The 57,671-nt window shown below is 43.6% G+C and carries 49 protein-coding genes, 1 tRNA gene, 1 other RNA gene, 2 pseudogenes and 1 other annotated feature (1 of these 54 running past the window's edge); of the genes and pseudogenes, 28 read left to right on the plus strand and 25 right to left on the minus strand.

The window, feature by feature from the left end; translation table 11 throughout:
- Positions 1-405: 405 nt before the first annotated feature.
- The 3 genes from clpB to rluD all read right to left on the minus strand — a co-directional run bounded on the left by clpB (position 406) and on the right by rluD (position 4,817).
- Positions 406-2,979, minus strand: a complete 2,574-nt coding sequence (gene clpB, locus ACJHYR_RS02265; RefSeq protein WP_001235102.1) for an ATP-dependent chaperone ClpB — start codon at positions 2,977-2,979, stop codon at positions 406-408.
- 129 nt (positions 2,980-3,108) lie between these two features.
- Complete coding sequence (gene yfiH / locus ACJHYR_RS02270) at positions 3,109-3,840, minus strand: purine nucleoside phosphorylase YfiH (protein ID WP_000040155.1); 732 nt, start codon at positions 3,838-3,840, stop codon at positions 3,109-3,111.
- Positions 3,837-4,817, minus strand: a complete 981-nt coding sequence (gene rluD / locus ACJHYR_RS02275) for a 23S rRNA pseudouridine(1911/1915/1917) synthase RluD (RefSeq protein ID WP_000079112.1) — start codon at positions 4,815-4,817, stop codon at positions 3,837-3,839. Before rluD ends, yfiH begins: the two co-directional genes overlap by 4 nt.
- 134 nt (positions 4,818-4,951) lie before the next feature.
- Here rluD and bamD point away from each other — a divergent pair, with 134 nt between their 5' ends.
- From bamD to pheA, 4 genes are all read left to right on the plus strand, one after another.
- Positions 4,952-5,689: an outer membrane protein assembly factor BamD gene (gene bamD, locus ACJHYR_RS02280; RefSeq protein ID WP_000197686.1), complete on the plus strand. Its 738-nt coding sequence runs from the start codon at positions 4,952-4,954 to the stop codon at positions 5,687-5,689.
- A gap of 270 nt (positions 5,690-5,959) precedes the next feature.
- Positions 5,960-6,301, plus strand: a complete 342-nt coding sequence (gene raiA / locus ACJHYR_RS02285) for a ribosome-associated translation inhibitor RaiA (protein WP_059327700.1) — start codon at positions 5,960-5,962, stop codon at positions 6,299-6,301.
- Positions 6,302-6,403: 102 nt separating this feature from the next.
- Positions 6,404-6,529: a sequence feature (Phe leader region), on the plus strand.
- Complete coding sequence (pheL, locus tag ACJHYR_RS02290; RefSeq protein ID WP_001386991.1) at positions 6,405-6,452, plus strand: pheA operon leader peptide PheL; 48 nt, start codon at positions 6,405-6,407, stop codon at positions 6,450-6,452. (Overlaps the previous feature by 48 nt.)
- Positions 6,530-6,551: 22 nt before the next feature.
- A complete protein-coding gene (gene pheA / locus ACJHYR_RS02295) occupies positions 6,552-7,712 on the plus strand; it encodes a bifunctional chorismate mutase/prephenate dehydratase (protein ID WP_000200119.1) in 1,161 nt (386 codons plus the stop codon).
- Between the two features lie 42 nt (positions 7,713-7,754).
- Here the strand turns inward: pheA and tyrA are convergent, their stop codons facing one another.
- Together tyrA and aroF are read right to left on the minus strand one after the other, a co-directional pair.
- Positions 7,755-8,876, minus strand: a complete 1,122-nt coding sequence (gene tyrA, locus ACJHYR_RS02300) for a bifunctional chorismate mutase/prephenate dehydrogenase (protein WP_000225203.1) — start codon at positions 8,874-8,876, stop codon at positions 7,755-7,757.
- A 10-nt stretch (positions 8,877-8,886) separates the two neighbouring features.
- Positions 8,887-9,957: a 3-deoxy-7-phosphoheptulonate synthase AroF gene (gene aroF, locus ACJHYR_RS02305; RefSeq protein WP_001168043.1), complete on the minus strand. Its 1,071-nt coding sequence runs from the start codon at positions 9,955-9,957 to the stop codon at positions 8,887-8,889.
- A 208-nt stretch (positions 9,958-10,165) separates the two neighbouring features.
- Here aroF and ACJHYR_RS02310 point away from each other — a divergent pair, with 208 nt between their 5' ends.
- The 4 genes and pseudogenes from ACJHYR_RS02310 (at position 10,166) to ACJHYR_RS02325 (ending at position 12,909) form a co-directional block, all read left to right on the plus strand.
- Positions 10,166-10,531, plus strand: a complete 366-nt coding sequence (locus ACJHYR_RS02310; protein WP_001296308.1) for a DUF2799 domain-containing protein — start codon at positions 10,166-10,168, stop codon at positions 10,529-10,531.
- Between the two features lie 146 nt (positions 10,532-10,677).
- Positions 10,678-11,196 carry a YfiR family protein gene (locus ACJHYR_RS02315; protein WP_001212388.1) on the plus strand — a complete coding sequence of 173 codons (519 nt, stop codon included), beginning with the start codon at positions 10,678-10,680 and terminating at the stop codon, positions 11,194-11,196.
- Positions 11,186-12,411, plus strand: a pseudogene (gene dgcN / locus ACJHYR_RS02320) (diguanylate cyclase DgcN). The gene ACJHYR_RS02315 and the pseudogene dgcN overlap by 11 nt, the downstream one beginning before the upstream one ends.
- 15 nt (positions 12,412-12,426) lie before the next feature.
- A complete protein-coding gene (locus ACJHYR_RS02325) occupies positions 12,427-12,909 on the plus strand; it encodes an OmpA family protein (RefSeq protein ID WP_001544856.1) in 483 nt (160 codons plus the stop codon).
- A gap of 76 nt (positions 12,910-12,985) precedes the next feature.
- Here the strand turns inward: ACJHYR_RS02325 and rplS are convergent, their stop codons facing one another.
- The 5 genes from rplS to ffh form a co-directional block, all read right to left on the minus strand.
- The gene (rplS, locus tag ACJHYR_RS02330) at positions 12,986-13,333 is read right to left on the minus strand and encodes a 50S ribosomal protein L19 (RefSeq protein WP_000065253.1); all 348 of its coding nucleotides are present in this window, start codon (positions 13,331-13,333) and stop codon (positions 12,986-12,988) included.
- Between the two features lie 41 nt (positions 13,334-13,374).
- Complete coding sequence (trmD, locus tag ACJHYR_RS02335; RefSeq protein ID WP_000264781.1) at positions 13,375-14,142, minus strand: tRNA (guanosine(37)-N1)-methyltransferase TrmD; 768 nt, start codon at positions 14,140-14,142, stop codon at positions 13,375-13,377.
- Positions 14,143-14,172: 30 nt separating this feature from the next.
- Complete coding sequence (gene rimM / locus ACJHYR_RS02340; RefSeq protein WP_000043335.1) at positions 14,173-14,721, minus strand: ribosome maturation factor RimM; 549 nt, start codon at positions 14,719-14,721, stop codon at positions 14,173-14,175.
- A gap of 18 nt (positions 14,722-14,739) precedes the next feature.
- Positions 14,740-14,988 carry a 30S ribosomal protein S16 gene (rpsP, locus tag ACJHYR_RS02345; protein ID WP_000256450.1) on the minus strand — a complete coding sequence of 83 codons (249 nt, stop codon included), beginning with the start codon at positions 14,986-14,988 and terminating at the stop codon, positions 14,740-14,742.
- A gap of 248 nt (positions 14,989-15,236) precedes the next feature.
- On the minus strand, positions 15,237-16,598 hold the full coding sequence (ffh, locus tag ACJHYR_RS02350) for a signal recognition particle protein (protein ID WP_000460035.1): 1,362 nt from the start codon (positions 16,596-16,598) through the stop codon (positions 15,237-15,239).
- Between the two features lie 166 nt (positions 16,599-16,764).
- On the opposite strand from ffh, the gene ACJHYR_RS02355 reads away from it, so the two are divergent.
- Together ACJHYR_RS02355 and ACJHYR_RS02360 are read left to right on the plus strand one after the other, a co-directional pair.
- Positions 16,765-17,556: an inner membrane protein YpjD gene (locus tag ACJHYR_RS02355; protein WP_001338897.1), complete on the plus strand. Its 792-nt coding sequence runs from the start codon at positions 16,765-16,767 to the stop codon at positions 17,554-17,556.
- Between the two features lie 20 nt (positions 17,557-17,576).
- Complete coding sequence (locus tag ACJHYR_RS02360; protein ID WP_010723175.1) at positions 17,577-18,863, plus strand: HlyC/CorC family transporter; 1,287 nt, start codon at positions 17,577-17,579, stop codon at positions 18,861-18,863.
- A 54-nt stretch (positions 18,864-18,917) separates the two neighbouring features.
- Here ACJHYR_RS02360 and grpE read toward each other — a convergent pair whose 3' ends face one another.
- Positions 18,918-19,511 carry a nucleotide exchange factor GrpE gene (gene grpE / locus ACJHYR_RS02365; RefSeq protein WP_001296310.1) on the minus strand — a complete coding sequence of 198 codons (594 nt, stop codon included), beginning with the start codon at positions 19,509-19,511 and terminating at the stop codon, positions 18,918-18,920.
- A gap of 122 nt (positions 19,512-19,633) precedes the next feature.
- Between grpE and nadK the strand changes: the two genes are divergently transcribed.
- From nadK to bamE, 3 genes are all read left to right on the plus strand, one after another.
- Complete coding sequence (nadK, locus tag ACJHYR_RS02370) at positions 19,634-20,512, plus strand: NAD(+) kinase (RefSeq protein ID WP_001059169.1); 879 nt, start codon at positions 19,634-19,636, stop codon at positions 20,510-20,512.
- 85 nt (positions 20,513-20,597) lie between these two features.
- Positions 20,598-22,259 (plus strand): DNA repair protein RecN, encoded by a 1,662-nt coding sequence (gene recN / locus ACJHYR_RS02375; RefSeq protein WP_000880953.1) that lies wholly within the window; start codon positions 20,598-20,600, stop codon positions 22,257-22,259.
- A 148-nt stretch (positions 22,260-22,407) separates the two neighbouring features.
- On the plus strand, positions 22,408-22,749 hold the full coding sequence (bamE, locus tag ACJHYR_RS02380) for an outer membrane protein assembly factor BamE (protein ID WP_001203437.1): 342 nt from the start codon (positions 22,408-22,410) through the stop codon (positions 22,747-22,749).
- A 61-nt stretch (positions 22,750-22,810) separates the two neighbouring features.
- On the opposite strand, the gene ACJHYR_RS02385 is transcribed toward bamE, so the two are convergent.
- On the minus strand, positions 22,811-23,101 hold the full coding sequence (locus ACJHYR_RS02385; protein WP_001117838.1) for an RnfH family protein: 291 nt from the start codon (positions 23,099-23,101) through the stop codon (positions 22,811-22,813).
- A complete protein-coding gene (ratA, locus tag ACJHYR_RS02390; RefSeq protein ID WP_001300750.1) occupies positions 23,091-23,528 on the minus strand; it encodes a type II toxin-antitoxin system toxin RatA in 438 nt (145 codons plus the stop codon). The genes ACJHYR_RS02385 and ratA overlap by 11 nt, the downstream gene beginning before the upstream one ends.
- A gap of 170 nt (positions 23,529-23,698) precedes the next feature.
- On the opposite strand from ratA, the gene smpB reads away from it, so the two are divergent.
- From smpB to ACJHYR_RS02445, 11 genes are all read left to right on the plus strand, one after another.
- Positions 23,699-24,181 carry an SsrA-binding protein SmpB gene (gene smpB, locus ACJHYR_RS02395; RefSeq protein ID WP_000162574.1) on the plus strand — a complete coding sequence of 161 codons (483 nt, stop codon included), beginning with the start codon at positions 23,699-23,701 and terminating at the stop codon, positions 24,179-24,181.
- Between the two features lie 214 nt (positions 24,182-24,395).
- Positions 24,396-24,758, plus strand: a transfer-messenger RNA (tmRNA) gene (ssrA, locus tag ACJHYR_RS02400).
- Positions 24,759-24,923: 165 nt separating this feature from the next.
- Positions 24,924-26,153: an integrase domain-containing protein gene (locus tag ACJHYR_RS02405; RefSeq protein ID WP_001549544.1), complete on the plus strand. Its 1,230-nt coding sequence runs from the start codon at positions 24,924-24,926 to the stop codon at positions 26,151-26,153.
- 324 nt (positions 26,154-26,477) lie between these two features.
- On the plus strand, positions 26,478-30,125 hold the full coding sequence (locus ACJHYR_RS02410) for an AAA domain-containing protein (protein WP_059327699.1): 3,648 nt from the start codon (positions 26,478-26,480) through the stop codon (positions 30,123-30,125).
- Entirely contained in the window at positions 30,115-31,932 is a 1,818-nt protein-coding gene (locus tag ACJHYR_RS02415) for a phospholipase D-like domain-containing protein (protein ID WP_059327698.1), read from the plus strand. The genes ACJHYR_RS02410 and ACJHYR_RS02415 overlap by 11 nt, the downstream gene beginning before the upstream one ends.
- A 281-nt stretch (positions 31,933-32,213) precedes the next feature.
- Positions 32,214-32,807, plus strand: coding sequence for a hypothetical protein (locus ACJHYR_RS02420; RefSeq protein ID WP_059327697.1), 594 nt, complete (start codon positions 32,214-32,216; stop codon positions 32,805-32,807).
- A 370-nt stretch (positions 32,808-33,177) separates the two neighbouring features.
- Entirely contained in the window at positions 33,178-33,924 is a 747-nt protein-coding gene (locus tag ACJHYR_RS02425) for a DUF2157 domain-containing protein (protein WP_059327696.1), read from the plus strand.
- Positions 33,925-34,189: 265 nt separating this feature from the next.
- Positions 34,190-34,618: a hypothetical protein gene (locus tag ACJHYR_RS02430; RefSeq protein ID WP_059327695.1), complete on the plus strand. Its 429-nt coding sequence runs from the start codon at positions 34,190-34,192 to the stop codon at positions 34,616-34,618.
- Positions 34,587-35,762 (plus strand): relaxase/mobilization nuclease domain-containing protein, encoded by a 1,176-nt coding sequence (locus ACJHYR_RS02435; RefSeq protein WP_103026233.1) that lies wholly within the window; start codon positions 34,587-34,589, stop codon positions 35,760-35,762. The genes ACJHYR_RS02430 and ACJHYR_RS02435 overlap by 32 nt, the downstream gene beginning before the upstream one ends.
- A gap of 253 nt (positions 35,763-36,015) precedes the next feature.
- Positions 36,016-36,294 carry a hypothetical protein gene (locus ACJHYR_RS02440; RefSeq protein ID WP_072262351.1) on the plus strand — a complete coding sequence of 93 codons (279 nt, stop codon included), beginning with the start codon at positions 36,016-36,018 and terminating at the stop codon, positions 36,292-36,294.
- A gap of 14 nt (positions 36,295-36,308) precedes the next feature.
- A complete protein-coding gene (locus ACJHYR_RS02445) occupies positions 36,309-36,626 on the plus strand; it encodes a cell wall-binding protein (protein ID WP_072837442.1) in 318 nt (105 codons plus the stop codon).
- A gap of 53 nt (positions 36,627-36,679) precedes the next feature.
- On the opposite strand, the gene ACJHYR_RS02450 is transcribed toward ACJHYR_RS02445, so the two are convergent.
- The 12 genes and pseudogenes from ACJHYR_RS02450 to ACJHYR_RS02505 form a co-directional block, all read right to left on the minus strand.
- Positions 36,680-37,108 (minus strand): hypothetical protein, encoded by a 429-nt coding sequence (locus tag ACJHYR_RS02450; RefSeq protein ID WP_059327692.1) that lies wholly within the window; start codon positions 37,106-37,108, stop codon positions 36,680-36,682.
- A gap of 92 nt (positions 37,109-37,200) precedes the next feature.
- Positions 37,201-37,599, minus strand: a complete 399-nt coding sequence (locus ACJHYR_RS02455; protein ID WP_059327691.1) for a hypothetical protein — start codon at positions 37,597-37,599, stop codon at positions 37,201-37,203.
- The gene (locus ACJHYR_RS02460; protein WP_059327690.1) at positions 37,580-39,241 is read right to left on the minus strand and encodes a hypothetical protein; all 1,662 of its coding nucleotides are present in this window, start codon (positions 39,239-39,241) and stop codon (positions 37,580-37,582) included. The genes ACJHYR_RS02455 and ACJHYR_RS02460 overlap by 20 nt, the downstream gene beginning before the upstream one ends.
- Complete coding sequence (locus ACJHYR_RS02465) at positions 39,234-40,589, minus strand: tyrosine-type recombinase/integrase (RefSeq protein WP_059327689.1); 1,356 nt, start codon at positions 40,587-40,589, stop codon at positions 39,234-39,236. The genes ACJHYR_RS02460 and ACJHYR_RS02465 overlap by 8 nt, the downstream gene beginning before the upstream one ends.
- Positions 40,540-41,796: a tyrosine-type recombinase/integrase gene (locus tag ACJHYR_RS02470; RefSeq protein WP_072837441.1), complete on the minus strand. Its 1,257-nt coding sequence runs from the start codon at positions 41,794-41,796 to the stop codon at positions 40,540-40,542. The genes ACJHYR_RS02465 and ACJHYR_RS02470 overlap by 50 nt, the downstream gene beginning before the upstream one ends.
- Before the next feature lie 306 nt (positions 41,797-42,102).
- A complete protein-coding gene (locus ACJHYR_RS02475) occupies positions 42,103-42,309 on the minus strand; it encodes a helix-turn-helix transcriptional regulator (protein ID WP_048295858.1) in 207 nt (68 codons plus the stop codon).
- A 256-nt stretch (positions 42,310-42,565) separates the two neighbouring features.
- Positions 42,566-43,411 carry a DUF6387 family protein gene (locus ACJHYR_RS02480; protein WP_048295361.1) on the minus strand — a complete coding sequence of 282 codons (846 nt, stop codon included), beginning with the start codon at positions 43,409-43,411 and terminating at the stop codon, positions 42,566-42,568.
- Positions 43,412-43,873: 462 nt separating this feature from the next.
- Positions 43,874-48,448: an adhesin-like autotransporter YpjA/EhaD gene (gene ypjA, locus ACJHYR_RS02485; protein WP_001615343.1), complete on the minus strand. Its 4,575-nt coding sequence runs from the start codon at positions 48,446-48,448 to the stop codon at positions 43,874-43,876.
- Between the two features lie 64 nt (positions 48,449-48,512).
- Complete coding sequence (locus ACJHYR_RS02490; protein ID WP_001120794.1) at positions 48,513-48,632, minus strand: hypothetical protein; 120 nt, start codon at positions 48,630-48,632, stop codon at positions 48,513-48,515.
- Between the two features lie 264 nt (positions 48,633-48,896).
- Positions 48,897-49,061: pseudogene (locus tag ACJHYR_RS02495) on the minus strand (recombinase family protein); the annotation flags it as partial.
- A 321-nt stretch (positions 49,062-49,382) separates the two neighbouring features.
- Positions 49,383-50,837, minus strand: a complete 1,455-nt coding sequence (locus tag ACJHYR_RS02500; RefSeq protein WP_059327687.1) for a DUF5507 domain-containing protein — start codon at positions 50,835-50,837, stop codon at positions 49,383-49,385.
- 757 nt (positions 50,838-51,594) lie between these two features.
- Positions 51,595-51,670: transfer RNA gene (locus tag ACJHYR_RS02505), tRNA-Ile, on the minus strand.
- Between the two features lie 559 nt (positions 51,671-52,229).
- On the opposite strand from ACJHYR_RS02505, the gene ACJHYR_RS02510 reads away from it, so the two are divergent.
- The 4 genes from ACJHYR_RS02510 to gabD all read left to right on the plus strand — a co-directional run.
- Positions 52,230-54,482 (plus strand): alpha-amylase family glycosyl hydrolase, encoded by a 2,253-nt coding sequence (locus tag ACJHYR_RS02510; RefSeq protein WP_021564506.1) that lies wholly within the window; start codon positions 52,230-52,232, stop codon positions 54,480-54,482.
- 336 nt (positions 54,483-54,818) lie between these two features.
- Positions 54,819-55,796 carry a glutarate dioxygenase GlaH gene (gene glaH / locus ACJHYR_RS02515; protein ID WP_000993114.1) on the plus strand — a complete coding sequence of 326 codons (978 nt, stop codon included), beginning with the start codon at positions 54,819-54,821 and terminating at the stop codon, positions 55,794-55,796.
- A 19-nt stretch (positions 55,797-55,815) separates the two neighbouring features.
- On the plus strand, positions 55,816-57,084 hold the full coding sequence (gene lhgO, locus ACJHYR_RS02520) for an L-2-hydroxyglutarate oxidase (protein WP_072837440.1): 1,269 nt from the start codon (positions 55,816-55,818) through the stop codon (positions 57,082-57,084).
- A gap of 22 nt (positions 57,085-57,106) precedes the next feature.
- Positions 57,107-57,671, plus strand: partial view of an NADP-dependent succinate-semialdehyde dehydrogenase gene (gabD, locus tag ACJHYR_RS02525; RefSeq protein WP_000772878.1) — the 5' portion only. It continues 884 nt past the right edge of the window; only the first 565 of its 1,449 coding nucleotides appear in the window; it begins with the start codon at positions 57,107-57,109; its stop codon lies off the right edge, out of view.

Here is a 57,671-nt window from a genome sequence, read left to right on the forward strand (position 1 = left end):
GAATTACGTGTTCACTCTTGAGACTTGGTATTCATTTTTCGTCTTGCGACGTTAAGAATCCGTATCTTCGAGTGCCCACACAGATTGTCTGATAAATTGTTAAAGAGCAGTGCCGCTTCGCTTTTTCTCAGCGGCGCGGGGTGTGCATAATACGCTTTCCCGCTACAGAGTCAAGCATTTTTTGCTTTTCTCTGTTGAGATTCTCAGGAGAACCCCGCTGACCCGGCGGCGTGTTTGCCGTTGTTCCGTGTCAGTGGTGGCGCATTATAGGGAGTTATTCCGGCCTGACAAGCGAAAAATATAAAAACTTTATCGTTCGCTCATTTTTCAGGCAAAACATCTTAAATATAGTCTTTTCCGTCTAATTTATAGACAAAAACGAGCCCCGAAGGGCTCGTTTTATCATTACTGGACGGCGACAATCCGGTCTTCATTAACTTCCAGGCGAATAACTTTACCCGGAACCAATTCACCAGACAGTATTTGCTGTGCCAGCGGGTTTTCGATCTGCTGCTGGATAGCACGTTTCAGAGGACGTGCACCATAGACCGGATCGTAACCGTTCTCGCTCAGCAGTTTCAGCGCCTCGTCAGAAATGTGGATTTCATAACCACGTTCTTCCAGACGTTTGTACAGACGTTTCAACTGAATCTGCGCAATCGACGCAATGTGCTGTTCACCCAGCGGATGGAAGACCACCACTTCATCGATACGGTTAATGAATTCCGGACGGAAGTTATGGCTTACCACACCGAGCACCAGCTCTTTCATGTGCGCATAATCCAGTTCACCGAAGCGTTCCTGAATCAAATCGGAACCGAGGTTAGAGGTCATAATGACAACCGTATTACGGAAGTCGACCGTTCTCCCTTGCCCGTCAGTCAGACGCCCATCATCCAGTACCTGCAACAGAATGTTGAAGACATCCGGATGCGCTTTTTCCACTTCATCCAGCAGGATGACGGAATACGGACGACGACGCACAGCTTCGGTCAGGTAGCCACCTTCTTCATAACCGACATATCCCGGAGGCGCACCAACCAGACGAGACACCGAGTGTTTCTCCATAAACTCGGACATATCGATACGGACCATCGCCTCGTCGCTATCAAACATAAAGTTCGCCAGCGCCTTACAAAGCTCAGTTTTCCCCACACCCGTTGGGCCGAGGAACAGGAATGAACCAATCGGGCGATTCGGGTCAGCAAGCCCTGCGCGGCTACGACGAATAGCGTTAGATACCGCATCAACCGCTTCGTTCTGACCAATAACGCGATGGTGCAGCTCTTGCTCCATACGCAGCAGTTTTTCGCGCTCGCTTTCCATCATGCGAGAAACCGGAATCCCCGTCCAACGCGCCAGCACTTCAGCAATTTCGGCGTCGGTCACTTTATTACGCAACAGACGCATAGTTTTGCCTTCGAGCTGCGTTGCGGCTTCCAGTTGCTTTTCCAGTTCCGGGATTTTGCCGTATTGCAGTTCAGACATCCGCGCCAGGTCCCCCACACGGCGAGCCTGTTCAATAGCGATTTTCGCCTGTTCCAGTTCCGCTTTAATGGTCTGCGTACCAGAAAGCGATGCCTTCTCTGCTTTCCACTCTTCTTCTAACTCAGAGTACTGACGTTCTTTGTCGCTCAGTTCTTCGTTGAGCATATCCAGACGTTTTTTACTGGCTTCATCAGACTCTTTCATTAACGCCTGTTGTTCCAGTTTGAGCTGGATGATACGGCGATCGAGTCGGTCGAGTTCTTCTGGTTTTGAGTCAATCTGCATACGAATGCTGGATGCTGCTTCATCGATCAGGTCGATGGCTTTATCCGGCAGCTGACGGTCAGCAATGTAGCGATGTGACAACGTCGCCGCTGCAACAATTGCCGGGTCAGTAATTTGCACATGGTGGTGCAGCTCGTAACGTTCTTTCAGGCCACGCAGAATCGCAATGGTATCTTCAACAGAAGGCTCGGCAACAAACACTTTCTGGAAACGACGTTCCAGCGCAGCATCTTTTTCGATGTACTGGCGATATTCGTCAAGCGTCGTGGCACCTACGCAGTGCAATTCACCACGCGCCAGCGCCGGTTTCAGCATGTTTCCGGCGTCCATTGCGCCATCTGCTTTACCCGCGCCGACCATGGTATGTAATTCGTCGATAAACAGGATGACGTTGCCTTCCTGTTTAGCAAGATCGTTAAGTACGCCTTTTAAACGTTCTTCAAACTCACCGCGATATTTCGCCCCAGCCACCAGCGCGCCCATATCCAGCGCCAGTACGCGGCGGCCTTTCAACCCTTCCGGCACTTCGCCGTTGATGATACGCTGCGCCAGACCTTCAACGATGGCAGTTTTACCGACGCCTGGTTCACCAATCAGTACCGGGTTATTTTTAGTACGACGTTGCAGCACCTGAATGGTACGGCGAATTTCTTCATCACGACCAATCACCGGATCGAGTTTACCCTGTTCGGCTCGTTCGGTAAGGTCGATGGTATATTTTTTCAAAGCCTGACGTTGGTCTTCAGCACCTTGATCGTTCACGCTTTCACCTCCACGCATTTGTTCAATCGCTTGAGTAATGTTGGCGGTGGTCGCCCCTGCTGCTTTCAGGATGTCGGCCAGCGTGCCGCGAGACTCAAGTGCCGCCAGAACGAACAGTTCTGACGAGATAAAGTTATCACCACGTTTTTGCGCCAGCTTGTCGCAAAGATTAAGAACGCGCACCAGATCCTGTGATGGCTGGACATCACCACCAGTACCTTCAACCTGCGGTAAACGATTTAATGCCTGATTGATATCTGTGCGCAACTGGCCAGCATTAATGCCAGCGGATGTTAATAAAGGACTAACCGAACCCCCTTCCTGATTCAGCAGGGCGCTCATTAAATGAAGTGGTTCGATGAATTGGTTGTCGTGCCCGAGTGCAAGTGATTGGGCATCGGCAAGAGCAAGCTGGAATTTATTAGTAAGACGATCCAGACGCATAACTCCTCCCATAACGGATCAAAGTTGCTACTGGAGATTAAATGAGGTCATCCCTCAATTATTCAAGGTTATTGACCAGATTAATGTGAAAAGAAAATCACGCGTACCGGATCGTCTTGATTCTTTAGGTTATATCAGCCAAATGAAACTTGCCATACGACCGGTGGTCTTGTCGCGACGATAAGAGAAGAAAGTCTCATTTTCCGTATATGTACAACGGTCACCGCCGAAAATTTGTTCGACACCGACGTTCGCCAGACGCTGCCGGGCAAGGAGATAAATATCCGCCAGATACTTATCACCATGCTGAATGAAAGCTGTACTCGCTTTGGCGTCTACTGCCATAAACGCCTCGCGAACCTCCGCCCCCACTTCAAACGCGCGTGGACCAATTGCCGGCCCTAACCAGGCGAGAATATTTTCCGGATTATCAGCAAAACAGGAAACCGTCTCTTCCAGCACGCCTGAGCACAGTCCACGCCAGCCAGCATGAGCGGCGGCGACTTCCGTTCCCGCTCGATTGCAAAACAGCACGGGGAGGCAGTCGGCAGTCATCACTGCGCAAACCGTGCCCGGCGTGTTGCTATAAGAGGCATCTGCTCGTTTTGAGGCATAAGGTTCGCCAGTAAGCTTAAGCACATCTTTGCCGTGTACCTGCTCAAGCCAGACCGGTTTTGAAGGCAAACTGCCCGCAGCAAAAAGTCGCTTGCGATTCTCCTCAACGTGATCCGGGTTATCGCCACAATGAGCACCGAGGTTGAGCGAGTCATACGGGGGCAAGCTCACGCCGCCGATACGAGTGGAGCTACAGGCCGCAACACCTTTTGGCAGCGGCCACTGCGGGACAATCAGCTTACTCATAACCAGTCCACTTCATCCTTATGCTCTTCGAAATCGGCGCGCATCACCTCAATCAGCTCCACCATATCTTGTGGAATAGGCGCATGCCATTCCATTTCGATGCCGGAGATCGGGTGATAAAGACGCAGCATGGTTGCATGTAGCGCCTGGCGGTCAAACTTACGCAGCGTGGAGATAAACGCTTCCGAAGCACCTTTTGGCGGACGCGGACGGCCACCATAAACCGGATCGCCCACCAGCGGATGAGTGATATGGGCCATATGCACGCGGATCTGGTGCGTACGTCCGGTTTCCAGACGCAACCGCAGACGCGTGTGCACACGGAAGTGTTCCATGATGCGATAGTGAGTGACCGCCGGTTTGCCCATGGGATGTACCGCCATGTGAGTACGTTTGGTCGGGTGGCGGCTGATTGGTTCATCTACTGTACCGCCAGCGGTCATATGACCAATTGCCACCGCTTCATACTCACGAGTAATTTCACGCCGTTGCAAAGATTCGACTAAACGCGTCTGAGCCGGAACGGTTTTTGCCACAACCATCAGGCCGGTGGTGTCTTTATCCAGACGATGGACGATGCCCGCACGCGGTACATCGGCAATGGGCGGATAATAATGAAGCAACGCATTCAGTACCGTGCCATCCGGGTTACCCGCGCCAGGATGTACCACCAGGTCGCGTGGTTTATTAATGACGATGATATCTTCATCTTCATAGACGATATCCAGCGGGATATCCTGCGGTTCAAAACGCGCTTCTTCTTCAATCTCAGCGTTGATGGCAACCTGCTCGCCACCCAATACTTTTTCTTTCGGCTTATCACAAACTTTGCCGTTAACCAGCACGCGCTGGTCGAGGATCCATTCTTTTATTCGCGAACGTGAATAATCCGGGAACATTTCGGCCAAAGCCTGATCTAAGCGTTGACCGAGTTGGTTTTCGGACACCGTTGCAGTGAGCTGTACTCGTTGTGCCATATATACTGCTTCTTCGTTTATCGTTGGGGTTTTACGGCTTTGCCGTTTAATATAGTGTGCTATTGTAGCTGGTCTTAACCGGGAGCAGGAACAGAGAATCTCCCGTATTACATTTTGAGGAAAGTCAAAACGTCATGACGCGCATGAAATATCTGGTGGCAGCCGCCACACTAAGCCTGTTTTTGGCGGGTTGCTCGGGGTCAAAGGAAGAAGTACCTGATAATCCGCCAAATGAAATTTACGCGACTGCACAACAAAAGCTGCAGGACGGTAACTGGAGACAGGCAATAACGCAACTGGAAGCGTTAGATAATCGCTATCCGTTTGGTCCGTATTCGCAGCAGGTGCAGCTGGATCTCATCTACGCCTACTATAAAAACGCCGATTTGCCGTTAGCACAGGCTGCCATCGATCGTTTTATTCGCCTTAACCCGACCCATCCGAATATCGATTATGTCATGTACATGCGTGGCCTGACCAATATGGCGCTCGATGACAGTGCACTGCAAGGGTTCTTTGGCGTTGACCGTAGCGATCGCGATCCTCAACATGCACGAGCTGCGTTTAGTGACTTTTCCAAACTGGTGCGCGGCTATCCGAACAGTCAGTACACCACCGATGCCACCAAACGTCTGGTATTCCTGAAAGATCGTCTGGCGAAATATGAATACTCCGTTGCCGAGTACTATACAGAACGTGGTGCATGGGTTGCCGTCGTTAACCGCGTAGAAGGCATGTTGCGCGACTACCCGGATACCCAGGCTACGCGTGATGCGCTGCCGCTGATGGAAAATGCATACCGTCAGATGCAGATGAATGCGCAAGCTGAAAAAGTAGCGAAAATCATCGCTGCAAACAGCAGCAATACATAACAAAAACCTGAAACACAAAACGGCAGCCCTTGAGCTGCCGTTTTTTTATTCTGTTAGTTGTGAAACTGAAGCGATTTAGTCACTATCGATCTCATCAAATATGGCTCGCTTTGAGATATTCCTCAAGTAAAAAAACACCTCTTCCTGCGATTTCTCACAAAAAAGATTCGTTGACAAAAAGTGACAAAATTATGAGATTTCCATCACACATTTTGACATCAGGAACGGTATGCTGAATTCACCAAGACGGGAAGACAAGAGGTAAAATTTATGACAATGAACATTACCAGCAAACAAATGGAAATTACTCCGGCCATCCGCCAACATGTCGCAGACCGTCTCGCCAAACTGGAAAAATGGCAAACACATCTGATTAATCCACATATCATTCTGTCCAAAGAGCCACAAGGGTTTGTTGCTGACGCCACAATCAATACACCTAACGGCGTTCTGGTTGCCAGTGGTAAACATGAAGATATGTACACCGCAATTAACGAATTGATCAACAAGCTGGAACGGCAGCTCAATAAACTGCAGCACAAAGGCGAAGCACGTCGTACCGCAACATCGGTGAAAGACGCCAACTTCGTCGAAGAAGTTGAAGAAGAGTAGTCCTTTATATTGAGTGTATCGCCAACGCGCCTTCGGGCGCGTTTTTTGTTGACAGCGTGAAAACAGTACGGGTACTGTACTGAAGTCACTTAAGGAAACAAACATGAAACACACACCGTTTTTCTTCGCATTCTTTTTTACCTTCCCCTGAATGGGAGGCGTTTCGTCGTGTGAAACAGAATGCGAAGACGAACAATAAGGCCTCCCAAATCGGGGGGCCTTTTTTATTGATAACAAAAAAGGCAACACTATGACATCGGAAAACCCGTTACTGGCGCTGCGTGAGAAAATCAGCGCGCTGGATGAAAAATTATTAGCATTACTGGCAGAGCGGCGCGAACTGGCCGTTGAGGTGGGAAAAGCCAAACTGCTCTCGCATCGCCCGGTACGTGATATTGATCGTGAACGCGATTTGCTGGAAAGATTAATTACGCTCGGTAAAGCGCACCATCTGGACGCCCATTACATTACTCGCCTGTTCCAGCTCATCATTGAAGATTCCGTATTAACTCAGCAGGCTTTGCTCCAGCAACATCTCAATAAAATTAATCCACACTCTGCCCGCATCGCTTTTCTCGGCCCCAAAGGCTCCTATTCCCATCTTGCCGCTCGTCAGTACGCTGCCCGTCACTTTGAGCAATTCATTGAAAGTGGCTGCGCCAAATTTGCCGATATTTTTAATCAGGTGGAAACCGGCCAGGCCGACTATGCCGTCGTACCGATTGAAAATACCAGCTCCGGTGCCATAAACGACGTTTACGATCTGTTGCAACATACCAGTTTGTCGATTGTTGGCGAGATGACGTTAACTATCGACCATTGTTTGTTGGTCTCCGGCACTACTGATTTGTCCACCATTAATACGGTCTACAGCCATCCGCAGCCATTCCAGCAATGCAGCAAATTCCTTAATCGTTATCCGCACTGGAAGATTGAATATACCGAAAGTACGTCTGCGGCAATGGAAAAGGTTGCACAGGCAAAATCACCGCATGTTGCTGCGTTGGGAAGCGAAGCTGGCGGCACTTTGTACGGTTTGCAGGTACTGGAGCGTATTGAAGCGAATCAGCGACAAAACTTCACCCGATTTGTGGTGTTGGCACGTAAAGCCATTAACGTGTCTGACCAGGTTCCAGCGAAAACGACGTTGTTAATGGCGACCGGGCAACAAGCTGGTGCGCTGGTTGAAGCGTTGCTGGTACTGCGCAACCACAATCTGATTATGACCCGTCTGGAGTCACGCCCGATTCACGGTAATCCATGGGAAGAGATGTTTTATCTGGATATTCAGGCCAATCTGGAATCAGCGGAAATGCAAAAAGCATTGAAAGAGTTAGGGGACATCACCCGTTCGATGAAGGTATTGGGCTGTTACCCAAGTGAGAACGTAGTGCCTGTTGATCCAACCTGATGAAAAGGTGCCGGATGATGTGAATCACCCGGCACTGGATTATTAGTGGCGGTTGTCATTCGCCTGACGCAATAACACGCGGCTTTCACTCTGAAAACGCTGTGCGTAATCGCCGAACCAGTGCTCCACCTTGCGGAAACTGTCAATAAACGCCTGCTTATCGCCCTGCTCCAGCAACTCAATCGCCTCGCCGAAACGCTTATAGTAACGTTTGATTAACGCCAGATTACGCTCTGACGACATAATAATGTCGGCATAAAGCTGCGGATCCTGAGCAAACAGTCGCCCAACCATCGCCAGTTCAAGGCGGTAAATCGGCGAAGAGAGCGCCAGAAGTTGCTCAAGCTGAACATTTTCTTCTGCCAGGTGCAGCCCATAAGCAAAAGTAGCAAAGTGGCGCAGAGCCTGAATAAACGCCATATTCTGATCGTGCTCGACAGCGCTAATACGATGCAGCCGAGCGCCCCAGACCTGAATTTGCTCCAGAAACCATTGGTATGCTTCCGGCTTACGTCCATCACACCAGACCACAACTTGCTTTGCCAGGCTACCGCTGTCCGGGCCGAACATCGGGTGTAACCCCAGCACCGGACCATCATGCGCCGCCAGCATGGCCTGTAATGGTCCATTTTTCACCGATGCCAGATCGACCAGAATACAATCTTTCGGTAAAGGCGGTAATTTGCCAATAACTTGTTCAGTAACGTGGATGGGCACACTAACAATCACCATTCCGGCATCGGCAACAATATCAGCCGCTCGATCCCAGTCATGTTGCTCCAGAATCCGCACCTGATAACCCGAGAGTGTCAGCATCTTCTCGAACAGACGTCCCATCTGACCGCCACCACCAACGATAACTACCGGGCGTAACGCAGGACAAAGTGTTTTAAATCCTTTGTCGTTTTCACTGGAGTAAGATTCACGCATCACCCGACGCAAAACATCCTCAATCAGATCTGGCGGTACACCCAGAGCTTCCGCCTCTGCACGACGCGAGGCCAGCATAGATGCCTCGCGCTCCGGAACATAAATAGGCAGTCCAAAGCGGCTTTTCACCTCGCCCACTTCAGCAACCAGTTCCAGACGCTTCGCTAATAAATTCAGCAGCGCTTTATCGACTTCATCAATTTGATCGCGTAATGCGGTCAACTCAGCAACCATAATAAACCTCTTAAGCCACGCGCGCCGTCAGCTGCCCGTTGAGATCATGATGGATCTCACGCAGTAAGGCATCGGTCATTTCCCAGCTAATGCAGGCATCGGTTACAGACACGCCGTATTTCATTTCGCTACGCGGCTGTTCGGAAGACTGATTACCTTCGTGGATATTACTTTCAATCATCAGACCAATAATGGAGCGATTACCATCTTTGATCTGAGCAACCACGGACTCTGCCACCGCAGGCTGACGGCGATAATCTTTATTGGAATTACCGTGGCTGCAATCTACCATCAGAGACGGGCGCAGTCCCGCCTGTTCCATCTCTTTTTCACATTGCGCAACATCCGCAGGGCTATAGTTCGGCGCTTTACCACCGCGCAGGATCACATGCCCGTCCGGATTCCCCTGAGTTTGTAGCAACGCAACCTGCCCTGCCTGGTTAATGCCAACAAAACGGTGCGGCTGGGCGGCGGCACGCATAGCGTTAATTGCCGTTGCAAGGCTGCCGTCGGTGCCGTTTTTAAAACCAACCGGCATGGAAAGCCCGGAGGCCATTTCACGGTGAGTTTGCGATTCCGTTGTACGAGCACCAATTGCTGACCAGCTAAACAGATCGCCCAGGTATTGCGGGCTATTTGGATCTAACGCTTCCGTCGCCAGTGGCAGTCCCATATTCACCAGCTCAAGCAGCAATTTACGCGCGATCTGCAGCCCGGCTTCTACATCAAAAGAGCCATCCATATGGGGATCGTTAATTAACCCTTTCCAGCCGACAGTGGTACGGGGTTTTTCAAAATAGACGCGCATTACCAGATAGAGGCTATCGCTGACCTCTGCGGCAAGGGCTTTAAATCGACGAGCATATTCCAGAGCAGTTTCCGGATCATGAATGGAACAAGGACCACATACTACCAACAGACGAGGATCGCGCCCGGCGATAATATCTGAAATGGTTTTACGCGAGTCAGCAATCTGGGCTTCTTGTTGCAGGCTTAATGGAAAAGCGGCCTTCAGTTGTTCCGGAGTCATTAAAACCTGTTCGTCGGTAATATGTACGTTATTCAGCGCGTCTTTTTGCATGATGGCGATCCTGTTTATGCTCGTTTGCGATAGTTGATCCTCAGCGAGGATGACGTAACGATAACACATAAAGTAAAGTTTTCAATCCATATTTCGTACATTTTTCTTTACAGGAACAATTTACTCGCGCTTTTGATGCTTATTTTGTACAAATAAATTTACACCTCCTTTAAAAACAATCCGCTATGCTTTGAAAAAGGAGAAAGAAATGATGAAAAAGTTTATCGCCCCCTTGTTGGCTTTACTGGTTAGCGGATGTCAGATTGATCCTTATACTCACGCGCCAACCTTGACCAGCACCGACTGGTATGATGTCGGTATGGAAGATGCGATATCGGGCAGCGCCATAAAAGATGACGATGCATTTAGCGATTCACAGGCGGATCGCGGTCTATACCTTAAAGGATATGCCGAAGGACAAAAGAAAACTTGCCAGACCGATTTTACTTATGCCCGAGGACTTTCTGGTAAAAGCTTTCCTGCCAGCTGCAATAATGTTGAAAATGCCAGCCAACTGCATGAAGTATGGCGAAAAGGGGCTGATGAAAATGCCAGCACAATACGATTAAATTAATTACCCCCCAAATAAATTAAGCATGAGATTTTACTCATTATGTTTTATTTCTCACATTGATGACGACTGCATGAAAAAATGATATTTTAATGAGCATTCTGAAAAAATATCGATGCATTTCGAGCGAAGATGGTGAGGATCCCTGAATGCGTTTTTCTCACCGACTGTTCTTACTGCTGATTCTCCTGCTGACGGGAGCACCAATACTCGCTCAGGAACCTTCTGACGTTGCGAAAAACGTGCGTATGATGGTTTCCGGTATTGTCAGTTACACCCGCTGGCCTGCGCTATCAGGGCCACCAAAGTTATGTATCTTTTCATCTTCACGTTTTAGTACCGCCCTACAAGAGAATGCCGCGACATCTTTGCCTTATCTGCCTGTCATCATTCACACTCAACAAGAGGCGATGATTTCAGGCTGCAATGGTTTTTATTTTGGCAACGAGTCACCGACATTCCAGATGGAATTAACCGAACAATATCCGTCAAAGGCGTTATTATTAATTGCCGAACAAAATACCGATTGCATTATTGGTAGCGCCTTTTGTCTGATCATCCACAATAATGACGTCAGATTTGCCGTAAACCTGGATGCCTTATCGCGTAGCGGTGTAAAGGTCAACCCGGATGTCTTAATGCTCGCACGGAAGAAAAATGATGGATAACGATAATTCTCTTAATAAGCGCCCCACGTTTAAAAGAGCATTACGCAACATCAGTATGACCAGCATATTTATCACTATGATGCTGATCTGGTTGCTGCTTTCAGTGACCTCGGTGCTGACCCTGAAACAGTACGCGCAAAAAAACCTGGCACTGACAGCAGCAACAATGACTTACAGTCTGGAAGCAGCGGTCGTTTTTGCCGATGCCCTGCAGCAACTGAAACACTGGCGGCGCTGGGGCAGCAAGGGCAATTTTCAACTGCAGAAGTGCGTGATAAGCAGCAAAATATTCTGGCATCCTGACATTACACCCGTAAGGATCCAGGCGATACTTTCAGTAATTTCATAAGCCACTGGCTCTTCCCTGCCCCCATCATTCAGCCGATTCGTCACAATGGTGAAACCATTGGCGAAGTACGCTTAACCGCTCGCGACAGTTCAATCAGCCATTTTATCTGGTTTTCGCTCGCCGTACTAACCGGTTGTATTCTGCTGGCATCAGGCATCGCAATTACCCTCACCCGCCATTTGCACAATGGTCTGGTGGAAGCATTGAAAAATATCACCGATGTCGTGCATGACGTACGTTCCAACCGCAATTTTTCCCGAAGAGTTTCGGAAGAACGTATCGCTGAGTTTCACCGCTTCGCACTCGACTTCAACAGTCTGCTGGATGAAATGGAAGAGTGGCAGCTTCGTTTACAGGCCAAAAATGCGCAGCTTCTACGTACCGCACTACATGACCCATTAACCGGGCTGGCTAACCGCGCAGCGTTTCGTAGCGGCATCAACACGTTGATGAACAATTCCGATGCCCGAAAAACGTCGGCGTTACTATTTCTTGATGGCGATAATTTCAAATATATCAATGATACCTGGGGTCATGCGACGGGCGATCGTGTCCTGATTGAGGTGGCAAAACGGTTAGCTGAATTTGGCGGACTGCAACATAAAGCATACCGCATAGGCGGCGATGAATTTGCGATGGTCCTCTTTGGTGTACAGTCGGAATCCGAAGTACAGCGGATTTGCTCAGCACTGACACAAATCTTTAATCGCCCGTTTGATCTTCATAATGGTCATCAGACCACCATGACATTAAGCATTGGTTACGCGATGACCATTGAGCATGCCTCTGCGGAAAAATTACAAGAGCTGGCCGATCACAATATGTATCAGGCCAAACACCAGCGTGCCGAAAAGCTGGTGAGATAACAAGGATATATCGATATGATAAAGCACCTGGTAGTACCCCTGATTTTCACCTCGCTAATACTGACTGGCTGCCAGTCCCCTCAGGGAAAGTTTTCTCCTGAGCAAGTCGCCGCTATGCAATCTTATGGATTTACTGAATCCGCCGGCGACTGGTCGCTGGGCTTATCAGATGCCATTCTGTTCGCAAAAAATGACTACAAATTGCTCCCGGAAAGCCAGCAACAGATCCAAACCATGGCAGCCAAATTGGCCTCGACAGGGCTAACGCATGCCCGTATGGATGGACACACCGACAACTATGGTGAAGACAGTTACAACGAAGCCTTATCATTGAAACGGGCGAATGTCGTGGCCGATGCATGGGCTATGGGTGGACAAATTCCGCGCAGCAATCTCACCACACAGGGTTTAGGAAAAAAATATCCCATAGCCAGTAACAAGACCGCCCAGGGCCGCGCCGAGAACCGCCGCGTCGCAGTGGTGATTACTACCCCTTAAAACACGAGCAAACAGATAAAAAAAGGGCCAGCCAATTGGCCAGCCCTTCTTAACAGGATGTCGCTTAAGCGAAACCTTAGTTAAGACGCTCTTTGATACGAGCAGCCTTACCAGTACGCTCACGCAGGTAGTACAGTTTAGCTTTACGAACAGCACCACGACGTTTGACAGAAATGCTGTCAACTACCGGAGAGTGAGTCTGGAAGACACGCTCAACGCCTTCGCCGTTGGAAATTTTACGAACAGTGAATGCAGAGTGCAGACCGCGGTTACGAATAGCGATAACCACGCCCTCGAATGCCTGCAGACGTTTTTTGGAACCTTCAACAACCCATACTTTCACTTCCACGGTATCACCCGGACGGAAGGAAGGTACGTCCTGCTTCATCTGCTCTTGTTCAAGTTGCTTAATAATGTTGCTCATAATTTAATCTCTTATCCTGGGTAAACTGATATCTCGGGGGCTTACGCCATCCCATCATGTTTATGTTGCTGTTGTGCGTGTTCAGTTTTGAACTCCGCCAGCAACCTTGCTTGCTCTTCAGTCAGAGCCAGGTTTTCCAGAAGTTCAGGTCTTCTAAGCCAGGTACGGCCCAGCGACTGTTTCAAACGCCAGCGACGTATCTCGGCATGGTTGCCCGACAGTAACACTGACGGAACTTCCATCCCTTCTAACACCTCAGGCCGCGTATAGTGCGGGCAATCCAGCAATCCTTCAGCAAAGGAATCTTCCGTTGCCGAGGCTTCATGTCCCAGTACTCCCGGAATAAACCGGGAAACGGAGTCAATCAGCGTCATTGCTGGTAACTCACCACCACTGAGAACGTAATCGCCGATTGACCATTCTTCGTCAATTTCGGTTTGGATCACGCGCTCATCTATACCTTCGTAGCGACCGCACACCAGAATCAATTTTTGATTCGTTGCCAGTTCGCTGACGCCCGCTTGATCAAGCTTGCGTCCCTGTGGTGACAGATAAATCACCTTTGCGCCTTCACCCGCCGCGGCTTTTGCTGCATGAATGGCGTCCCGCAAAGGTTGCACCATCATTAACATCCCCGGTCCGCCGCCGTAAGGACGATCGTCCACGGTACGGTGCCGGTCATGCGTGAAGTCGCGAGGACTCCAGCTCTGGATGCTCAGCAGGCCATTTTTAACTGCCCGGCCAGTTACCCCGTAATCGGTAATTGCGCGGAACATTTCAGGAAACAGGCTAATTATGCCAATCCACATAGCGCCGTCTTTTACCGTTTATCCGGTGGTTTAAAAACCAGGATCCCAATCTACTTCAATTGAACGAGTAGTGAGATCGACTTTCTTGATAACCTGCCCATCGAGGAACGGTACGAGACGTTCCTTGATACCAAACGCATCTTTCAGGTTTGCCTTAATGACGAGAACGTCATTAGATCCGGTTTCCATCATATCGACGACTTTACCGAGATCGTAGCCTTCAGTGGTTACTACCTGGCAGCCCATCAGGTCTTTCCAGTAGTAGTCACCCTCTTCAAGCTGAGGCAGCTGCGATGAATCCACGACAATTTCACAATTCGTCAGCAGGTTCGCCGCATCACGATCGTCAACGCCTTTCAGCTTGATGATCATGTCCTGATTGTGGTGCTTCCAGCTTTCCAGCTGGACTTGCTGCCACTGACCCGCCTTCTGGATAAACCAGGGCTGATAGTCAAAAATGCTTTCGGCGTCTTCGGTGGAAGAAAACACTCTGAGCCACCCACGAATACCGTAAGACGAACCCATTTTTCCCAAAACGATGGGATCAACAGGTGCTTGCGCGGTGAGTTGTTTGCTCATCATGACCACCGTGACAGATTAAGCTGCTTTGTTTACTTCTTTGATCAGCGCAGCAACGCGATCAGAAATAGTTGCGCCCTGGCCAACCCAGTGAGCGATGCGATCCAGATCCAGGCGAGTGCCTTCTTCTTTTTCGCTAGCGATTGGGTTGAAGAAACCAACGCGCTCGATGAAGCGACCGTTGCGTGCATTACGGCTGTCAGCGACAACAACCTGGTAGAACGGACGCTTTTTAGCGCCGTGACGTGCTAAACGAATAGTTACCATAACATCCTCTTGTGTGAATAAAACAACCGGACCCCATCGAGGAACGGAGTCCGGTGTCATATTAAAAGCCCGAAAATTTTACTCATTTTTGCGGAAATTGCAATCAACAGTTGCTAACTCTGCTGTAAAAGGCCGTCGGCGGTGCAGCCAGTTTGGTGCCGGAGTGCGCGCAGTCACCGGAGCGTACACGCAGTACGTGAGGATGACGAGCACACCCCGGTGCTAAAATGACAAACAAGCCAGGCCGATTAGCGACCAGGAAATCCCGGCGGCATCATCCCCTTCATGCTTCTCATCATCTTCGCCATTCCGCCCTTCTTCATTTTCTTCATCATGCGCTGCATGTCGTCGAACTGTTTCAGAAGACGGTTAACGTCCTGCACCTGCATACCGCAACCGGCAGCAATACGACGCTTACGCGAACCTTTTATGATTTCTGGCTTAGCGCGCTCTTTCATCGTCATTGAGTTGATGATGGCTTCCATACGCACCAGCACTTTATCGTCCATCTGCGACTTGACGTTATCCGGGATCTGCCCCATGCCCGGCAGTTTGCCCATCAGGCTGGCCATGCCGCCCATATTTTTCATCTGGCGCAGTTGCTCAAGGAAGTCGTTGAGATCGAAGCCGTCGCCTTTTTTCAGCTTGCTGGCTAATTTCTCTGCCTGCGCGCGGTCAACTTTGCTTTCGATATCTTCGATCAGTGACAGTACGTCGCCCATACCGAGAATACGCGACGCGATGCGGTCCGGATGGAACGGCTCCAGCGCCTCAGTTTTCTCGCCAACACCGAGGAACTTGATCGGTTTGCCAGTGATGTGACGAATAGAGAGCGCCGCACCGCCGCGGGCATCGCCGTCCACTTTGGTCAACACTACGCCGGTAAGCGGTAACGCTTCATTAAATGCTTTTGCCGTATTGGCCGCATCCTGACCGGTCATGGCGTCAACCACAAACAGGGTTTCAACCGGGTTAATCGACGCATGGACTTGTTTGATCTCGTCCATCATCGCTTCGTCAACGTGCAGACGACCAGCGGTATCCACCAGCAGCACGTCGTAGAATTTCAGTTTGGCTTCTTTCAACGCCGCGTTAACAATATCAACCGGCTTCTGACCAACATCAGAAGGGAAGAAATCAACGCCCACCTGCTCAGCCAGCGTCTCAAGCTGTTTGATTGCCGCCGGGCGATAGACGTCGGCAGAAACCACCAGCACTTTCTTCTTGTGCTTCTCGCGCAGGAACTTACCGAGTTTACCAACGCTGGTTGTTTTACCGGCACCTTGCAGGCCTGCCATCAGCACGACCGCAGGCGGTTGCGCAGCCAGGTTCAGGGTCTGGTTCTCTTCGCCCATCGCCGCAACCAGTTCGTTACGGACGATTTTGACGAACTCCTGCCCCGGCGTCAGGCTCTTATTAACTTCATGACCAACCGCTTTCTCTTTTACGCGATTGATAAACTCACGCACTACCGGCAGAGCGACGTCCGCCTCCAGCAGCGCCATGCGCACTTCGCGCAGCGTATCTTTTACGTTGTCTTCAGTGAGGCGTCCACGGCCACTGATATTGCGCAGCGTGCGCGACAAACGATCGGTTAAATTATCAAACATTGTCTCTCGCCTGGGGTGGAAACGGTTGGCCGCAATCGCGACACATCATCAGTATTTTGCCGCAGTATAACATGAAGGCGTCTTTGTTGTTATGCAACGGTTGGAGCAGCGTTCACCTGACGCTATACTGCTTCTCTTTCTTATTGCTCAAACTGTCGACATCACTATGCCCGTTTTTGCTCTGCTCGCGCTTGTCGCCTACTCCGTCAGTCTTGCGCTGATTGTTCCCGGTCTGCTGCAAAAAAACGGCGGCTGGCGGCGCATGGCTATTATTTCTGCGGTCATTGCGCTGGTCTGCCACGCAATCGCTCTGGAAGCCCGCATCCTGCCCGACGGTGATAGCGGACAAAACCTCAGCCTGCTGAACGTTGGTTCATTGGTCAGTTTGATGATCTGTACGGTAATGACCATTGTGGCTTCTCGCAATCGTGGCTGGTTGCTGCTACCCATTGTCTATGCCTTTGCGCTTATCAACCTGGCGCTGGCGACCTTCATGCCCAATGAATACATCACTCATCTGGAAGCAACGCCTGGGATGCTGGTGCACATTGGCTTATCGCTCTTTTCCTATGCCACGCTGATTATCGCCGCCCTGTACGCGCTGCAACTGGCGTGGATTGATTACCAACTGAAGAACAAGAAGCTGGCGTTTAACCAGGAAATGCCGCCATTAATGAGTATCGAGCGTAAAATGTTCCACATCACGCAGATTGGCGTGGTGCTGCTAACGCTCACGCTTTGCACTGGCCTGTTCTACATGCACAACTTATTTAGCATGGAAAATATCGACAAGGCCGTGCTCTCTATCGTGGCGTGGTTTGTCTATATTGTGCTGCTGTGGGGACATTATCATGAAGGATGGCGTGGACGTCGCGTCGTCTGGTTTAACGTTGCGGGTGCAGTCATTCTGACACTGGCCTACTTCGGCAGCCGAATTGTCCAGCAGTTAATCAGCTAAACCCAGAAAAGGAGTTTCCCCTGGAACACATTTCTACTACTACGTTGATCATTATTCTGATCATCATGGTGGTCATTTCAGCCTATTTTTCCGGGTCCGAAACCGGAATGATGACCCTCAACCGCTATCGTCTGCGACATATGGCGAAACAGGGTAATCGCTCGGCCAAGCGCGTCGAAAAATTGCTGCGTAAGCCAGACCGCCTGATAAGCCTGGTATTAATCGGCAATAACCTGGTCAATATTCTTGCCTCCGCGCTCGGCACTATTGTTGGGATGCGTTTGTACGGCGATGCGGGCGTGGCAATTGCGACTGGTGTGCTGACTTTTGTCGTACTGGTTTTTGCTGAGGTATTGCCGAAAACCATTGCCGCGCTGTACCCGGAAAAAGTCGCTTATCCGAGTAGTTTTCTGCTGGCTCCGCTGCAAATTTTGATGATGCCGCTGGTCTGGTTGCTGAATGCTATCACCCGTATGCTGATGCGCATGATGGGTATCAAAACCGATATCGTGGTTAGCGGCTCTTTGAGCAAAGAAGAGTTGCGCACTATCGTGCATGAGTCGCGCTCACAAATTTCCCGTCGCAATCAGGATATGCTGCTGTCTGTGCTCGATCTGGAAAAGATGACCGTTGATGACATCATGGTGCCGCGCAGTGAAATTATCGGTATTGATATCAACGATGACTGGAAATCGATTCTGCGCCAACTATCCCACTCACCTCACGGGCGCATCGTGCTCTACCGTGATTCGCTGGACGACGCCATCAGTATGCTGCGAGTACGTGAAGCCTGGCGGTTGATGTCGGAGAAAAAAGAGTTCACCAAAGAAACCATGCTGCGCGCCGCGGACGAGATCTATTTTGTCCCGGAAGGTACGCCCCTCAGCACGCAGTTGGTGAAGTTTCAGCGCAACAAAAAGAAAGTCGGCCTGGTCGTCAACGAATATGGAGACATTCAGGGGCTGGTGACGGTTGAAGATATTCTGGAAGAGATAGTTGGTGATTTCACCACGTCGATGTCGCCAACACTTGCCGAAGAAGTCACTCCGCAAAACGACGGTTCGGTGATTATTGATGGCACTGCCAACGTGCGGGAAATCAACAAAGCCTTTAACTGGCATCTACCGGAAGATGATGCCCGCACGGTTAATGGCGTCATTCTTGAGGCACTGGAAGAGATCCCTGTCGCAGGCACCCGCGTGCGTATTGGCGAGTACGATATTGATATTCTCGACGTACAGGACAATATGATTAAGCAGGTAAAAGTTTTTCCTGTGAAACCGCTGCGCGAGAGTGTGGCGGAGTAACGAAAACGGCCCTGCATTCGCATGCAGGGCCGTGATTTATTACGAAAGCAGAAATTAAGCTTTTGCTTTCGCTACAGTAACCATCGCCGCACGAATCGTACGACCGTTCAGCGTATAACCTTTCTGCATAATGCCCAGTACGTTACCTGGCGCAACGTCATCAGATTCCACCATTGCGATGGCCTGATGCACATTCGGGTCCAGCGGGACGTTAGTTTCGGCGATCACTTCAACGCCAAACTTACGCACAACATCCAGCATCGACTTCAGCGTCAGCTCAATGCCTTCAACCATCGCAGACATATCCGGGTTAGCTTTATCAGCCACTTCCAGCGCACGATCCAGGCTATCAATCACCGGCAGCAATTCGTTGATGAATTTCTCCAGCGCGAATTTGTGGGCTTTTTCAATATCCAGTTCAGTACGACGACGCAGGTTTTCCATTTCGGCTTTTACACGCAAAATGCCGTCACGTTCACGGGTCTGAGCTTCAGCCAGCTGAGCTTCGAGATTCGCAATTTTTTCATCGCGCGGATCCACCTGCTCAGCAGAAGCTTCTGGCTCAACTGCCTCAATCTCTTCGTGCTGATCCATGATAATTTCTTCCGGGGCTTGCCCCTCAGGCGTTTTCTGTTCTTTACTACTCATGAATTTCTCCGCGTTTTTTTCGCATTCATCTCGCTAACTTCGCTTATTATGGGGATCAGTTTCAGGGTTTCAAGGGAAGCACTCACATTGTCATCAATCTTCGCAACAAGGACCTCGGAAAAATGAATAATCATTTCAAGTGTATTGGCATTGTGGGACACCCACGGCACCCTACTGCACTGACAACACATGAAATGCTCTACCGCTGGCTGTGCACAAAAGGTTACGAGGTCATCGTTGAGCAACAAATCGCTCACGAACTGCAACTGAAGAATGTGAAAACTGGCACGCTCGCGGAGATTGGGCAACTGGCTGATCTCGCGGTAGTCGTTGGTGGCGACGGTAATATGCTGGGCGCGGCGCGCACGCTCGCCCGTTACGATATTAAAGTTATTGGAATCAACCGTGGCAACCTGGGTTTCCTGACTGACCTTGACCCCGATAACGCCCAGCAACAGTTAGCCGATGTGCTGGAAGGTCACTACATAAGCGAGAAACGTTTTTTGCTGGAAGCGCAAGTTTGTCAGCAAGATTGCCAGAAACGCATCAGCACGGCGATTAACGAAGTGGTACTTCATCCTGGCAAAGTGGCGCATATGATTGAGTTCGAAGTGTATATCGACGAGATCTTTGCGTTTTCTCAGCGTTCTGATGGCCTGATTATTTCGACGCCAACAGGCTCCACCGCCTATTCCCTCTCTGCGGGCGGTCCTATTCTCACACCCTCTCTGGATGCGATTACCCTGGTGCCCATGTTCCCGCATACGTTGTCAGCGCGACCGCTGGTGATAAACAGCAGCAGCACGATCCGTCTGCGTTTTTCGCATCGCCGTAACGACCTGGAAATCAGTTGCGACAGCCAGATAGCACTGCCGATTCAGGAAGGTGAAGATGTCCTGATTCGTCGCTGTGATTACCATCTGAATCTGATTCATCCGAAAGATTACAGTTATTTCAATACATTAAGCACCAAGCTCGGCTGGTCAAAAAAATTATTCTAATTTTACGCCAGCCTCTTTACTGTATATAAAACCAGTTTATACTGTACACAATAACAGTAATGGTTTTTCATACAGGAAAACGACTATGTTGGCACAACTGACCATCAGCAACTTTGCTATCGTTCGTGAGCTTGAGATTGATTTTCACAGCGGCATGACCGTAATAACCGGTGAAACCGGCGCGGGTAAATCTATTGCGATAGATGCCCTCGGCCTTTGTCTCGGTGGTCGAGCTGAAGCCGACATGGTGCGTACCGGCGCTGCTCGCGCTGACCTGTGCGCCCGTTTTTCACTGAAAGATACGCCAGCGGCTCTGCGCTGGCTGGAAGAAAACCAACTGGAAGATGGCCGTGAATGTCTGCTTCGTCGCGTAATCAGCAGCGATGGTCGCTCACGAGGTTTTATCAACGGTACAGCTGTTCCTCTGTCACAACTTCGCGAACTGGGCCAGTTGCTGATTCAGATCCATGGTCAGCACGCCCATCAGTTACTCACCAAACCCGAGCACCAAAAATTCCTGCTTGATGGCTATGCCAATGAAACCTCTCTGCTCCAGGAAATGACCGCACGTTATCAGTTGTGGCATCAAAGCTGCCGTGACCTCGCGCATCATCAACAGTTAAGTCAGGAACGCGCCGCCCGTGCAGAACTGCTGCAATACCAATTAAAAGAACTTAACGAATTTAATCCGCAGCCCGGAGAGTTTGAGCAAATCGACGAAGAGTACAAACGTCTGGCGAACAGCGGTCAATTGCTGACTACCAGCCAGAATGCATTGGCAGTAATGGCCGACGGTGAAGACGCAAACCTGCAAAGTCAGCTTTACACGGCTAAACAACTGGTGAGCGAATTGATTGGCATGGACAGCAAACTGTCCGGCGTACTTGATATGCTGGAAGAAGCTACCATCCAGATTGCTGAAGCCAGCGATGAACTGCGCCACTACTGCGATCGTCTGGATCTCGATCCCAACCGACTGTTTGAACTTGAACAGCGCATCTCAAAACAGATTTCGCTGGCACGTAAACATCACGTCAGCCCTGAGGCATTGCCACAGTATTACCAGTCGTTACTGGAAGAACAGCAGCAACTGGACGATCAGGCCGACTCACAAGAAACGCTCGCGCTGGCGGTAACGAAACATCATCAGCAGGCACTGGAAACCGCGCACGCATTACACCTGCAACGCCAGCATTATGCAAATGAGTTGGCACAGCTGATCACCGACAGTATGCATGCGCTCTCAATGCCGCATGGGCAGTTTACGATCGATGTTAAATTTGACGAGCATCACCTGGGCGCTGACGGTGCCGATCGTATTGAGTTTCGGGTAACCACCAACCCAGGTCAGCCAATGCAGCCTATTGCCAAAGTCGCATCCGGTGGTGAATTGTCACGCATCGCATTGGCAATTCAGGTCATCACGGCGCGTAAAATGGAAACCCCGGCACTGATTTTTGATGAAGTGGATGTAGGGATTAGCGGTCCAACAGCGGCAGTTGTCGGCAAACTGCTGCGTCAACTTGGCGAATCAACTCAAGTGATGTGTGTTACCCACCTGCCACAAGTCGCGGGATGTGGTCATCAACACTATTTTGTCAGCAAAGAAACCGATGGTGCGATGACAGAAACGCATATGCAATCCCTGGATAAAAAAGCGCGGTTACAAGAACTGGCGCGCCTGCTTGGTGGCAGTGAAGTCACACGTAACACTCTGGCGAATGCGAAAGAACTGCTTGCGGCGTAAACTTTTTTCCTGCTTCACGGTCAGAGTAAACAGCAAAACGCCGTAAGACCGGAAAGCAAAAGGTTTTAAAGTGATGAAAGGTCTATTATCATCGGCATATTACAGATGAGCCACGTACTGCTCGGGCCCGAAAAGGAATCAAATCACTATGCGCTGTAAAACGCTGACTGCTGCAGCAGCAGTACTATTGATGTTGACCGCAGGCTGTTCCACTCTGGAGCGAGTGGTTTACCGTCCTGACATCAACCAGGGGAATTATCTGACCGCTAACGACGTATCCAAAATACGTGTTGGCATGACGCAACAACAAGTTGCGTACGCATTGGGTACACCGCTGATGTCCGATCCATTTGGTACGAATACCTGGTTCTATGTCTTCCGCCAGCAACCAGGTCATGAAGGTGTAACGCAGCAAACGCTGACGCTGACCTTTAATAGTAGCGGGGTGTTGACCAATATTGATAATAAACCTGCGCTGAGTGGTAACTAATAATAAAGTTGCTCTCAAAGACGTTAAAAAAGGTGCTCAATGAGCACCTTTTTTCTGTCTGTTATTTATTCGCTGATTTTTCTGCTCGTTGCCTGCGCAGCTCTTTCGGATCGGCAATGAGAGGGCGATAAATCTCCACCCGATCGCCATCATGCACACTATCGCTCAGTTTTGCCGGACGGCTGTAAATGCCGACTTTGTTTTTAGTTAAATCGATATCGGTACGCAATTCCAGCAAGCCACTGGCACGAATAGCTTCTTCAACCGTCGCACCCTCCTGCAGCGTCACGCGCTGCAGGTACTGCTTCTCAGGTAGCGCATAAGCCACCTCAACGGCAATTTTACCTGGCACTGTAAACCTCTTTCGCACGAACCGTAAAAGCCTGGACCATATTAGCCGCCAGCTCTTTAAACACGCGACCAAAGGCGAGTTCAATCAACTTATTGGTAAACTCAAAGTCGAGATGAAACTCGATACGACACGCCTCCTGGCTCAGCGGCGTAAACTTCCATCCACCGATCAATTTCTTGAACGGCCCATCCACCAGATTCATAAGAATACTTTGGTTACTCGTCAACTGGTTGCGGGTAGTAAACGTTTTGCTGATCCCAGCCTTAGAGACATCTACCGCCGCAGTCATCTGCCCAGGAGTGGACTCCAGAATCCGACTTCCGGTACATCCCGGCAAAAACTGAGGATAAGACTGAACGTCATTCACTAACTGATACATTTGCTCCGCGCTGTAGGGTACCAGTGCGGTCCGGCTAATCTGAGGCATAACAATTTCCATCAACAAAAATCCAACAAATAATATCATTTATCCTGCTGTAAAAAAAACGCTATCCCGGCGCTGGGTAACATCGGGTTCATGCTAAGATAGAGCCTTGTCCCCCGCAGGATTGATATGGGGTGTTTTCGATTTCAGATTACCGATGATTCACGACGCTTATGACGAAGAAAAAAGCACATAAACCTGGTTCAGCGACCATCGCGCTTAACAAGCGCGCCCGGCACGAATACTTTATCGAAGAAGAGTTCGAGGCGGGACTTGCCCTGCAAGGCTGGGAGGTTAAATCCCTGCGCGCAGGAAAAGCCAATATCAGCGACAGCTACGTCCTTCTGCGTGACGGAGAAGCGTTCCTGTTTGGCGCAAACATCACACCAATGGCAGTGGCCTCCACGCATGTAGTGTGCGATCCTACCCGTACCCGCAAGTTACTACTTAACCAGCGCGAACTGGACTCATTGTACGGTCGCGTCAATCGAGAAGGCTATACCGTAGTGGCGCTCTCCCTGTACTGGAAAAATGCCTGGTGCAAAGTGAAAATCGGCGTCGCCAAAGGTAAGAAACAGCACGATAAACGTTCAGATATCAAAGAACGCGAATGGCAGGTGGATAAAGCGCGTATCATGAAAAACGCCCACCGTTAAACCTGCACTCCAATTATTGACCAGTTCCTCACCGCGCCTCCCTCTCCGGCGGCGCGAATGCACATCTTATTGGCTATCACATCCGACACAAATGTTGCCATCCCATTGCTTAATCGAATAAAAATCAGGCTACATGGGTGCTAAATCTTTAACGATAACGCCATTGAGGCTGGTCATGGCGCTCATAAATCTGGTATACTTGCCGTTACACATTGGGGCTGATTCTGGATTCGACGGGATTTGCGAAACCCAAGGTGCATGCCGAGGGGCGGTTGGCCTCGTAAAAAGCCGCAAAAAATAGTCGCAAACGACGAAAACTACGCTTTAGCAGCTTAATAACCTGCTTAGAGCCCTCTCTCCCTAGCCTCCGCTCTTAGGACGGGGATCAAGAGAGGTCAAACCCAAAAGAGATCGCGTGGAAGCCCTGCCTGGGGTTGAAGCGTTAAAACTTAATCAGGCTAGTTTGTTAGTGGCGTGTCCGTCCGCAGCTGGCAAGCGAATGTAAAGACTGACTAAGCATGTAGTACCGAGGATGTAGGAATTTCGGACGCGGGTTCAACTCCCGCCAGCTCCACCACTTTTTAGTTGTTTGAAGTACAATGAAGTCTACTAAGCCCGTATGGAATCAGCCTTGCGGGCTTTTTTACGTCTATTGTCGTCCAGTGAGAATTGCTGAGAACTATCACATATGGCACCCTGAATGGGACCCACTAAGAAGGGTCCAAAAACCGAGGGTCCCAAAATGGCAAAAATCGCTAAGAAGCTCACTGACACTGAAATCAAAAGCACCAAGCCAGCCGACAAAGAAATCAACTTGTTTGACGGAGATGGTTTGATACTACGAATCGCTCCCCTCTCGAAAGGAGGAAAGAAGAATTGGTATTTCAGGTATGCAGTGCCAGTGAGTAAAAAAAGAACCAAAATGAGCCTTGGGACCTATCCTCACCTTACACTGGCAAGAGCCAGAGCCTTACGAGATGAATACCTTTCCTTGCTTGCTAATGGCATTGATCCCCAAGTTCATAACAACGATAAAGCTAATGCCTTAAAGAATGCTACTGAACACACTCTCCAAGCCGTGGCAAGGAAATGGTTGGATGAGAAGGTAAAGACCTCTGGTATCTCACAAGACCATGCAGAAGACATCTGGCGAAGCTTGGAGAGAAATATATTTCCCGGCTTGGGTAAGGTTCCTATCAATGAGATCCGACCCAAACTCTTAAAGCAACATCTCGACCCTATTGAGCAACGAGGAGTCCTCGAAACCTTACGGCGAATCATTTCCCGATTAAATGAAATATTTCGCTGGGCCGCGACTGAAGAACTTATCGAGTTCAATCCGGCTGACAACCTTGGGCAACGGTTCAGTAAGCCTAAAAAACAGAATATGCCAGCATTACCCCCTTCCGAGTTACCCCGCTTCCTGATGGTGTTAAACAATGCCTCAGTTCGTATGGAGACAAGATTACTGATTGAATGGCAATTGCTGACCTGGGTTCGTCCAGGGGAAGCCGTTCGTGCGAGATGGGCCGATATAGATACTGAAAAATCGATGTGGAACATCCCGGCTGAGTTTATGAAAATGAAGAAGCCTCACAAAGTTCCACTAAGCAAAGAAGCTTTGCGAGTCTTGGATTCAATGAAAGCCATCAGTGGGCACAGAGAGTGGGTTTTCCCCAGTATCAAAGCTCCACTCAATCATATGCATGAACAAACAGCGAATGCGGCCATAATCCGTATGGGCTTTGGTGGAGAGCTTGTAGCCCATGGAATGAGATCTATTGCACGAACGGCCTCAGAGGAGTCGGGTAAGTTCAGGACAGATGTCTTAGAAGCGGCCCTTGCTCACTCGAAGAAAGATGAAATAATTGCCGCATATAATCGCGCAGATTATCTTGCAGAACGAGTGGTTCTCATGCAGTGGTGGAGTGATTATGTGCAAGCTCAAAGGCTAAAAGCCATTGCAGCGTAATAATTAAAAAACACATAATAAACAAAGGTAATTACTAGGATTGCATCTCTATTTTCAACGAACAACTTAGAACCATACACCCAGCATTAACCAATTAAAGCCCTGTTTTAGCTTCTGAGATTAAGCAATAGCTGGTCAAATAATTTCAGAAGCTTTTTTTTTGATCCAAACCAAACAACACTACTTAACTCATTGTATATATTGCTTTTTTATGTTAGCAATAAATACAATGTACAGCATACATGCATATGTTGGGGCGGTAGCATTTAAATGTACAATTCTCATCCGTAAAGTTCACACAGCATTTATAAATAAGGTTGGTCTATGAGTGAAAATAAACTGTTTGATAATTATGAGATTATAGAAAGAAATCTACTAAAAACAGAATCAAATAGAAATATTCCTGAAGTAATTCTAACCCTTAAAGATGGAGAGAGTTACATTATCAAACATTGGCCAAGAAATACCTCAAGTGATGAACAAGTTCTTGAAAGTATTTGGCAACATGAATTACGACAACTACAAAGGTTAAAGGGATATCCTGGAGTAGGAGATTATATAGTAAATCCTGTTGAATCAAAAAAAACAAATGAAGGGTACTATCTTGTTTTAAATTCTGATGGTAGAGTACCTACTTCTTACTTATTGAATAAAAGAACATTATCTCTCCCAAGAAAAAGCCACTGGCTCACCCGTTTAAAAGATCCGGCAGTTAGAATCAGATTCTGGAAAAATATCTGTAGAATTACAAATGCTATTGGTTTGCTTCATGCGCAAGGGTTGTTACATCGACATTTAGATGAAAATTCAATTCTAACATATGATTATGAATCAGATGATTATAACGATTTTCAATTGACCGGCTTCGAGTGGTCAATCCGAATGCCTACACTTACCAGAGCTAAAATTGAGCCTGTTGGTGAACACGGTAAAATATCAACTTTTGCTACAGATTGGATCGATTTAGGAATTTTAATAGCAAACTTTTTAAAAATTGATATAAATGAAATTAAATCTCTGCAGTTCCCAGCAGAATACTTCATTTCTAAGTACGATCTGACAATTAGTGAAGTAGCTATAATTCGTAGTCTATTAGGAATCCAACCTATTCAGCAAAATGCTATAAAAGAACTTCTTGGTGAAAAAGATATTCTACAGTTTTTAGATGGTATAATTGATGAGCTTACTGAATTCTATAAAAAAACGAAAACTATTCATGGGTTAGCAATAAACACTAAGTATGAACAATCTGATAATACCAAAGATAAAAAAGAGCTATTTCACTGCATACAAAAAATAATCTTTGAGAAAAGTGAATTCACAATATCCAGAGATGACTCTGATATAATAAAGAGTTTCGTAAGCGAAGATTTATCAGATTCACCAGTATTATTTGTTAATACCTCAGAACACAATCGATATGATGTAGTATTGAAAGGGAAAGAACTTTTTTATGTACTAACACCATTTCAACCTGACCATCGAACGAGTGACAAAACATGGGATTTAGGTTATTCACAATATGCATATTTAGAGTTGCCAAATAGATTCTTTGGTAAAGATAATTACATTGAACTAAATAGTAATAATATATCATGTTATACTCATTACGAAGCCAGGAAATTTTTGAATAGTAATGATAACTCATTAAGCCTACTGTCTTGGGAAATGATTTTCAAAGATATAGGTAAAACTAAAAACAAAAGAAATGAAGAACATCTTCGATTATTGGAGGGCCTTACTGCCGTTCATATTACAAATATCGCATATGCAAAAGCAGAAATTTTCCCTGTAGAAAACATCAGTGAAGAAAGCGAACCAGATAATATTAGCTCATGGATCTTTAAATTCATTCCCAAATTTGACGAAACAACGGAGGAACTGTCTAAGTCGCTAAGTATCGACTCACCATCTGTCAGGCTTGAAAAGATTATAAATAGTAGTGAAAACAACGATAAGGTATCCTGGAGTTTAGTAGACAATAATGATTTCAGTAGAGTTGACGAAGAGATTCTTTTAGAGTTTTATGGCTATGAAACAGATCAAGACAATCAAGAAATATATAGCTTCATCTCTAAAAAACCTCTTCCAGAATGGAGGAATTTTTATATTGTTCCCGACTCGATTGAAGGAACTCTGCGCCAAATAACAAGACATGCAAATACATTGGATATGCTTGAAAATCATATCGAATTGATGAATGTAATTACTTCCCCTAATTCAAATCTCACAGTAAGCAATGAAGATATAATTGCAAAAGATATAATGGACTCATTGGATGAATCTAAACAAAGAGTTTTTACAAAAGTATTATCAACATTGCCAATGAACCTTGTACAAGGTCCACCGGGAGTAGGTAAAACTCACTTAGTCAAAGCAATTTCTAAATTTATCTTTAAAGAAGAACCTAATAGCAGGATACTCTTTACTGCACAGAGTCATGCAACCGTTCAACATCTATATCACGAAGTTGTCAAAGATTTACTTACTGAAAACAAACATACAAATGATCCCATAATTATTAGATGCAACAAAATATCAGGCGAAGATAATATAATATTAAACAGTGCCGATGAAACTGGATTAGAATATTTGCGGAAGTTCGTAGAAAGCCCTTTATACAAAAACTCTTCCAATCAAAGTTTAAAAAGTAATATTTCCAGTTTGCTTAAAGCTCCTCCAGTAAAGAGATACCCACTAATTAATCAACTAATTAAATCAGCAAGCTTAATATTTGCTACAACTAATTCAGATTATGTAGAGAGAATGATAAAAGAAAGAGCGCAATTTGATTGGTCGATCATGGAAGAAAGTGGAAAGGTTACAGGTATAGAATTAATAAGCCCACTTTTATTATCCTACCGACGATTAATGATCGGTGATCACAATCAATTGCCACCGTATCGTTCAATTGAGTTAAGAAACATTTTAACCAATAATACAAAACTTAAAAACACCTTTGAAGAAGTTGACAGCATAAGTAATTTTAAATTAAAAAATGAACTAATGCGTAATAGTCACTTTTCATCAATAACCGATGATCAAGCAAGAGAAATAGGATTACGGGCAGCCAAATATGTAAATCTATTTGAATCTCTTATTATTGATGATGAAAGACAAGACGTAATGTATGAAAAAATAAAGGGGAAAGATTATAAAAGAAACAATAAATTATCCTCAATGCTGTCAGTCCAGCACCGTATGCATCCTCATATTGCAGAAGTGATTTCAAATGTTTTTTATAACAACAAATTAGTTACCGATAAAGATAAAGAAAGGAAGTATCTTACAGAAGATTTTCAATCAGTACTTAACTTAAAAGAGGAATCTCGCCTCACAAATACACCAGCACTGGTATGGATTAGTCAACCAGATGTACAAAAAACTAAAGGTAACAGAGCAGGAGAGCATACACCAATCTGGTCAAATGAAAGTGAATGTAAGGCAATCATAGATATTCTCAAAGATTTGGACAAGAACTCCAACCCAACAAAAAAAATAAAGTTGGCAATTCTTTCTCCATACTCAAATCAAGTTAAATTAATTTCAAAGCATATTGAAATTGAAAAGAAAAAAAATCAATTCAAAACACTTTTAAATAATTACATTCCACCAGATGATAATGATGGTTATTGCCTTACTGTTGATTCGTTCCAAGGTGGCGAAGCTGATATTGTCTTAATTTCATTAGTACGAAACAATGGTAAAAGCACAATTAAGAGTGCATTAGGATTTTTATCAGATCAACGCCGTATAAATGTTTTACTTAGTAGAGCAAAGTACAAATTGATCATAGTCGGTTCATATGAACTCCTCAAGGCTTGGTCTAATCGTATATCCAGAGAGAACTCAAAAGAATATGATTTTATTCCAAGACTAACTGATAAACTGGATTTGTCTTTAAATGAGAGAAAGCTTTCATTAATTACATCAAACTTTATAACAAACAAAGGAAATAAAAATGAAAAATAAAAACATATATGTTAAAATTCCTTTTCATTATGGAGTTCATAAATTCAAAATATTTAAAGGCCATAGATGGGGAGCTTTAGATCATTTTTTACTTCAAGAGATTAGCCTCCAACCCTATCCTATAGAAGAGCTATCATTAAAATCTAATCTTCCACAACGGCTCATAATTGAAATAATATTGCCATTTATGAAATTGGGTTGGGTTGAATTAGTTGAATTGAATTCTAAATACAACTTCAGGATTACCAGCAAAGGAAGGAGTGTTGCTAATCGTGAGGAACTCCCTTATGAAAGAGAGCCACTGGAATCTACTCGGAAGTTTTTAATAGATCCAATCACAGCAAAATGTTATCGAGTAAATGCAAGAAATCAAAACTATCAGATATATCCTACATCAAGAGCAAACGAATTACTTAAGAATAAACACTCGATATCAACAGAACTAAAAATTAAAAACCCCAAACATTCACCGTTCACATCAGACATTCTAAATTGTGTTGAAGATACTGACGAAGAGGTTATAGGGTATGAGGAAAGAGCTAATGATAGACCTTATTATCAAAATAGAACTTTTGCTATAGCACAAGTTGATGAAGCAGATAACATAACGGGTGTTCCATCTGATATCTCAAAAGAATTAGCCGCAGATATTATCGCTGCAGCTAATATGAAGCGAAATGAAATAAATACTAATATAGACTCTCTTAGCAAGAACTCAAAAATAAGCACTTATAATACCGAGTCTTTTGAAAATAGATTTGAAGAACACTATATTAATGAAACTGAATTCCGAATAATATCAGGTTCAGACAGCCATCGAGATCATCTTATCGCGATGATCGATAAATCTGTTAGTAGAATCATTATCCATTCAACTTTTATACACTTAAAAAACTTTGAATCAATCTTTCAGAAATTAACTGATGCTGCTAAACGCGGAGTTCAAGTTGATATCTTATGGGGCCAAGAAGAACCCGATGATGAGAGAAGTATCGGAAGTTATAACCAATTTCTTGAGGGCCTTAAGTCTTATAGAGAAGAAATTATAAAGCTTGGATTAACCTCCCTTTTTACAATACATTCAGATCCAACAGGTTCTCATGCAAAGGTTATAGTATGCGATACAATGGAATTCGGATATTGTTCAACCATCGGTTCATGTAACTGGTTAGCAAGTGGATTTAATAGGTATGAATGCTCTGTTTTCGTAACAAATGATACCTTGACGACTGAAGTATTAGATATTTTGAGCATAATTTCTAAAGGAAAATCTAGAGTATCTAACAACTTAAGCAAATCTATTTCAGCCATTTCATACGAACTGAAAAAAGCTTGTGAGCATTTATCATCAGAAGATTCTGCGAACAAAAATGTAAGAATTAAAATCATCACAAAAAATGAGCATCATGATTTTGTTTTAGATGCAAGAGACAAAGCAACAAAATCAATATTTATTGCGAGTCATAGAATTAGTAATAATGCAGAAAGACCTATTTTAACTCCCTTGATAACATCAATGACAGCCAATAGCAGTCTTAATATTAACATGTATTACTCATCTCTTAGTGGAGGTATCAATACACAGCAACTTGATGACATGAGTAACTCTTTAAGAAAAAATGGAATTACTTTAGAGAAGAAGAAAGATCCTATTTCTCATGCAAAAATCTTGTCATGGGATAATGACAATATTTTAATCACAAGTCTTAATTGGTTATCAGCCTCAGCTTATGGCAATCCATATGATGAACTGGGGATTTATATTGAGAAAAAAGACATATTCTCAATAATTTCCCCTAACTATTGAGCCAACACAGGATAACTTGAAAAAGTTATCCTGTTATAATCAGGATGTTATATACAATTCACGATGTAAAAAATGACAGAAGATAAAGAAAATGATAGTAAATATAAACATCAATATGTTAACTATAAAATATTTATTTTTCACTTAGTGTGTCGATCGCTGTATCATAGTAAATCAAGCCTTTATAAATTAGTTTATATATGGCAGTTTCACATCCTCACTTAGATTTCGCTTACAATACATAAACAACTATTTTCAATTGAACAAAAAGGGCTATTGTTGTGGAAAAAGCGCTTAAAATACTTAACATAATTAGCAACTCTAAATATACAGCTATAGTTATTTTTATTTGCTACATGACATTTATAGTGTTCCTCTCCTTTAAGGAACCTATTTTATATGCACTTGCTTTAATACCATTAACTTTTGCATCCATTGCTTACAAAGCTCTTTCAAAGAAAAACGCTAAATTTCTTAAAGAATTTAATGATACCTTACTTTATCTAATAGCATCTTTTAAAGCCATAGCATATGCAGGAAATAACATTGAAATTGGCTTTTTGAAAAAAATTGTATCATTTTCTCAAGAAGCAGATCCATTTATAATTTCATGGATAATAATATTGACCTGTACTTATTTAAAGACTTTGATTTGTGCAACTGAATGTATTTCATCACTTAGAAAGAAAAAACCACAAGAGAAGGAAAAGGACAAAATAAGAATAATTGTCACACCAATAATAATTACTGAAAAGCAATCATTAAGAATTACCACAGAGCAGTCATTCAGTGTTTATAATAAACGCAACCGAGAACCACAACAACAACGCACGAAAAAAGTATTGATATCGCAATCAGTTTTGTTGGAACCATAATAATCACTAAGGACAAAACAAAAGTAGCTACCATAGCAATAACCATAATTATGAACAAAAAATTATTCTTCATATAATTAACCTCTTTTATAAAATATATACTTCATAATTCTAAATTGTCAAATATTAAAGAAAAGCAAGAGCTAACTCAGAGATGCTCCGCTTCTCTAAGTTGCCTTGCTTTTTCTGCTCTCTGATTGAAAAAGAATGATTTAAAACCTGGGATATTAATTTTCGAATTACTCTTTTAATTAGGATGTAATTAATTGCCACATGGAAAGATAACTTTCGTATGCCAATACGAAACTTCTATGATCTACAAATCAATCGATGTAAAATTATTACTTCTTCGTTTTGAATGGAATAAAAAATGGGAAAATTTGCGGATTTTAATATCAAAAACAATACCGAAAATACTAATGTCAGCCAAAGCAACAGTGGTGGATTCAATGTTCAGAATACTCAAGTCATAAATAATCGAACCATTAACAATCATTATACAAAGCAAAATTCTAATGGTGATGGTGATGTAGGTGCTTTTATGGCGGGAGCGGCCATTTTAACTGTAGGAATAGGATTTGTTATCTGGTCATTCTTCACCCATTATCAAGAAATATATCCCATTTTAAAAACAGGTGCTTTATTCTCTCCTGTATTATCAATAATTGGGATTATAGCTTTGGTTCTTAGGGAAGAGATTGAAACGACAGATGTTGTCAGATTTTTTTTCATAGTCTTAGCTGGAGGTTCTGTTTTTTTATTAAATGAATATTTGAATATAAGTGTTCCACAAGAAATTATAGACTTATCGAAACAAGCCGTATCAGTTTCAGGTTTTTGGAACGGATTAAACGAATATGGCAAAAACCTTTCTTTGTCGTTGATATCTTCGAGTATCTTGATTGGTGTATCAATAATATTGATAATCTTCGCCGCATTCAGAGAATTATCATACGCCTTAGCTAACAAAAATGAGTCTGGTTTTTGGTTTGCAAGCCTTAAATTAACTAATTTATTCCGAGTTCAAGCCCTTGGTAATGGCGGAATCATAACTCTAATCTTGGCAATGATTTTTTTAACATTAAATGGATATGTATTCCATTTTGAATGGAACTAATTTTAAAAAGGGGCCTTTTGGCCCTTTTTTTAATGAAGAAACTGAGGCTTACAGTTTGCTGAGATATTTACCTCCACTTTTTTTATGATTTGGATTCATCACATTAACTAATTAACCTATTTTTCAATTAGTCGTCCACTCTTATTTAATACGGAAAACAGAAATACTAAACCACGCTTAACATTGACAAGCAATGATTATTTACTATAACAAGAGAGAAGGTTAGTTAATTACATTAAAAGGATGGCATATAAAAGGAGTTTATATGGCAAATAAACAATCGCAGTTTTTGAACACTCAGAATGCAAAACATTCAATATCAAAGTGTAAGTTACTACCACAGGAATTACGAATTCATTGTGTTAGTGTTCGTCTTAACAATGCTGAATTGGTCAAGCTTAATACATTGAGGGAGCATTATTCGAAAGGAGAGTGGCTTCGTATGGTTTCCCTTCAAAGGTTACCTCCGGCTATACCCGCGATTAATATCAAAGCCTGGAAAGCTTTAACTGATATATCGCAAAAGCTAAATCGAATTTCGACCCATATAGATTGTAAAAGCAAAGACAGTCAGCTTACTCATACCGAATTGTTCGCTGTGAAGCGACAACTTGAAGAGCTTCGCACGAATCTTTTAAGTGGCGGTATATGGAGCCTCCCGAATGAAGGGTATGCGGAAGATTCGCAGGGGTAAGAACTTCTCAGGTGTTGTTCATTATGCATTGAAACCGGGAGCACACCACAAAAGTGATCCAGTAGTCATTGGCGGGAACATGTTAGGTGATTCAGCCCTTGAACTGATCGCTGAATTCGATAGCACCAAGCATCTTCGCCAGGATGTCGCAAAACCAGTTTGGCACAACTCGCTTCGCTTACCCAACGGTGAATCACTAACGGCTGAACAATGGTCCAGCATCGCAGATGACTATATGAGGAGAATGGGATTCGGTGATACCCATCTCCGTTGCTATGTGCTTCATGACGATTCGGCTGGTCAGCACATACACATTATCGCCAGCAGAATCGACATAGCCGGTGGAAAGCTCTACTTGGGTAGGAACGAAAACCTTATAAGCACACGGATCATTAGTGAACTCGAAATGGCTCACGGTCTGACAGTGACCAAAGTGACCAAGACAGTACCATCCCTCTCAAATACACAACCGAAGCGGAAAAGAATCTCTCGCAACGAACAAATGCTATCGGAACGAACTGGGGTGCTTTCACCAAGAGAAGCTCTGCAGCAGATACTTGATAAAAATTTATCTGATAAGCCGGACCTTTTCACTTTCACAAAACGACTGGAAGAAGCGGAAGTATCATGGACAGCGAATGTCGCTTCTACCGGGAAAATGAACGGGTTCTCTTTTTCCTACCGCGATATAGCTTTCAAAGCTTCGCAATTGGGCAAGAGCTACAGTTGGGCAAATCTTAGTAACAGGCTCAACTACAACCCAGACCATCTAGAAGCTCTGCGAACCGGCATACCACCAGAAGAACCCCCTGCTCCTGCTCCCGCTCCCGCTCCCGCTCCCGCTCCCGCTCCCGTAACAGTTTTGAAAACCTCTGAGAGAAAGGAAAGTATAGGTGGAAAAATTGCAGAACTGGAATTGCGGCTCAGAAAAGACAAACGAAACGAAATCATAGAAAAGATTCTTCAAAAAAATGCAGTACAAAGGCAAAAACACTCCAGGCTTAGTGGCTGGATTCCATTTTTAAGAAGGTTCATAGAGCTTCTCAGAAGCTATGGGAAGAGCATTCTTCATAAGACCCCTACAAACTTCTCAGAAGTCTATTCAACACATCATCTAAAACCTGCAAGAAAAATTCGTTTATAGACAGCCATTTACAAATAGCCTCCGTAACTACACTCTATTCCTTAGTAATAAATTTGCATTTAGTCAAGAAAATATTGATCGTTAATACATATCGATAATCTAGTTATGATAGTCACAAGCTATCAAGGAGCAATCATCGATCGGTACAAGTGATTTTACTTTAGCCAGCCAGCCATCGAAAATCCCTCAAAAGAGCCTGATAATTTTTAAACAATTTGCAGTCTCAGGAACCTGTTTAATAAACGGAGTTTGTATGAATAACGAAACAATAAAGTGTCCATTTTGCTTCAAAGAGAGTCCTTTTGGGGTTCGTATCTGTACAGGGTGTCATTCATCTATTGCATATGGAGCCATTTCAGCTTGGTTAGCTGTACTGATAGGAATTGTGCTGTTAGCAATTGCTTTCTTCATATTCGCTATTAGTCAAAATTTTATATTAACCGTCGTAATCTATTTTGCATTAGCAATTTCTTTAAGATTCTATTTACGCAAGAAATTTGCACACAAAGTAGTTTTCACACACCAACATTAATAAAGGGATTTAAAATGAAAACATGTACTATTCTTACCATCATTCTTTCTACTTTCCTATTAACCGCATGTAATAGCGAACCCAGTCAAGATGATATCTACAATGCATTTAAGAGTGTTGTAGATAAAACAAATGCCAGAATGAAAGATTTTGATTCAAGAGTGTCAGAAAAAGACCTTTTAAAAATCGATTATGTTAAAAAAGTTAGCTGTTCCGAAGAAGCCAATAATGTTTACAACTGTATAGTAGATGCTTCTATTAGCAATATGAAACAAACAAAACCAGTTAAATTAGTGAAATCTGATGGTGTCTGGAAAGAGATACAACAATAAAAATTAAAAACTATCTGTTTTTAAATCCCCTACCGTTAGGGGCTTTTTATTGTCTACAATCTAACACGATTAACACAAATGATCTCATGAATTATTTCTTTCTCTATGACTCTCATTTCATATTGAGCTTTAAATGTTGCGTAGATCTCTTCCGCTCTTTCTTGATTGCTATCTATGTAGTTAACAAGAGAGTTTAGTTCACGAAGAACAGCTTCTTTATTGTATAACTGTCGCAACAGATTACTTGTAAGGCATTTATACACAGAACTAAACATCGTCATGATGTTGTCTATGTTTCTATTAGAACGTGTATATAACCGCCTGGGGTAGAAATACTTTAAGTGATAGCCAACGAACACCAAGTAGAGTTGATTAGAGAAACTTTTATCTCCGGGCTGGTATCGTTTCGAGATATACTTATCTACGATGACAACAAGCTGTTCTTCAAGTGTCGTTACTGAATTAAAATTGTTTTTGTCCATAAATTGCATCCTTGCAAAGTTTTTGTCTTCCTGACTGCATATACAAATACCATATTAATACCACCTGTCAATAGGTAAAACCTATCAATTGGTTATTTTCTTCCTCTATGCGTTATTTCTTCTTCGAGAATTGAGACAAGTATATTATGCCGGTAAGCATTCTCATGCATTTTCTTTATCATTAACAATAAATTATTATTCTCATGTTTTAATGCATTATTTTCATTTTCGAGCCTTTCAATTCTACTTGCAGCAAGACTTAAACTTCCTGGCAATTTTCTGTTTTGAGGTTTTACAGAACCAGCCCTCTTTCTTGTTTTGTATGCTACGACAATCTCAGTATGTTGACTCAGTGCTTGTCTGGTTGGAACTTTACCTAATATTTTTTTACAAGCCAAACATACAGCATCCCATGTAAAATTTGGCCTTTCCCAGTTTTCAATAATTTTAACAATAGATTTTATTTCTTTATCATAAAACTTCTTTGCCATTTTGCTTCTCCTTTTTGATTATATTTTCTAACATTAATCTAAATGTTTTTATTTTTTCAGATATTTTTTCTTGCCCTGAAAAGTCTAAATCTAAAATCTTCTTTTCAAGTTCTTTAAATTTACTTTCAAGATTTATTCTAAAATCAGAATCAATACTTTTTTTCTGATTCGAGATTGAACTGCCTTTATTAACATGAGTATTCAAAACCTTTCTTGATAGTTCAGTTAATTCATCGTGAGACATATGATCATACACAACATTATCCTTAATATTTCTTCTCCCTGACCAGTGAGCTATTTGCACCTGAGACAATGCACTCCGTTGAGCCATAGTGTTAAGCAAATGCCTTATTTGATGACTGTGAAAACGGAGATTGGCACTATCAATGTTAGAGTTGGCATGTCTTCTGAATATATTATTAACATTGCGAATGCTAAAATCAGATCTGAAATCATTGGAAATGGCATTCAATGAAGTGAAAATGTCAGTACCTTTTATTGAATTTAGTTGATCTTTATTTATTGCTAATAAATTTCTATGTGTAATGCGGTTGTCTCGTTCGCTCGTAGCTTTCAATTCAGATTTTTTCCGCAACAGATAAACCCAGAATGCTTTGATGCTAATAACACCACTTTCAACACTTGACAGGAATATTTCATTCTCCTTTGAAATATCTTCTTTATTTATAACAAAACCAAGCTTATTGAGATCCTTAATTGTCAAAATTTCAAATGCACTTTTATTTAACCAACTATACAGATAGTCCTCCCCACTCTGTAAGAGATTAGATACAACCCTTGCATTATTAGTAAGTTTTCGTAATCGCACGATAGCTTCCTTTGCTATCGGAACCATTGATTCTGGTATCCATTTTGTGTTATACCCATAACCTTTTAATGAATAAAATCGCAGCCCATATCTGGGTATGCCCTTCATATCTTTGACTACAACTTCGCAATCATCTTCTAAAAGCATAATTTCAGTTATTCTTGATGGAGCACATAAGAGCAAGGCAAAAATTGAAGATATAAAGATATCTCTTGTGTTGATAGGTTCTGAAGTAAAAATTCCCCCTACAAAATCTATAACCCTTTCGTCTGGTAGTTTTATTTGCTCTTGTTCTGATAACGAGTCGATTGAGCCTATTTGTTTACTTTTATTTATCTCATTTCTTTTAAATGGATAAGACCAGCGAACGATCCATGGAGGTAACATATTCCTTTTTGACATAAATGAACAAAATGATATTAAGTCAGAGTAAATTCTATAAACAGTTGACTCTGCAAAATTTTCATATGCAATAATTATGGCTTCATCTAAAATTTTATGATTTATATCATAAATATTAGCCTCTTTATTCACTCGTAAAAGAGCGACTTCTAATACTCTCAGTAATCTTATGTTCCTTAGAGCCTTAGGCAAATCATAAAAAAATTTATTCCATATATAAGCTTTGGCAAATTCTATAATATTTTTATTCATAAGCCTCTTTTTTTCATTACTCTTATTAGCTTTTATTTCACTATAAAAAGTTATCCCCCTCCCCCAACTTGGATTTTCCCATTTGAAATCTTTATTGTTAGAAATTTTTTTATTTTCAGAAATAAATTTATAAACGTTATCTTCATAATTATTATTCATTTATCACCTCGTAATTTATCAAGTCATTGAAGAGACTATCAATGCCATCTTTTATTAGTAAGTTTATTGCACTATCAAAAGATATCGATTCACATTCAGATGCAAAAAAGTACTTATCTATAAGATCTTTTAAAACAACCAACTCTCTTTCTGCCGAGTTTTTTTCTGTAAATTTTTTTGCTATTGGTTTTATAAACTCATTCATTGCTTCATTAATTTTTCTGCTGTTTTCAGCAGTGTTGTGTACATAACTCATTACAGAACTGGTTGAGCTATGATCAAGAATATTAGCTATCAATGATGGGCTATAACCCATCTGGGCTGCTTTTGTCCCTAATGTGTATCTAAATCTTCTTGAGTTAATCTCTCCAAAATCAATTTGGAGTTTCCCGATTGAACGATTTATTGTTCTTCTGATTTTTGTAGTTACCTGATATGAAGACAGTTTTAACTCTCCATTTTCAATCATGTCCAAACTTACTGTGTTGTTTTTGAAATGATATGTATTCAAAAAAATAGGGAGCTTGTTTTTTTGTTTTTCATTTAATTTAGTATTTAGTGTTTCACTTACAATAGATTTCACTGCATTAATGAGATAAGTTAGGTTTTCAAAAAGGTTTTGGGGGATTTGTACTTTACTAAACTGCTTTCTATAAGCTCCTCTTTGTTTAACTTTTGGAATATTGATATAAAAAACACCATCGAGTTTGAAAAGATCCCCTGTCTCAAGTTGAGCAATCTGCATCGGTCTCCGACCTGTATATATCAAAAGGAGCAGCATAAGATAGTTAGATAAACTAATCCTCTCAACCTGATAAGCTCTTGCTGTTAACTCTAATATCTTTTTTATTTGAGTATCATTAAATGGACCTTTTTGATAATTATGTGTTTTTAAATACTTTCCTGATAATTTTTTGCTAATTTCAATTTCAGTAATAAATTCAACAGAGTTAGAAGATAACAACGAGGGGAAAAGAGTATGCATTTTCAAAAGTAAATATTTCATAGATTCAGTATGGGTATAGTCTAATGGGCTAACCTTGCCAAAATAAAATCTTATATTGTTAAATGCAAATAGACTCTCCACATTATCTGATAATTTTAGAAAATGCTTCATGGCATAAAACATTTTCTTTGTATAGCTTGCACTATAATTCATAGCAAAATAAGCCAAGGTCGTTTTAACATGTATAAAATTCTCACCCATAATTTTCAGAGAATCTAAATTCAACATTATACTTTCATTAATCTTCCACTTCGGGTTTGAAAATGTTATTTTGAAACCACCGTATTTAGTTTCAAAAACCGAATATTGATTTTCTTGTAGATTTCTGATAATTGGTAACATTCATAGACTCCTCATTCAAATGTTTTATTGGATTAATGATCGCCATTATTTTTTGACTTTCTTGAATTATAAATCTTCTATTATAAATATCTGAAGTATCACTTTCATTTTTCCAGCCCATTAGATAATTTCTTACCTTCTCATAAAATGCATAATTATCAGGATTGCAGTTTAAGATCATCATTTCTGAAAATTTAACATTCCATGTGTGCCGCAATGCATGACCTACGAGATTTCTTAACTCATTACTGTTTTTCCTTATTTGCTCAAAAATTTTTTGATAACCTGAAATGGTCAATGGATACCCTAAATTACCATTAGAACTATGGGTAACGAGTAGATAGTCATGCTCAACTGCTTTAGATTGCTTTCTCCTAAAAGTGCTAATGTATTCATGTACCAATTCAGTTAATTCAAAGCTTAAAGGGATTTGCCTTTCTAAAGTCTTGACAAGAGGCTGTCGCAGCCTTGGCTCATCTTTATTGTCAGGCCTTCTTACTATGCATAAATTTTTCTTCTTATAATTAAAATCAGCTATCTTCAGATTGAGTAATTCTCCTCCTCTCATACCAGTTTCAAGTAGAATCTTAATTATAAGATTATTGCGAAACCGTACATGTGGAGCATAAGGATTCGTCGCTGATTCTATACCCACTATGTTAAGCAAAGTATTTTCCTGGTCTTTACTTAATGCTTTTTCTTCGTTTTCAATGTTGTAGTTCTTCGCGTTTTCAATTCTTGGCTTTATAAAATCAAATGCTCTACAGATCGATTCATAGTTATTAGACTCATTGAAAGTTATTTTATCTATAAACCATTTAATATAATTCTCTATAGTTACTATCTTAAAGTATAAAGATTTTTCTGTGATATGCCTTTTCTTATTTATATCAATAACATTCCCTTGGCTCTTTTTGTATGACAGGTAATTCATTAAATTGTACAGATAACCATTCTCAGAGACAAGAACTTCCCAGTTTAAATGTAAAGAATTAAACAAAGATACCTTTTTTTCTGTATTGTATCTTTCAAACAATAGCAAAGAATTTGCTATTGACTCCATTGTTGAAAATGAATAGTTCTTTATGCGAAATACTACACTCATATATAGATTTGGATAAACCAATGGGATACCTGTATCAGCATTCACTATCATGCAGTTACGAACTCCATTTCCATCTTTTACTCTTTTTATTTTGTAATTCATAGCTTCTCCTATTTACAATTAATAATAAGTGAAACTAAATAAAGCATAATGATTATGCAATTTACAAATTTATTTTACATAAGTCTGAATCAATCTCTTTTGTATCAGTATATGTGAGAGAAATGCTCTAATATCCCTCTAGAGGGATATTAGACTCCACTCTTTCCACTTTAAATACATAAGTAATTAATTAAAAAGAATTTGTACTCAATATGTAAATTGAATTGTAAATGGCAGATTTGCTTTTTTAGTTTTATATGCAAATACAGATTAAATTTTGCTTTTACATAAAGTAGTTTCTTTATGTTAAGAAACTTTTATTCTGCTTCCTTCGATTGCTGATTGAATCCATTCTTCTATCTCATTTTCAACAAAAGCCACTGCCCGTAAACCAATTTTTATAGGAGTAGGAAAACGCTTTTCGCTGATAAGTCTATAAATCCATGCTTTGCTGAATCCAGTACGTTTTTGCACTTCTGGCAGACGGATAAGACGGGTTGTTTGATTATTCATTATAAGTTCCTCATGCTTCGTCGTTTCGATGGAGTCACTATACAAACGGTTGTTGAGAAAAAGGAGAGAGATTCCAGAGTCGAAAATTATTGATGTTCGTATCCACTGAAACAGAGGAAATTCAGGCACCATGAATCTCCTCCTTTTTTTGACATGAGGACACTCTTGGCTATAACCCTATGTTTTACATATGATATTTAGAATGTAACATTATAAAAAAAGGCACCATCACTGATGCCTTTTGCGGTATCTTAATCTAATCTACAAGTTTTATTACGTCAGATACTTTCACATCTTTTAGATGGCTATTCTTGTTCATGAAAAAATGCAATTGCCTGATAAAATCAATAGTAGAAGCTTTTAGAGCGAGAGGTCTGTCAGTATCTTTGATTTGCTGTGGCAACCTCATTTCAGTTTCTTCGTCTTCATCGGTGTAGAGCAGTCTTGATAATCTGTCATCGGAAATACGAACCTTTTTTATCTTTGCCCATATGAGAATGTCCAGCATAGGTATGATCCGATAATTGATTAGTTTCTTGATGGTACCATAACCAAAACGAACAGATTCAAGCGGGTTTTCTTCTATTCCTTTAAACTTTCGCCACTGGGGAAGTGCAGATTTGAGAGACTCTGCGATTTCTTCATCTGTACCACTTGCCAGGTCAATTTCGAACATGACCGTTCGTGTGAATTCATCAGGCATACTCTCAGAGACAGGCTTTTCTTCAAACTCCTTATTTACTACATATCCGTAATCACCATCCCAGTAGAACATACCCCTTTTCATGGAGAGAATGCTCAAACGGGCAATTTCATCTGTAGTAGTCAGCAAGAAGTGTGGAGGTTGAAAAAGATTGTCCTTCTGAGTCATGTATCCCAACCTTTCTTCTTCAATCAAGAAAGGGTTACCGCTGAAAATTTTTTCGAAATATTCCATTGCAGCTTGGTTTTCATAATCCCTGCGATATGATTTGAAAAAGATAGTTCTGGCCCACAACTCATGATAGAACCTTATCAAGGTTAGCTCTTCAAAACCCCAGTAAGTCTCAATGTTAAACCAGCACTTGATGTCCTTCGTATGTTCTGGTGTCCAATTTTTCAAATTTCATTCTCCTACCTTTGCCTTATGCGGGAACTTCCTGCGGATAGAATCGAACTATTGAGAAAAGTTACCGCATTCACCCAAACATGAAAAGCGCAACGGACCTTAACTATGAGTTCAGTTACTGACAGGGAGTTGAACTGAAGATTTTTTATCTTTTTGATACAATCTGCTCATCGCGAGGACTCATACTAATAGCATTAAGATTTATGGTTCCTTTTTAGAACCATACGTAAAATTAATAGTTAAAAGAACCATATAAATCAATTTAATAAATGGTTAATTACAGGGACGCCAGCCCAATCATGATTGGACGGTGCAAGGACAACACCAACAAAAACAGGAAGTTAGAAGTCTCAGCAAGACACCGACCAGACGGTGAGGAGACATAAAAGGATACGCAAAGGAGCCGCGGCTCCTGGTGATATGAAAGCCCACAGATGTGGGCTTTTTCGTTGATGGTCAGAACGACCAGTTCACACCAGCTACCGCATTCCACGGGGATTCCACACCGGCACCATGGCTATACCCCACCCCGAGATGTCCGCTTAACGTACTGCTGAATGAGGCTTTAATACCTGCCTGGTATATTCCACGTCTGCCCGACAAATCATTGACAAAATTACCGTCATTATTCACTTTCACCCGGTTATCATCGACAAATTCTTTGCGCACAGCCGCCTTCAGCCACGGCTCAATTTCCATACCGTTCCCCAGACGCATGTTGTAACTCAGCGTTGCGCCCAGTTCGCGATATATACTGCGAGTATCGACTGATTTCGATTCCATGCCATTGGATAAATGATATTCGGGGTTATCAGCGGTGAACCCCGTTAACGATGCATACGGCGTCAGGTTCCAGTTACCATCGGTAAATCGCATCCCGGTTTCAATGTGACCGCCCAGCCCGTTGCTGCGATAACTGCCGTTGGCGGCTCCACCGCTGCTCATTTTACCGGCTACGTTACTTTCAAAACGGTTAAGCTTCACGACACCGTCCAGATAAAAACCACTTTCATGTTCCCAGCTGGCATAGCCCCCCAGAGAATAACTGCCCACACTGCCATGTCCTCCGCGATCAAAACCGATATGTGAATGTGAATAGCCCATAAAAGCGCCCAGCGTGGCAATCCCCTCAGGAATATCATTACGACTGTCGATCCCCACTGTCATTCCGGTCAGCGTCTGCTCAAACCCAGCCCCCGCATCGGTGGTGACATTATTACGGGTGTTATACGTCGCCCCCCAGACATTATTGTTGTGTGGACTCGCTTTCATTATGTTCAACCGCTCGCGAATACTGTTTAGCTCAGCATCAAATACCAACGGTAATGTTGCTGCCATATTGAGTACGGCTGCCGTAGAAGGCGTGATGCGTTTCTCAGGGACGGGTGTCGGTGTTGGATCGGGAGTCGGGTCTGGTTTCGGATCCGGTTTTGGGTCTGGTTTTGGATCCGGCTTCGGATTTGGGTTGGGGTCCGGGTTGGGTTTGACATCATTGGTCAGGTTCCAGTTGCTGTTGCCATCGCTTTTCAGGACATACTCATAGGTCCCAAGATCAACGAAACCGCCGGTATTACCCAGCGTAAACGAAGCATCCCCTCCCCCTGTTTTCACCAGCGTCATCGCGTCGTCAGACTGAGGGCTGACGCCTGTATCCTGAACAAAGATTTTAAAATTGCCAGTGGCGTTGTTGTTGACGATCAGTTGATCGCCCCGGGAGCCTGCAACGTTGGTATGCAGGTAGAAATTACCGCTGCCGGAAAGTTCACTGGTGGTCAGCGTATTGTAGATACCGTTAGTTGTGGCAGGCGCTGCTGTTTGTGCTGATAAATAAACATCACCGTCGTTGAGGAGTAAACTGTTTACTCTATATTCGCAGTTGCTGGTGCCTGCACAGGAATTATTGCTGTTAAGCCAGACACTGCCCCGACTGGCAGCCGTCAGGTCGGCAAGCGTCGTATCGACGCCATTTCCGATAGTTAATGTCGCGCTATCGGTAATCCGGACCACCCCTTCAAGTTTAACTGGCGTAACATTATCCCGTGGCGTCATTAACGACAGGCTTCCTGTCGCGCCACTGACCGATGCATCCGCCAGCGTACCTGCGTAGACGATTGCCGTCCCGCCAGCGATCTGGAGATCTTCTGCCCGGGCCAGAGCCTGAAACTCATCTTTTGACCGACCGAGGGTATATTGCCCACCGGAATTAACCTTTGTGGCGAAGTCCTGACCCAGGTTTTGCATTGCCCCACCGTTGCCAACCCTGGAATCGCGGGCTTCGGTACCTGCTAATACCAATAAATTACCGCCATTTTCCAGCAACGCATTGGTCGATAAATTGCCGGCAATGGAAAAGGTGCCGTACTGGTGAGTACCGCTAATTTCAATACCGTTAGCCGTGCTCGTCTGGAGAGCGGCACCGCTGTTCTGGATGATATCTGTCGCTTTGCCATTATCGTTGACTGTCAGCGTACCGCCTTCATTAATCGTTGTTTTTACTGCCTCACCGTTAGCCGAAACTGTTTGTATTCCGCCGTCGTTAATCGTTGTCTCATTCGCCACCCCCTCGACGATTTGTTCGCCGCCGGTGAGCGTCGTGCCTGTCGCAGTGGCTTTTGTTTTGACGATCTCCCGCCCGCCCGCATTGACCTGTGTTTTGGCGGAAGTGGTGTCTGACTCCACGGTTAACACGCCGCCATTTGCCAGCAAGATATTGTTCGCCGCATCCTGCTCAATGCTGAACGCGACGCCATCAGCGCGTGTCCCTGTGACCCGCGTCGCTCTGGTGGTTGCCACCAACGCGCCCTGGCTACTTTGCTGTATCCCCGTTGCGCTGCCTTTCTCCCGCACATCGAGAGTGCCGCCGTCATTAAGCACCGAGTTTTCAGCCAGACCGCCCTCATTAACTACCTGTGAACCGCCATTAATAATGGAACCTTCCGCTGTCCCGTTTACCATAATTTGTTGTAGGCCAGAGACGATATCGGTATTGATCGCCTTACCATAATTCTGAACGGTTTGCGTACCGCCATTGATGTGCGTTTTATCTGCTGACCCACCATCAACAATTTGTTCACCACTTTCGATATTTGCCTCAGTGGCTAAACCATATACCGTTTGCTTGCCACCTTTGATATTTGCTTTTTCAGAAGTGGCACTGGCATATATTGTTTGGGTACCAGCACTATTAAGTACAGTACCAACATCTTTTCCATAAACATCCATTTTGCCGTTGGCATTAATAATCGTGTCAACTGCCCGGGAACCAGTGACGACTGTTAATGAGCCAGCGTTTTCCAGCACTACATTTTTAGCTTCTGAATTCCTGATGTAGAAAGCATCACCATAACTGTTGGTTCCTTCGATAAGTGTTCCGGAGGTCGTGGAAGCAATTAATGCGCCGCCGGATTGTTGCTCAACATGCTTAGCCTCACCACCGTCCTGAACCTCCAGAACGCCACCATTATTAAGTCTGGTGGTATCTGTTTTAGCCTCCTTCTGGACAATCAGCTTACCGCCAGCATCAACGGTAGTATTTTTCGCTGTGGTTTTAGCCACTACCGTCAGTTCGCCGGTATTTTCCAGCACAACATAATTAGCCTCCCCTCCGGTAATAGTGAAGTGAGAGAGCTTGTTGTATCCTTCAATATCAGTCCCTGCGCCCGTGTTGGCAATTAAAGCACTGCCCGTCTCCTGGTTAACCCCATGTGCAATACCACCGGTATAGACAATCAGCGAGCCTCCAGCGCTAATATTGCTGCCAGTTGCCGTACCATCTTTCTCAACAACCTGCCGGCTTCCGGAGGAGATATTTGTCGTGTCAGCTTTCCCGCCGCTCTTGATATTTTGTGTTCCGCTGTTGATATTGGTGCCCGTGGCAATACCATGATTATTAATATTCTGTGTGCCACCATTAATTATGGTATTTGTCGCGTTTCCGGCAACATCCATAACGCCGCCGTTATCTATTCGGGTCGCATCAGCTTTAGCATTCGTTAAAACTGACATTGTTCCTTTATCTTTAATAATCGTCTTATTTGCCGAACCATATGCGTTTATGTCTAAATGACCACCGTTTTCCAGCAACACATTCTCTGCCACGTTATTGTGGATGGAGAATGCCCCTTCACTATTCGTACCGCTCACCGTCAAATCGTAAGTCGTTACTTTTAAAGCGGCTCCATCGTGCTGAGTAATATTAGTTGCCGTACCACCTCTAACATCAAGCACGCCGCCGGAATAAACTTCAATAACATCCGAGGAGCTCGTGTTATCAACAATTTGCGTACCACCAGAATAGATCTGCGTATTTTTTGCCGTTGACTTACTATTCAGAGACTGAGTTCCGCCTTCAATCGTCGTGTCCAGCGCACGGCTCTCATATACTCTTTGCTCACCGCCATTTTTAATGGCGGTTGTTTCTACTGTGCTCTGTTCAACATACTGTCGCCCACCATTTATGGTTGTGTTCGTCGCCAGACTTCCTTGCGTGATGTCCTGATAACCAGACTTATTTATCGTCGTACCGTCAACATGCCCCTGAGTTGATACTGACTGGCCTCCACCATCAATGATTGTTCCATTTGCAGTCCCCCCCTCTATGCGTGAAGTACCGCCCTTAATTGTCGTGTCATTGCTGGTACCACCTTTATAAACATATTGATTGCCACTTTCGATTATCGTGCCAGTAGAAATTCCTCCGTACTCAATTGACTGTCTGCCTCCATTAATGGTTGTATTATTAGCTTGCCCGTTAATATCGGCATGGATTGATACTAGTTGCTCGCCACCAGTTTCAATAATACTACTATTAGATATCCCACCATAGACCTCCTGCCGGCCATGGTTGATAATATGAGTGTTATTTGTTGTACCTCGTTCATCTACTCGTTGGTTGCCATCTACAGTCTCATCGTTTACCACACCAATAACATTAGTAGTGAAGGCCGCCATCCCGGGCTGGGCATATATTAAGGCAGATATCAATAAGGAAAGTACTGAGCGGCGAAAATAATAGGGACTGGTCCTGTTCATAAATTTCATCCTCTGAAAAGTGAATACTGAGTAGCGTTTAAGCGACCTTAGCTTTGCTGCAACATCAGCCCACAGGCACCAGACCAGGGGATTCATCCTGAAGAGACAGCGCAAGTGTATTGTGTTCACCGCTCATCAAAGACATCATGATGAAATGATGATATTCCGCATAAGAATGAGGCATTTTTTTAAGACATTGTGCTGAAGGATGATTGGATAAAAAAGTCAATCTTTTCAGGAAATACGGCGTATTCTTTTCTTTCGACATTGAAGCCGTCGGAAAAATAAAATGATTTACATAATCGTTTCTGATGAATATCTTCTGCTCACATAAAAATCACACAATAACATTGAGATTGCAGATTGTTTTACTTTTACAGCTCTCGTCCCCTCATTGTTGGGCAAATATTGGTAGAGTCAGAGCACGAAAGTTAATACCACGTTCTCACAGCTCCTCCAACAGCACGGCAAGATGCCGCATACTGCGCCCCAGTCGGTTCAGTTTCCATACTACCAGTACGTCCCCTACCGATAATGTCCTGAGCCGTTTGTTCTGTCCGGGTCTGCTGCCACGGTTATGCGCTGAAGTGGTAACTCTGAGCACGCAGTTCATCAGTCAGGCATGGTGCACCGTAACGTTGTTGTTGCTGGGTAAGATCAAAAAACTTTCAGGCAGCTAAGGAAAGTTGAATCAGACATTAGATGAAATATTTTAATCAATTACAGCACAAATACGGACACCGCCAGCCAACCAAATAAATCAAGGGGTTACGTGAAAGCGTAGCCCCTTTTTCTTTGGTAGTGACAGCAAAATGGATGTAGTGTGAAGAATAATCCCGTTTAATCAATCAATAATACATATTATTTCAATCTACGTTATTATCTCTTTGTAAAAATTGCCATTTATTTATCATTGAAAACTGCTTTTAGAAGTTTATACAAGGGGACTATTCACAACAGGACTATTCTCAACGGGATCATCCTCAGAAGAACTATCATCAAAGTCATCATCCATAAATAAAATATCATCGAATGGTGCCACGCCCGTGATTAGTTTTATTTTATTATTACGATCAGACAAGACTCCACTTAAACCGTTTTCGCTGACGCGTTTTAATGATTTTTCATTACTCTTGTTGTAAGCAGGCGCATTAAAAATACACGGAGTATCAAGATCAAACAATGACGTTCCCCAGTTCACATATTGAATATCATAGTTACTGAAGTTCTGTCCAGAAAAGAAGCATCCCTTAAAATCCAATCCACGTAAATTATATAAACCACCCTCTTCTTTTGGGAGAGTAATTTTAATTCTGGCTATCTCCCAGACAAAATTGCCATTTTTGTATTTGAATACCGTTTCAAGCTCTCCTCCAGACAGCTTGACTTCTGGAAATAATTTGAAATTAAACCCTACATTATTATGTGTCAACGTAGATGAACAAAAGATGGAAAAAGCTTGCAGTGCTGAATTATAGCTATCGATTTTATCTTGAGGCTGCGCTCTTGGTAAAAACTTATAGCAACACTCATAAAAATTAAGTAGAAACTCTGATGACCTTCCATTTTTATCAAATAATACCCGCTGAAAATGCTGCACAAACTTATTCGTTTTTTCTTGAATATCTATGGTGTGTTCCTTTGACTCTAACAAAGATGAATCCTGTTGAAGTGCATTGCTCATCTGGTTGAGGAACAACTGCATTTCTTTCAACTTATCTCCATAGTGACCTTTAACTTGCTGAGAATTTTTAGTTACAGTTGAAACCTTATCTGTGTGGTTTTCATATAAATTATGTGATTCCATACAGTCATTTGGCGGCGTTTCTGAAATAACACTACGCGTTCTACCTGGCTGAAGTGAAGCAACATGAAAATCACTTTTTCTTATATTGCCGAATAGGGTCTGTTCATTTCTCTTAGCGCATTCAATAAACTGATCAACATTATTTTTATTAGATGACATGTCAGTTTCAGAAACCGCATTTTCTTTGTTCTCCAGCTTTAGTTTAATGAGAAGATCTTCCCACACCGTTTTTTTTAAAAATACTACGTCAGGCTCACCATCAGCAACTAACTCTTGATTATTATCAAAGTGTACGTTGTATACTTTTAATTTATTTTCATTAGCATCATATTTAATACGTTTTAATTGTTCTCCGGCTCCCATAATGACAAAGGCATTGCCTTCATGATGTTTACATTCAGACATCATTTTTTGTAAAATTTCAAGAGCACCGTTATACGTCCCTGAGGCAGCTTCTTTACAAATTAATTTTATAATACTATAAGCTAGTAACTCCATGGATTTAGAAGATTTTCTTTCATTACAATTTCCACTATTTATAAATGTGCTAGTGTTAATTTCGTTGCTTTTACTAACTAACATTGTCTTTTCCTCAGTTAATGTCTACATGGCTATTTTTAATGTTATTATTGTTTGTCACTATAAAAAATCGCTCATTTGAGACAATTGCTGGCATTAACAGCTTCATATGCTATACATGGTACTTTTAATTAATTTAGCACAAGAATGTTAAATTTAATAAGCAAAAGGTTATTTCACTGTATGATAAAAACCACCCGTTATAATTTATTCGTGAGAATCGTTTTTTGAGTGTTAGAAATTTATATCTAAATAGCGTTGATTAATGACCAAAGCCAGACTCCTGTAATGCTCACAAGACTCTTCTGCATTCGACGGCGGTTCTAGTCAGTAGTAGATGTTTAAGGCGTGGCAGAGACATTTCATCCTTACTCTACGGCATTGGTCCACATACAAATCGTGGTTGTGACACTTCACTTACCATCAGTGAGCGAACAGAGAATAGTTCAGTGATTTGAGTAATTAACCTGATTAAATGAAGAGGCATGATAAATGATAATACTCTGGCTTTATCGTTAATTACTTAATTCCACATGTAAGCAATTTGCCCGCTTGGCATAGCGGGCATTTTTTCCAGGTACTTTTGAATGAGTACTGATGGATAAATACATTGCAGTGGCGTGCCACGTACCAAAACACCAGCCCTCATTCGAAACTACCTACCGCACTGCTTCTTTAAAATGGCGTTAGTCGTGAAATATTGACCGCCATCGAGTCCCCCTTGTAACCTTAACTCTTCCTGATACGTGAATAATGATTTTGGTGGCCCTTGCTGGACTTGAACCAGCGACCAGGCGATTATGAGTCGTCTGCTCTAACCACTGAGCTAAAGGGCCTTGAGTATGCAATAACAATACTTATATACCACGCAATAGACATGATGATCTTATGATGTAAATAACATATTTTTATGCGTTCTCATTCATCCTGGGTCGTCATTACCTGCGACATAAAACCCGACACCGCTTCCATTCACAAAGTCGATACTCTCAGTCAACAAGCAAATGCTAATACTTAGCACTATTTATAGTTACCATCGATTCAATGATAGTTTGTAATGATTTTGTATCTAATAATATAACTTTATTACATTAGCTGAAGAGTTTTCGCATCATTATGATATCTGTTACTTTTCACCCCATAAAAATAAACTTCATATAGCAATATATTCTTTCATAGATCTTATTCTGCTAATCATTAGTTTCGTATGAGCGATTTTTGACAGTTGCCTCTCCAGACCACATTGATAATTAAAAAAACAGATTTAAGCATTATCCTTTTCCATATAAATATTGGATAAAAGTAGGACATCTGTTTGCAATTACTTTCACAACAATTAAACATTTTTATGTTTCCGTATACACCATATTACTCTACCATTAGAGGAACTTTATTATGTTTTCTATAAAACCAGGACCAAGAAATTTACCTATCGGCAACCCCACATTGTTATCATGGAACATTACTGACGGGGATCTAAATTCCAAATTAAATACATTAGAATATCTAAACTGTATAACAAATATTATTAATTCTTGTGGAGTTTATCCTCAGGATTTAAAAGACAGAGAAATTATATCAACTTTTCACGCAGAAAAAGTTATTAATGATCTGTTAAAAAACGATTATAAAATTTCCCTTTTTCCAGATACAACTTACCGAGAGTTGAATAAAGCAGCACAGCGTAGCATTACAGCGCCAGACAGGATAGGAGAAGGAAAAACATGGGTTTATCAACGAGATACAATGGTTGAAAGAGGTGATAACAGCGGTGTTCATCAGTATGGTCCAGCTGAACATTTTACTCACATTATATCTGACAAACCGTCCCCAAAAGATAAGTATGTTGCATATGCTATTAACATTCCTGACTATGAACTGGCAGCTGATGTATATAATATTAACGTAACGTCACCTACCGGCCAGCAAGAAACATTTAAAATATTAATCAATCCAGAACATCTACGGCAAACACTTGAGCGTAAATCTCTTACTGCTGTTCAGAAATCACAATGTGAAATCATCACCCCCAAAAAACCTGGCGAAGCGATTCTTCATGCTTTTAATGCCACCTATCAGCAAATCAGGAAAAATATATCTGAGTTTGCACGTTGTCATTATGGGTATATACAAATCCCTCCCGTAACCACTTTCCGCGCCGACGGACCAGAAACTCCCGAAGAAGAAAAAGGTTACTGGTTTCACGCTTATCAACCCGAAGATCTTTGTACTATCCATAATCCAATGGGAGATTTGCAGGATTTTATCGCATTGGTTAAAGATGCCAAAAAATTTGGTATCGATATCATCCCTGATTATACATTTAACTTTATGGGAATCGGGGGTAGTGGTAAAAATGATCTGGATTATCCCTCTGCCGATATACGAGCGAAGATCAGTAAAGATATAGAAAGTGGTATCCCTGGCTATTGGCAAGGTCAGGTCTTGATTCCCTTTATTATAGATCCAGTAACAAAAGAACGTGACCAAATCCATCCAGAAGATATACATCTCACTGCAAAAGACTTCGAAGAAAGTAAAGATAATATTTCTAAGGATGAATGGGAAAACCTCCATGCATTAAAAGAAAAGCGTTTAAATGGAATGCCTAAAACAACACCCAAAAGTGACCAGGTTATTATGTTGCAAAATCAATACGTTCGTGAAATGCGAAAATATGGCGTACGAGGTTTACGTTATGATGCAGCAAAACACTCAAAACATGAACAAATAGAGAGGTCGATAACCCCACCGCTTAAAAATTATAATGAGCGGTTGCACAATACAAATTTATTTAATCCAAAATATCAAAAAAAAGCTGTTATGAATTACATGGAATACCTGGTAACTTGTCCGTTAGATGAACAACAAATGTCATCGCTGCTTTATGAAAGAGATGATTTAAGCGCCATTGATTTTTCATTGCTCATGAAGACGATAAAAGCCTTTTCATTCGGTGGAGATCTCCAAGCCCTTGCATCAAAACCGGGTTCCACAATCTCAAGCATCCCATCAGAAAGACGGATATTGATTAACATCAACCACGATTTCCCTAACAATGGTAATCTTTTCAATGACTTTCTATTTAACCATCAGCAAGATGAACAATTAGCAATGGCATATATGGCCGCTCTCCCGTTCAGCAGGCCTTTAGTTTACTGGGATGGTCAGGTATTAAAATCAACGACTGAGATTAAAAATGATGATGGGTCCACTCGTGTCGGCGGTGAGGCGTGGCTTAATAAAGGTTGCTCTACCTATCAGCAGCTCTACAATGAATTCCACGCATTATATATAGATAAAGCAGGAATATGGAGCGCATTTGAGGGTGTATTTGCAACTAAAAACGTTCTGGCCTTTAGTCGTGGGGATTCTGTGAACATTAATCACTCTCCTCATGATGGACTAGTTATAATAAATAAAGGAAACGAAGAAGTTGAAGGTACCTGGCCTAACAAATTGCAACCTGGAATATATAAAAACATGGGGAGTAATAGCGTTAACATTATTATTAATAATACCCGAAAAATTATCTCCCCTGGTAAAGCATTTACGCTTAGAGGCGGAACTCTAAATATCAATATTCCTGGGCGTAGCGCTCTTCTTTTAGGGAAAACTGGAGAACCGCCGAACTATCTCTATTTGTAATTTAATGTTATATCTGCCCCGCTAAAACGGGGCAGATAATATGTTTAGTTTACTAACGGTCATTTTGCAGTGAAGCCATTTACCGTTTTTTATCGACCAGATAATCTGTTCTCTGATGGTAATCCCCCCCTAACCTGTTGCTTTAGTTATTCATTTCCTGTCTCACTTTGCCTTAATACCCTACGTTAAATGTTACCAATTTGTTGCTTTTGATCACAATAAGAAAACAATATGGCGCATTTGTGCGCATTTTTCAGAAATGTAGATATTTTTAGATTATGGCTACGAAATGAGCATCGCCATGTCACCCTACATCTCATAAGAGGATCGCTTCTGATGAATGCACTGACCGCCGTACAAAACAACGCTGTCGATTCAGGCCAGGACTATAGCGGATTCACTCTCATCCCGTCGGCGCAATCCCCGCGTCTGCTGGAACTCACCTTCACCGAACAGACGACCAAACAGTTTCTCGAACAGGTTGCCGAATGGCCCGTGCAGGCGCTGGAGTACAAATCTTTTCTGCGTTTTCGGGTAGGCAAAATTCTTGACGATCTGTGTGCGAACCAGCTGCAACCATTGCTGTTGAAGACCCTGCTAAACCGTGCTGAAGGTGCGCTGTTGATCAATGCGGTAGGTGTCGATGATGTGAAGCAAGCGGATGAGATGGTGAAGCTGGCAACGGCGGTAGCGCATCTGATTGGTCGCTCAAATTTCGATGCGATGAGCGGTCAGTATTACGCGCGATTCGTGGTGAAAAATGTCGATAACTCAGACAGCTATCTGCGTCAGCCGCACCGCGTAATGGAGCTGCACAACGACGGCACCTACGTCGAAGAGATCACCGACTATGTGCTGATGATGAAAATCGACGAGCAGAACATGCAGGGTGGAAATTCGTTGCTGCTGCATCTCGATGACTGGGAACATCTGGACCACTATTTCCGCCACCCGCTGGCGCGTCGCCCGATGCGCTTTGCCGCGCCGCCGAGCAAAAACGTCAGCAAAGATGTTTTCCATCCAGTGTTCGACGTTGATCAACAGGGTCGCCCGGTGATGCGTTATATCGACCAGTTCGTCCAGCCAAAAGATTTTGAAGAAGGCGTGTGGTTGAGCGAGCTTTCCGATGCCATTGAAACCAGCAAAGGCATTCTTTCTGTACCCGTTCCCGTTGGCAAATTCCTGTTGATAAACAACCTGTTCTGGCTGCACGGTCGCGACCGCTTTACTCCGCACCCGGATCTGCGCCGTGAACTGATGCGTCAGCGTGGCTATTTCGCTTACGCCACTAACCACTACCAGACGCATCAGTAAGCGCAAAGGAATTGAGCGGATGTATGATTTTGTGATTATTGGCGGCGGCATCATCGGCATGTCGACCGCCATGCAACTGATTGATGTCTATCCGGATGCCCGCATTGCGTTGCTGGAAAAAGAGTCCGGCCCGGCCTGTCACCAGACGGGTCACAACAGCGGCGTGATCCATGCCGGGGTCTATTACACGCCCGGCAGCCTAAAGGCGCAGTTTTGCCTGGCGGGGAACCGCGCCACCAAAGCCTTTTGCGATCAAAACGGCATTCGCTATGACAACTGCGGCAAGATGCTGGTCGCCACCTCTGAACTCGAAATGGAACGGATGCGCGCGTTGTGGGAACGCACGGCGGCGAACGGTATCGAGCGCGAGTGGTTAAACGCCGAGGAGCTGCGCGAGCGTGAACCGAATATCACCGGGCTCGGCGGCATTTTTGTGCCGTCCAGCGGCATTGTCAGCTATCGCGAAGTGACGGCGGCGATGGCAAAAATCTTCCAGGCCAGAGGCGGCGAGATTATTTATAACGCCGAAGTCAGCGCCCTCAGTGAGCATAAAAACGGCGTGGTGATACGTACCCGTCAGGGCGGTGAATATGAAGCATCGACGCTGATTAGCTGTTCCGGGCTGATGGCTGACCGGCTGGTGAAAATGCTCGGCCTCGAACCGGGCTTTATTATCTGCCCGTTCCGTGGCGAGTATTTCCGCCTTGCGCCGGAGCATAACCAGATTGTTAACCACCTGATTTACCCCATTCCCGACCCCGCGATGCCATTTTTGGGCGTGCATCTCACCCGCATGATCGATGGCAGCGTGACCGTCGGGCCAAACGCGGTGCTGGCTTTTAAACGCGAAGGCTATCGCAAGCGCGATTTCTCGTTTAGTGACACGCTGGAGATTTTAGGCTCGTCGGGGATTCGCCAGGTGCTGCAAAACCATCTACGCTCAGGATTGGGCGAGATGAAAAACTCGCTGTGCAAAAGCGGCTATCTGCGGCTGGTGCAAAAATATTGTCCCCGGCTTTCGTTAAGCGATCTCCAGCCCTGGCCCGCCGGTGTGCGGGCGCAGGCGGTATCGCCGGACGGCAAGCTGATTGACGATTTTCTGTTTGTCACCACCCCGCGCACGCTCCACACCTGCAATGCGCCCTCCCCGGCAGCGACATCAGCAATTCCTATTGGTGCGCATATTGTCAGCAAGGTACAAACGCTGTTGGCAAGCCAGAGTAACCCCGGACGCACGCTGCGAGCGGCACGTAGTGTGGATGCCTTACACGCCGCATTTAATCAATAACCTTTGAAAACAGGACGTAACAATGAAACTTAACGACAGTAACTTATTCCGCCAGCAGGCGTTGATTAACGGGGAATGGCTGGACGCCAACAATGGCGAGGTCATCGACGTCACCAATCCGGCGAACGGCGACAAGCTGGGTAGCGTACCCAAAATGGGCGCTGATGAAACCCGCGCCGCTATCGACGCCGCCAACCGCGCTCTGCCCGCCTGGCGTGCGCTCACCGCCAAAGAACGCGCCACCATTCTGCGCAACTGGTTCAATTTGATGATGGAGCATCAGGACGATTTAGCGCGCCTGATGACCCTAGAACAGGGCAAACCGCTGGCTGAAGCGAAAGGCGAAATTAGCTACGCCGCCTCCTTTATTGAGTGGTTTGCCGAAGAAGGCAAACGCATTTATGGCGACACCATTCCTGGTCATCAGGCCGATAAACGCCTGATTGTTATCAAGCAGCCGATTGGCGTCACCGCGGCTATCACGCCGTGGAACTTCCCGGCGGCGATGATTACCCGCAAAGCCGGTCCGGCACTGGCGGCAGGCTGCACCATGGTGCTGAAGCCCGCCAGTCAGACGCCGTTCTCTG

The organism is Escherichia sp. WS1450 (genome assembly GCF_046487395.1).
In the GTDB taxonomy this organism is placed as follows: Bacteria; Pseudomonadota; Gammaproteobacteria; order Enterobacterales; family Enterobacteriaceae; genus Escherichia; species Escherichia coli.

Bases quoted from the DNA above. Each gene is read 5' to 3' on its own strand.
- clpB (WP_001235102.1), bottom strand. From the start codon at position 2,979: ATGCGTCTGGATCGTCTTACTAATAAATTCCAGCTTGCTCTTGCCGAT.
- yfiH (WP_000040155.1), bottom strand. From the start codon at position 3,840: ATGAGTAAGCTGATTGTCCCGCAGTGGCCGCTGCCAAAAGGTGTTGCG.
- rluD (WP_000079112.1), bottom strand. From the start codon at position 4,817: ATGGCACAACGAGTACAGCTCACTGCAACGGTGTCCGAAAACCAACTC.
- bamD (WP_000197686.1), top strand. From the start codon at position 4,952: ATGACGCGCATGAAATATCTGGTGGCAGCCGCCACACTAAGCCTGTTT.
- raiA (WP_059327700.1), top strand. From the start codon at position 5,960: ATGACAATGAACATTACCAGCAAACAAATGGAAATTACTCCGGCCATC.
- pheA (WP_000200119.1), top strand. From the start codon at position 6,552: ATGACATCGGAAAACCCGTTACTGGCGCTGCGTGAGAAAATCAGCGCG.
- tyrA (WP_000225203.1), bottom strand. From the start codon at position 8,876: ATGGTTGCTGAGTTGACCGCATTACGCGATCAAATTGATGAAGTCGAT.
- aroF (WP_001168043.1), bottom strand. From the start codon at position 9,957: ATGCAAAAAGACGCGCTGAATAACGTACATATTACCGACGAACAGGTT.
- ACJHYR_RS02310 (WP_001296308.1), top strand. From the start codon at position 10,166: ATGATGAAAAAGTTTATCGCCCCCTTGTTGGCTTTACTGGTTAGCGGA.
- ACJHYR_RS02315 (WP_001212388.1), top strand. From the start codon at position 10,678: ATGCGTTTTTCTCACCGACTGTTCTTACTGCTGATTCTCCTGCTGACG.
- ACJHYR_RS02325 (WP_001544856.1), top strand. From the start codon at position 12,427: ATGATAAAGCACCTGGTAGTACCCCTGATTTTCACCTCGCTAATACTG.
- rplS (WP_000065253.1), bottom strand. From the start codon at position 13,333: ATGAGCAACATTATTAAGCAACTTGAACAAGAGCAGATGAAGCAGGAC.
- trmD (WP_000264781.1), bottom strand. From the start codon at position 14,142: ATGTGGATTGGCATAATTAGCCTGTTTCCTGAAATGTTCCGCGCAATT.
- rimM (WP_000043335.1), bottom strand. From the start codon at position 14,721: ATGAGCAAACAACTCACCGCGCAAGCACCTGTTGATCCCATCGTTTTG.
- rpsP (WP_000256450.1), bottom strand. From the start codon at position 14,988: ATGGTAACTATTCGTTTAGCACGTCACGGCGCTAAAAAGCGTCCGTTC.
- ffh (WP_000460035.1), bottom strand. From the start codon at position 16,598: ATGTTTGATAATTTAACCGATCGTTTGTCGCGCACGCTGCGCAATATC.
- ACJHYR_RS02355 (WP_001338897.1), top strand. From the start codon at position 16,765: ATGCCCGTTTTTGCTCTGCTCGCGCTTGTCGCCTACTCCGTCAGTCTT.
- grpE (WP_001296310.1), bottom strand. From the start codon at position 19,511: ATGAGTAGTAAAGAACAGAAAACGCCTGAGGGGCAAGCCCCGGAAGAA.
- nadK (WP_001059169.1), top strand. From the start codon at position 19,634: ATGAATAATCATTTCAAGTGTATTGGCATTGTGGGACACCCACGGCAC.
- recN (WP_000880953.1), top strand. From the start codon at position 20,598: ATGTTGGCACAACTGACCATCAGCAACTTTGCTATCGTTCGTGAGCTT.
- bamE (WP_001203437.1), top strand. From the start codon at position 22,408: ATGCGCTGTAAAACGCTGACTGCTGCAGCAGCAGTACTATTGATGTTG.
- ratA (WP_001300750.1), bottom strand. From the start codon at position 23,528: ATGCCTCAGATTAGCCGGACCGCACTGGTACCCTACAGCGCGGAGCAA.
- smpB (WP_000162574.1), top strand. From the start codon at position 23,699: ATGACGAAGAAAAAAGCACATAAACCTGGTTCAGCGACCATCGCGCTT.
- ACJHYR_RS02405 (WP_001549544.1), top strand. From the start codon at position 24,924: ATGGCAAAAATCGCTAAGAAGCTCACTGACACTGAAATCAAAAGCACC.
- ACJHYR_RS02410 (WP_059327699.1), top strand. From the start codon at position 26,478: ATGAGTGAAAATAAACTGTTTGATAATTATGAGATTATAGAAAGAAAT.
- ACJHYR_RS02415 (WP_059327698.1), top strand. From the start codon at position 30,115: ATGAAAAATAAAAACATATATGTTAAAATTCCTTTTCATTATGGAGTT.
- ACJHYR_RS02425 (WP_059327696.1), top strand. From the start codon at position 33,178: ATGGGAAAATTTGCGGATTTTAATATCAAAAACAATACCGAAAATACT.
- ACJHYR_RS02430 (WP_059327695.1), top strand. From the start codon at position 34,190: ATGGCAAATAAACAATCGCAGTTTTTGAACACTCAGAATGCAAAACAT.
- ACJHYR_RS02435 (WP_103026233.1), top strand. From the start codon at position 34,587: ATGAAGGGTATGCGGAAGATTCGCAGGGGTAAGAACTTCTCAGGTGTT.
- ACJHYR_RS02440 (WP_072262351.1), top strand. From the start codon at position 36,016: ATGAATAACGAAACAATAAAGTGTCCATTTTGCTTCAAAGAGAGTCCT.
- ACJHYR_RS02445 (WP_072837442.1), top strand. From the start codon at position 36,309: ATGAAAACATGTACTATTCTTACCATCATTCTTTCTACTTTCCTATTA.
- ACJHYR_RS02450 (WP_059327692.1), bottom strand. From the start codon at position 37,108: ATGGACAAAAACAATTTTAATTCAGTAACGACACTTGAAGAACAGCTT.
- ACJHYR_RS02455 (WP_059327691.1), bottom strand. From the start codon at position 37,599: ATGGCAAAGAAGTTTTATGATAAAGAAATAAAATCTATTGTTAAAATT.
- ACJHYR_RS02460 (WP_059327690.1), bottom strand. From the start codon at position 39,241: ATGAATAATAATTATGAAGATAACGTTTATAAATTTATTTCTGAAAAT.
- ACJHYR_RS02465 (WP_059327689.1), bottom strand. From the start codon at position 40,589: ATGTTACCAATTATCAGAAATCTACAAGAAAATCAATATTCGGTTTTT.
- ACJHYR_RS02470 (WP_072837441.1), bottom strand. From the start codon at position 41,796: ATGAATTACAAAATAAAAAGAGTAAAAGATGGAAATGGAGTTCGTAAC.
- ACJHYR_RS02475 (WP_048295858.1), bottom strand. From the start codon at position 42,309: ATGAATAATCAAACAACCCGTCTTATCCGTCTGCCAGAAGTGCAAAAA.
- ypjA (WP_001615343.1), bottom strand. From the start codon at position 48,448: ATGAACAGGACCAGTCCCTATTATTTTCGCCGCTCAGTACTTTCCTTA.
- ACJHYR_RS02490 (WP_001120794.1), bottom strand. From the start codon at position 48,632: ATGCCTCATTCTTATGCGGAATATCATCATTTCATCATGATGTCTTTG.
- ACJHYR_RS02500 (WP_059327687.1), bottom strand. From the start codon at position 50,837: ATGTTAGTTAGTAAAAGCAACGAAATTAACACTAGCACATTTATAAAT.
- ACJHYR_RS02510 (WP_021564506.1), top strand. From the start codon at position 52,230: ATGTTTTCTATAAAACCAGGACCAAGAAATTTACCTATCGGCAACCCC.
- glaH (WP_000993114.1), top strand. From the start codon at position 54,819: ATGAATGCACTGACCGCCGTACAAAACAACGCTGTCGATTCAGGCCAG.
- lhgO (WP_072837440.1), top strand. From the start codon at position 55,816: ATGTATGATTTTGTGATTATTGGCGGCGGCATCATCGGCATGTCGACC.